The following is a 57671-nucleotide window of genomic DNA, read 5'->3' as shown; positions in this document are numbered from 1 at the left end:
GGTGAGATTGGGCTGGCAAAAGGCATCAAGCTGGGTTACTTCGCCCAGCATCAGCTGGAGTTCCTGCGCGCCGACGAGTCCCCTTTACAGCACCTGTCCCGTATCGCGCCAAAAGTGCTGGAGCAGCAGTTACGTGACTATCTCGGCGGTTTTGGTTTTCAGGGTGATAAAGTCACAGAGATAACAGCGCGTTTCTCCGGTGGAGAAAAGGCGCGCCTGGTGCTGGCGCTGATTGTCTGGCAGCGCCCTAACCTGCTGCTGCTGGATGAGCCAACCAACCATCTGGATCTGGATATGCGCCAGGCACTCACCGAAGCTCTTATCGATTTCGAAGGCGCGTTAGTGGTGGTTTCGCACGATCGTCATCTGTTACGTGCCACCACGGACGATCTCTATCTGGTTCACGATGGCAGCGTAGATGTGTTTCCCGGCGATCTGGAAGACTATCAGCAGTGGCTGAGCGACCTGCAAAAACAGCAGTCTCAGCAGGATGCGGCACCCAGGCAGGATTCCGGCAACAGCGCTCAGGCGCGCAAGGACCAGAAGCGCCGTGAAGCGGAGCTGCGCACGCAGACCCAGCCGCTGCGTAAAGAAATTGAGAAGCTGGAAAAGCAGATGGCAAAATGGCAAAGCCAGCTCGCCGACGCCGAAGCCCTGCTCTCAGACAGCGCCCTCTATGAGCAAAGCCGTAAGGCCGATCTCAGCGCCGCGCTACAAAAACAGGCCGAGAGTAAATCGGCCCTGGAAGAGGTGGAGATGGCCTGGCTGGATGCACAGGAAAAACTGGAAGCCATGCTCACCGCCTGATAAAGGCGGTGATGTTTCTTGCTCTTGCCTTACTCCTCCGCACCGGCTCCAGCGCCGGGTGCGGATCAATAAGGCCGGTCACCTAGCACCGTCGCCCGCTGCATCACTCGCCTCGCCGGATAGTAGTCCGCATTCGCATAGTGCTGTGTCACCCGGTTGTCCCAGATAGCCAGGTCGTTTGGCTGCCAGCGCCAGCGCACCTGAAACTCGGGCCGGGTCACGTGGGCAAACAAAAAGCCCAGTAGCGCGTCGCTCTCTTTCTGACTGATATCCATAATTCGCGTAGTAAACCCCTCGTTGACAAACAGGGCCTTCTTGCCACTCACGGGATGGGTGCGGATCACCGGATGATAAACGGGGGGATTTTTCGCCACAGCCTGCTGCCACTGCCGATGCGCCTCTTCCGTCTTGCGATGCTTATATTCAGGAAACGCCTTGGTAAAGTCATGCTCTGCACGTAACTCAGCCAGTAATGTCTTAAAAGGCGCAGACAGCGCCTCGTAAGCGGCAATGCCGCTGGTCCACAACGTATCGCCCCCAGACTCAGGCAGCACTTTAGACGCAAGTAACGCCACGGCGGGCGGCGTTTGAATAAAGGTCACATCGGTATGCCAGTTGTCATTATCCGGCGGATTATCCTGGTGCGTGTCCAGAACGATGATCTCTTCCACGCCCTCGGCATGAGGGTAAACCGGATGAATATGGAGATCGCCAAAGCGAATCGCCAGTGCGCGATGCTGCTCGGGCGTAATGACCTGTTCGCGCAGGAACAGCACCTGGTGACGCAGCAGCGCATGATAAAGCTGTTCAAACTGCGCGTCGCTGAGGGGACGTGATACATCAAGGTTGCCGACCTGGGCACCGATAAAAGGCCCCAGCGGCTTGATGGCTAACTTTTCGTTCATTTTTGCTCTCCATTCCAGGGCGTTAACCGGCGTTGCAACGCACGCAGACTCAGCTCTAAACCAAACGCAATCACGGCAATGACCGCGATCCCTGCCAGCACCACATCCGTAGCAAGAAACTCGCCCGCCGACTGCACCATAAAACCCAAGCCTCGGGTTGCCGCGATTAACTCGGCAGCCACCAGCGTTGACCATCCCACGCCCAGACCAATCCGTAACCCGGTCAGTATCTCCGGCAGGGCGCCAGGCAAAATGACCCAACGCAGCTGTTGCCAGCGGGTCGCTCCCAACGAGGCCGCCGCACGCAGACGAACCTGCTGAGCATGACGCACGCCCGCCACCGTCGACAGCACCACCGGGGCGAATATAGCCAGATAAATCAACAGGATTTTCGAGGTCTCGCCAATACCAAACCAGATCACCATCAGCGGCAAATACGCCAGCGGCGGTACGGGCCGGTACAGCTCAATCAGCGGATCGATCAACGCACGCACGACCGGGCTGATGCCCATCGCGATCCCCACCGGGATGCCGATCGCCGCCGCCGCGGTTAAGGCAATCAGCATCCGCGTCAGACTGGCCGACAGATGCTGCCACAGCGTGGCGTCCATAAATCCTTGCAGGCCAGCCACCAGCAGTAGCTTACTTACTACCTGCTGCGGCGAAGGTAAAAACAGCGGTGCAATGAGGCCCAGCGCGGTCACGCTCCACCAGACGAACAGCAGCACAAGCAGGCTCAGGGCGCTCAGCGTAAACGAGGTGGAAAAAGGCCAGCGCAGGCGACGGTGGCGCACGGTGGCCGGCTCATCGTTGATCAGCGCACTCATACAAAGGCCTCCCGCTGTTCAAATACCCGACTCAACACATATTCCCGCTGGGCAATAAAATCAGGATCGGATTTAATGCTCCGGCAGGGTTCGCCCTCCACGAAACGCTGACCAAAATTAAGCGTCATTTTTTCCTGCACGCGCCCTGGCCCGGGAGAGAGCAGCACCAGCTCGCTGGCCAGAAAGATGGCTTCTTCAATGTCGTGAGTGATAAGCAGAATCTGCTTACCGCTGTTGCGCCACAGGGTTAATAACAGGGTTTGCATTTGCTCACGCGTAAACGCGTCAAGTGCGCCGAAAGGCTCATCCAACAGCAACAGTTGTGGATTGGCCGCCAGCGCCCGGGCGATCCCGACGCGCTGGCGCTGGCCTCCTGACAGCTGCCAGATAGGGCGTTTTTCCGCACCTTCGAGTCCGACGCTTTTGATGAAACCCCGTGCAATCTCCTCACGCTGCTGGCGCGCCATGCCGGCTATCTGCAAGCCGAAAGCCACGTTATCCAGCACGTTACGCCACGGCAGCAGGCCTTCGTTCTGAAACACCACGCCACGCTCTGCGCCCGGCCCGCGCACAGGCTCCCCGTCCAGGGAAACCGTGCCGGACTCAACCGGTAAAAATCCGGCGATCAGGTTAAGCAGGGTTGTTTTGCCACAGCCTGACGGCCCCAGCACGACCATCAACGCTTTTTTATCAAGCTGTAACGTGATGTCCTGCAACACAGGCTGGCCGCCATAACTCGCGTTCAGGTGAGCGATACGTAACATGGCGCTCTCCTCAGGGTTTAGCCAAGGGGGCAACAAAGCGGCTGGTGACATAACGGCTGTAATCACTGCCAGCCTGCGGCACTTTTCCCTGCGCTTTCAGAAACTGCGCCGTATCCACGATGGCCTTGTTCACCGGCTGATCCAGCTGTTTAACCTGCTGCGCGGCCGTAAGGTAGGTATTGCCTTTTACCAGTTCCGGAACCGCTTGCTCTGGCACGCCGCTTAAACGCGAAAGCTTGCTGAGGTTGTCAGCCTGTTTCAGCCACTTTTCCGGGTCATCCAGATAGGCTTTCTGCGCCTCAAGGGCGCTGCGGGCAAAGGCGGTAACAATATCAGGATGCTGCTGTGCGAAGTCTTTACGCACGACCCAGACATCCAGCGTAGGCGATCCCCAGCGGCCAACCTGAGAAGAGTCTGTCAGGACCTTGCCGTCCTTTTCCAGTGCATTGACAGCCGGTGCCCAAACGTACGCGCCGTCGATATCGCCCCGCTGCCAGGCGGCCACAATAGCGGGCGGCTGCAGGTTCACCAGTTGGACCTGGGAGGGTTTAATTCCCCAGTGCTTCAAGGCAGCAAGCAGGCTGTAGTGCGTGGTGGAGATAAAGGGGACGGCGATGCGTTTGCCAATCAGATCCTGAGGGCTGGCGATGGTTTTCCTGACAACAAGCGCTTCTGAATTCCCCAACTGAGAGGCGAGCAAAAACGCTTCTATCGGGAGTTGCTGCGTCGCCGCAACCGCTAGCGGACTGGACCCAATATTGCCTATCTGCACATCTCCGGATGCCAGGGCGCGCAATACGCCCGCCCCACTGTCGAATTTGCGCCAGGCTACCGTTGCGCCGCTCTCTTTAGCAAAAGTGTTATCTGCCTGCGCCACCTTGGCCGGTTCGGCAGAGGTTTGATACGCCACCGTCACGTCGACCGCGCCGGCCTGAAACGCCAGCAGTGCCAGCACAGTAGCCAAAATGGTTGACTGCCCTTTTAACATGATTTTCCCCATCACTTTTATGATGTGGGCAGTGTTGCTGGCAGGATTAATTTCACAAAGGAATTAAAAGTTATCCCTAATAGAAAGAAATTCTTAGATCATCATCTGCAATAGATTGCCGTTATATGCAAATTAAAATTCAGACAAAAAGCCATAAATTTGTCAGGCGCTCACATGCTGGGTGTGCTATTGATATGCGCTATTATTTGCTCCCGGTGAGGCCTGCGAGTTCGATGTCGATCGACAAAGTTGCCCTGTTAGCTGGCGTGTCTAAAGCCACGGTATCCCGCGTGCTTAACGCTCATCCAGGTGTGAAAGCGGATACGCGCCAGAAAGTGCTGGATGCCATTTCAACCAGCGGCTATCAGCCAAACCTGTTAGCGCGTCAGTTGCGTACCTCACAAAGCCATATGCTGCTGGTGCTGATTTCAGATATCACCAATCCCTTTTGTTCCAGGGTGGTGCAAGGCATTGAAGCGGAAGCCGAAATGCATGGCTACCATATCCTGTTGTGTAATTCCGCCTCGCAGTTTAAACGAGAAGCCGCTTACCTGACGCTGCTCACAGGCAAAGTCGTTGATGGCGTCATTACCATGGACGCGGCGGCCGGGCTGGAAAGCCTTATCGATATCATTGGAGATGCGCCCTGGGTGCAGTGCTCAGAGTTTGATCCCCAGATTGCGGCATCCTCGGTCTCCATCGATCATCTTGAGGCTGCGCGCGATACCGTACATTACCTTGCTGCCAGAGGCCGCCAACGCATTGCACTGGTCAACGGTGACATGCGTTATCTGTATTCCCAGTATCGTGAGCAGGGTTATCGCCAGGCCATTGAGCAAACGGATTTGGGCTGGTCTAAGGTCGTCTATACTGCGGATATTTCCTGTGAAGAAGGCAGTCGGGCTTTACGGGAGATGTTGCACTCACCCGAGCGACCAGACGCGGTCTTTGCCGTGTCCGATGTACTGGCGGTCGGCGTCGTGCATGCGGCGCTGGAAGCAGGCTTGCGCGTGCCCGAGGATTTGGCTGTGGTCGGGTTTGACGGTATTCCCTTTACCGGCAGCCTGAATCCGCCTTTGACCACCATAGAGCAACCGATGAATGAGCTGGGCGCCCGCAGCGTACAGTTGCTGCTGAAAAAAATCCGTCAGCCCCATGCGCCGGTTGTCAGGGAGGTGCTGCCCTGGAAGCGCCTGGAACGCGCCTCCAGTTAACGTCAGCGCCAGATGAGCACTACGCAGGCTGCGGTTAACAGCCCCATACTGAGGTTAAATATCTTCCACGCGCGCGGACTGCGTAAAACACGGCCAATCATCGCGCCAAACCCCATCCAGATGATGCCCGCGACCAGATTGACCATCACCATCCCTACGCTGATTAACAGGACAGAGTGGCGATATCCGGCACCGGCCAGGCTAAAGCTGGCTATCGCCCCCAGGGCCATTAACCAGGCTTTGGGATTGATCAACTGCAACAATCCTCCCTGCCAGAAGGGCATGGGCGCGACCGGCGCCGCATCGGTCTCCAGCTTTTCGTATGCGGCGGTCGCAATTTTCCATGCCAGCCACAGAAGATAGAGGCTCCCGGCAACTTTCAGGATAAGGTGCAGTGAGGGATAGAGCAGGATCAATCCCCCTACGCCAAACGCCACCATCAGTAGCATCAGTTGCATACCAATCATGATGCCGACCATTAACGGAAGGGTACGGAAAAAGCCAAAGTTGGCGCCCGAGGCGGTGAGTAACATATTATTAGGGCCGGGTGTAATCGCCGCGACCCAGAGAAACCCTAACATTGATAAAAAAAGACTGAGTTCCATTAATCCGGGTTCTCCCTCCATTATGTGAAAACTTATCGAAGCTAACAGTGTGATATGGAACAGACAAGCCTTTACAACATGAAATTTTCGGGCCCGGACGGCGCGGCGTTCAGCCCCATGCGCGGCCTGACCAATCCGCATGTGCAAACCATATTGCCGCGCCTGTTCCGCCGTACTCTAGCGTTAACGCCTCACTGGCAGCGGCTGGATTTACCCGATGGTGATTTTGTCGATCTGGCCTGGAGTGAAGATCCACAGTTTGCCGCGCATAAACCACGCGTGGTGCTGTTTCATGGTCTGGAAGGAAGCTTCCACAGTCCCTACATCCATGGCCTGATGCAAGTCTGCAGGCAACGTGGCTGGCTGGCCGTAGTGATGCATTTTCGCGGCTGTAGCGGCGAGCCGAACAGGCTAAACCGGATTTACCACTCCGGCGAGACGGAAGATGCACGCTTTTTCCTGACCTGGCTGAAGGCCCGCTGGGGACAGGTTCCTACTGCAGCTGTGGGGTTTTCGCTGGGCGGGAATATGCTGGGTTGCCTGCTGGGCCAACAGGGCAGTGACGTTGCGCTGGATGCCGGCGTTATCGTTTCGGCACCCTTGATGCTTGAACCCTGTAGCGCCCGACTGGAACGTGGGTTTTCCCAAATTTATCAGCGTTACCTGCTGAGCCAGCTTAAAAAGAATGCCAGGCGCAAGCTGCACGCATGGCCCGACACCTTACCGGTCAATCTCAGTCAGCTGAATGCCCTGCGTCGCCTGCGTGATTTTGACGACGCCATCACGGCCCGGGCGCATGGCTTTGCCGACGCCACGGACTATTATCGCCGAGCCAGCGCCCTGCCGTGGCTGAGATCGGTGACAAAACCGTTGCTGATTATCCATGCAAAAGATGACCCCTTTATGAGCAATGAGGTGATCCCGCAGAATGACCAGTTATCTGCCACTATTACCTATCAGCTGACAACACACGGTGGTCATGTTGGATTTGTGAGTGGTACCCTGCGTCAGCCTGAATTGTGGCTGGAACAGCGCGTGCCGCAGTGGATTTCCCCTTATCTGGATAGCTAACCCTGTGATTATTCCCTGGCAACAGGTTTCTCCCGAAACCCTTGAAAACGTTATTGAAGCCTTTGTTCTGCGCGAAGGTACCGACTACGGCGAACAGGAACTCAGCCTGACCGAAAAAGTCGCCAATGTGCGACGCCAGCTGCAGCAAGGTGAAGTCGTGCTGGTCTGGTCTGAGCTTCACGAATCGGTCAACATCATGCGCAAAAGTGAGTTCCGTGGCTGATGCACAGAACGAAAAATCGTGCTAACAATGCTCATCGCCTGATTTCACAGGGAGTTTCACTATGTCGGCACGTCATCCGATTATCGCGGTAACAGGTTCCAGCGGTGCCGGAACCACTACCACCAGCCTCGCATTCCGTAAAATTTTTCAGCAACTCAATTTGCACGCGGCCGAGCTGGAAGGGGACAGTTTCCACCGATTTACCCGGCCTGAAATGGATATGGCTATCCGTAAGGCGCGCGATCTGGGTCGCCATATCAGCTACTTTGGCCCGGAGGCGAATGATTTCGGTCTGCTGGAGCAGACCTTTGTTGAATACGGTGATCAGGGCAAGGGCCAGTCACGTAAATACCTGCATACCTACGACGAAGCGGTGCCCTGGAATCAGGTACCAGGTACCTTTACCCCGTGGCAGCCGCTGCCACCGGATACGGACGTGCTGTTTTATGAAGGACTGCACGGCGGCGTCGTGACGGCTCAGCACAACGTCGCTGAAAAAGTGGATTTACTGGTCGGCGTCGTCCCCATCGTTAACCTGGAGTGGATTCAGAAGCTGGTACGCGATACCGGTGAACGCGGTCATTCGCGTGAAGCCGTAATGGATTCGGTGGTGCGCTCAATGGAAGATTACATCAATTTCATTACGCCGCAGTTCTCACGCACCCATATTAACTTTCAGCGGGTTCCAACCGTCGACACTTCTAACCCCTTTGCGGCACGCACCATTCCTTCACTGGATGAAAGTTTTGTCGTCATCCACTTTCAGGGGCTGGAAGATATTGATTTTCCCTACCTACTGGCCATGCTGCAGGGATCGTTTATTTCCAATATCAACACGCTGGTTGTACCTGGCGGGAAAATGGGGCTGGCGATGGAATTAATTATGGCACCGCTGGTAAAACGGCTCATGGAAGGCAAACGCATTGAATAAAATCAGAGGCCGCGCTGGCCTCTGAATAATTACAGCTCGATAACTTCGTAACTGTGGGTAATTTCCACCCCTTTGCCTAACATAATGGCAACCGAGCAATACTTCTCAGCTGAAAGGTCGACCGCACGCGCCACGGCTTTATCTGAAAGTGCTTTTCCACTGACGATAAAATGCAGGTTGATGCGGGTAAAGATGCGAGGCGCTTCTTCCCGGCGTTCTGATTCGAGTTTTACTTCGCAATCAGCCACATCGTTGCGACCTTTTTGCAAAATTGATACCACATCAATGGCGCTGCATCCGCCGGCCGCCATCAGCACCATTTCCATAGGGCTGGGCGCTTTATCGCCGGAATTGCCGTCCATTAAGACCTGATGTCCGGACGAAGACTCGCCGAGGAATGTTAACCCTTCAACCCATTTGACTCTTGCCTGCATAATCTGGCCCCCAGAATGCCCTGTTTTTGCGTCAGAGTACGCTTTTGCCTGGTAAACAGCAATCCGGAGAAATCAGCCTTATTGCTGAAGCGAGACAACACAAGACAGTCGGCGAAAGCTGTGCTACAAACAGTGCTGAAAATATTTTTCGTCATCCGAAGACGAAGCCGGGAAGAATGATGCGCTCTGCGCAAATGCAGCCCGAATAATTTCCTGAATGGAAACACGCTTAACGCTTTCATCGCCTGGCAGGGAAACTGAGCCCTGTATTTTGGGCACGATTACAATAGAGGATAATAGCGAATGGTTCTCGGCAAACCGCAAACAGACCCTACACTTGAATGGTTCCTGTCCCATTGCCATATTCACAAGTATCCATCCAAAAGTACGCTGATTCACCAAGGTGAAAAAGCCGAAACGCTTTACTACATCGTGAAAGGTTCCGTCGCGGTACTGATTAAGGATGAAGAAGGCAAAGAGATGATTCTTTCTTATCTGAATCAAGGCGATTTTATTGGTGAGCTTGGCCTGTTTGAAGAAGGTCAGGAGCGCAGCGCCTGGGTACGTGCGAAAACTGCGTGCGAAGTGGCAGAGATTTCCTACAAGAAATTCCGTCAGCTCATTCAGGTTAACCCGGATATTTTGATGCGCCTTTCTTCTCAGATGGCTCGCCGTCTGCAGGTGACGTCAGAAAAAGTGGGGAATCTCGCTTTCCTGGATGTGACCGGACGCATTGCACAAACGTTGCTTAATCTGGCTAAACAGCCAGATGCCATGACGCATCCTGACGGCATGCAAATTAAAATTACTCGTCAGGAAATTGGCCAAATCGTTGGTTGTTCACGTGAAACCGTGGGCCGTATCTTGAAGATGCTGGAAGATCAGAACCTGATCTCCGCACACGGCAAAACCATCGTTGTTTACGGCACACGCTAAGCCTGACTGTTCACGGCGTGATGGCGACATTATGCCGTGAATGTCTTGTGTTGAGCCGATGTGGCGAAGAATAATCTATCACCCCGAAGTTAACTATGCGCTGCGCCAGACGCTGGTGTTGTGCCTTCCCGTAGCGCTCGGCTGGCTGTTCGGCGATCTGCAAAAAGGATTGCTGTTCTCATTGGTTCCCGCCTGCTGCAACATTGCCGGTCTGGACACGCCCCACAAACGCTTCTTTAAACGCCTGATCATCGGCGGCAGCCTGTTTGCCCTTGGCAGTTTACTGATGCAGTGGCTGCTGCTTAAAGACGTGCCGCTGCCGCTCATCCTGTTTGCCCTGCCTTTGCTGCTTGGCGTCACCGGAGAGATCAGTCCGCTGCACGCCCGACTGCTGCCCGGCACGTTAATCGCGGCAATTTTTACCCTCAGCCTGATTGGCCGTATGCCCATTTACGTTCCGCCCCTGCTCTATATCGGTGGAACGCTCTGGTATGGCCTGTTCAACTGGTTTTGGTTCTGGCTGTGGAAAGAGCAGCCGATGCGCGAAAGCCTGAGCCTGATCTACCGTGAGCTGGCAAATTACTGTGACGCCAAGTACAGCTTATTGACGCAGCTGACCGATCCGGAAAAAGCCCTGCCGCCCCTGCTGGCGCGTCAGCAAAAAGCGATCGATCTGATCAACACCTGCTATCAGCAAATGCATATGCTGTCTGCGAGTCGCGATCACAGCCACAAACGCCTGACCCGGGCGTTTCAGGTAGCACTGGATCTGCAGGAGCATATCTCCGTCAGCCTGCATCAGCCGGAAGAGGTCCAGAAACTGGTTGAGCAAAGCCATGCTGAAGCCGTCATCCGCTGGAACGCCAGAACGATTTCAGCCCGGCTGCGCGCGCTGGCCGACGATATTCTGTATCACCAACTCTCTGGTCGTTTCGATATGGACAAGCAGTTAGGTGCGCTGGAGAAAATCGCCCTTCAGCATCCGGACAATCCGGTGGGTAACTTCTGTCTCTATCATTTCAGCCGTATCGCCCGGGTGCTTCGAACCCAAAAGCCGCTTTATCAACGCGACCTGATGGCCGATCGCCAGCGTCGTTTACCGCTGCTGCCCGCGTTACGGAGCTATCTGTCGCTGCGGTCTTCCGCACTGCGAACGGCCGGGCGTTTTTCCGTCATGCTGATGCTGGGCAGCGCCCTGGCCGTGTTCTTTTCGATTCCTAAGCCCTACTGGATTTTGATGACCATCATGTTTGTCAGCCAGAGCAACTACAGCGCAACCCGCGTACGTATTCAGCACCGGGCCCTGGGAACCTTTGCCGGACTGGCTATCGCGGCGGCGTCGCTACGCCTGGATGTGCCTGAACCGCTGGTGCTGAGCATCATGCTGGTGATTACCTTTATCAGCTACCGTTTTACCCGCCAGTTTTACGGCTGGTCAATAGTAGGATTTACGGTTACGGCCGTTTATACGCTGCAACTGCTCTCCCTCAACGGGGCACAGTTTTTACTGCCCCGCCTGCTGGATACGCTGATGGGCTGCCTGATCGCCTTTGGGGGCATGTTATGGCTGTGGCCGCAGTGGCAAAGTGCCCTGCTGCGCCAGAATGCCCATGATGCGCTGGAGGCCTGTCAGGATGCCCTGCGAATGTTGCTGGGCCCAGAGCAGTCACCCGATGCGCTGGCTTACCAGCGGGTTAAGGTCAACCAGGCGCATAACGCCGTATTCAACTCCCTGAATCAGGCCATGCAGGAGCCGGGATTTAATTCACGCTACCTGCAGGATATGCGCTTATGGGTCACGCACTGCCAGTTTATCGTGGAGCACATTAACGCCATGACCATTCTGGCACGTGAACATACCATGCTGCCGCCCACGCTGGCTGAGCACTACCTGCAATGGTGCGAGATCGCCCTGCAACGGTGTCAGCAAAGGCTGGAATATGATGGGGAAAGTTCGCAGACGGATCTGCTACAGGGCGTGGAAGATATAAATGAGGGGCCGGTCACGGTACTGGAGCAGCACGTCAGGCGCATTTTGGAGCATCTGAAAGTCATGCACACGATCTCTTCTCTGGCCTGGAACCAGCGGCCTCATCATGGCCGCTGGCTGTTGCGCAGTCTGCGCCGCAAATAACTCAGGCAGACAGCACTTTCTCTACCGCGCGGGCAAAGCGAGCCATGCCCTCTTCGATATCGGCAGGCTCGATAATCAGCGACGGTGCGAAGCGCATCACATCTGTTCCGGCCACCAGCACCATGACGCCTTCCGCAGCTGACGCATTCAGAATATCGCGCGCCTTGCCCGCATGCTGCGGCTTCAGGGCTGCACCAATCAGCAGGCCTTTACCACGGATATCACTGAACAGGTCGTGACGCGCATCAATAGCCTTGAGCGCCTCAACAAACTGCTGGCGGCGGATTTCTACCCCATTCAGTACAGCTGGCGTATTGATAATATCTAACGCGGTTTCTGCGATCGCGCATGCCAGCGGATTGCCGCCATAAGTCGTGCCATGCACGCCAGGCGCCATGGTTGAGGCTACCTCATTGGTGGTCAGCATGGCGCTTACCGGAAAACCGCCGCCCAGCGCCTTCGCCGAGGTCAGAATATCGGGCGTCACGCCGTAGTGCTCATAGGCAAACAACTTACCGCTGCGCCCCATGCCGCTTTGCACCTCATCCAGTACCAGCAGCGCCTGGTGTTTGTCGCACAGTTCACGTAACCCCTGCATAAACGCTGGTGTTGCAGGCATCACACCGCCTTCACCCTGAATCGGCTCCACCACAATGGCGCAAGTGTGATCGTCAATCACCGCCTTAACCGCGTCCAGATCGTTGAACGGCACATGAACGATATCGGCGGGTTTCGGGCCAAAACCGTCGGAGTACTTGGGCTGACCGCCCACCGTTACGGTGAACAGCGTCCGGCCGTGAAAGGCGTTGTGAAAGGCAATGATTTTGCTTTTGAACGGGCTGTGGCGTTTACAGGCATAGTAGCGAGCCAACTTAAACGCGGCCTCATTGGCTTCTGCTCCCGAATTAGCAAAAAAGACCCGCTCCGCAAACGTGGCGTTGATCAGTTTACTGGCCAGACGCAGCGCAGGTTCATTGGTAAACACATTGCTGGTATGCCATAAGGTTTCGCCCTGTTTCTTCAGGGTCTCAACCAGCGCCGGGTGGCAATGGCCCAGAGCGGTCACGGCAATGCCGCCAGAGAAGTCGATATATTCTTTACCCTGTTGATCCCAGACGCGGCTTCCTTTGCCTTTTACCGGTACAAACTGAGCAGGTGCATAAACAGGCAAAATAACCTGATCGAACGTCTCACGCGTTACTGCCATATTTTCCGCTGTCATTGACAACCTCATTAACTGATTCGTTGAGTCACGATGAAATAATAATCATGAAATATGCATAAAAAATCACTTAAAGGCAAACACAACTTTACTGGTGCAGGAAATTAGCCAACAGCTGGTGTCCCTGTTCACTGAGGATGCTCTCTGGATGAAACTGCACGCCTTCCAGTGCGAGCGTTTTATGGCGAATCCCCATAATCTCATCCGGCTGGCCGTTACGCAGGCTCCATGCGGTCACCTCGAACTCATCAGGTAAGGTTTCCGTTTTGACAATAAGTGAATGGTAGCGCGTAACGGTCAACGGCTGATTCAGACCGCGGAAGACGCCGCAACCATTGTGCTGCACCGCCGAGGTTTTACCATGCATTACCTCGCGAGCGCGGACGATCTGCGCCCCAAAAACCTGGGCTATCGCCTGATGGCCCAGGCAAACGCCCAGTACAGGAAGACGGCCAGCGTAATGGCGGATGGCCTGCAATGAAATACCGCTCTGATCGGGCGTGCAGGGGCCGGGAGAAATCACCAAATGAGTCAGCGGCAGCGTGCGCATCTCATCAAGGGTAATAGCATCATTTCTTACTACCCGAACCTGAGCACCCAGTTGGCAAAAATACTGGTAGAGGTTCCAGGTAAACGAGTCGTAGTTATCAATAAGCAGCAACATGATTGTGATTTCAGGCAGACCGGAGGGATGCGCGGAGCGTTCAGCATCCAGAGTGATGACCAGAGCGCTATCCTATCATGCTGTTCAGGATGAGTGTGATGTGGGGATGCAGGATAACCGGTTTCGTGCAGGGCGACGCACCTGGGGCGCCGCCCTGTGGCGTAAGCGGATCAGGGGGCTTTGGCTTCACTGACGATACGGGCAAAGAGCTTTTCCAGCGGCTGCAACGCGCCGGCGGCACTGGCCTGATTTGCCGCAACCCAGTCTTCGGCGCTCAGGTTGTCCCATTCCAGCACGTAGCCGGCATGCAGCGCCAGCTGTTCAAAGAAAATACGCTGCGCCCTGCCGTTACCTTCGCGGAAGGGATGCAGCATATTGACTTCGCAATAGTACCAGGCAATCCGTTTTACAAACTCAGCCTGAGGCAGACAGGCCAAGGCTTTCTCCTCTTCCAGCGCCGCCATCAGTGCATTTCCCTCTTTTTCGATGTACTCGAAATGACAAAAAGGGGTTTCGTCGCGCCAGATGTCCAGCGTACGCAGTTCGCCGGCCCAGCTATAGACGTCCTGAAACAGGGTACGGTGAATATGGCAGAGGTAGGGCAATCCGATCTTGCACGGGCCCAGTTCAAGCGTGGCAAGGCGCGCGGCACTAAAGCTTAACTCGGCTTTACGCAGCTGCGCGGCATCGTGAATATCAAGACGGTTTTTCAGTACGGTATCGTTTTGCCACAGGTAGGGATCCTGAGTGACGGCAGTGTTAGCAGCCATATTGCCTCCTCAGTGAGGCCAGACGCGCTTCTGCATCTTCACCCTTGATTTCCGGTTCCGTCAGGGTAAAGCCTTCGAGCCGACAGCTTGCCCGATAGCTGGCATTTCGCCGCTGTTGCCAGAGCGCTGCTTTTTGTTTATCTGTGAGTTTGTTTGCCATACCGCCTCCTGCTCAGGTTTGCTCTAAGTATAAGAGCAAATTTTCCCTTTGCCGGAGACGAGATGGCATGGGATCAAATTACGGTAAGACTTTCGCTGACAAAATGACCACAGGTTTGGTTGGCACATTCTGATACGGGCCCACGTCTTTTGTCGGCACCTGAGAAATTTTATCCACCACGTCCTGGCCTTTGACAATCTTACCAAATACGGCGTAACCAAAATCACGTTGACCGTGATCCAGGAAAGCGTTGTCAGCAACGTTCAGGAAGAACTGGCTGGTGGCGCTGTCTTTATCGGCGGTACGGGCCATTGAGATGGTGCCACGCAGGTTGCGCAAGCCGTTGTCTGCTTCGTTTTTAATCGGCGCGTTGGTCTGTTTTTGCTGCATTTCACTGGTAAAGCCACCGCCCTGGATCATAAAGCCAGGAATGACGCGGTGAAAAATCGTGTTGTTATAGAAACCGCTGTTGACGTAATCCACGAAGTTTTTAACTGAAACCGGTGCTTTTTGATTATTCAGTTCGAGTTCGATATTGCCAGCAGAGGTGGTAAGCAGAACATGCGTATCACCTTTAGCCGCTAAAGCTGAGGCGGAAACAGAAGAGAGCGCTAACAGGGCAACTGCCGCTGTCAAAGTACGTTTAAACATGAGTAATTCCTTACTTTGGAGAGCCAGCTCAAAAACGATATTGATTGTAAAGAGCATGTAATACAAGAGCCAGCGTTTTACCTATATTTACGCTAAAGGCACCCACCAGAGCCTGAATAAGGTTGCTTGCGCTTCGTGACTAAAATCACAGTATTGATGAAATGAATGACATCAATTTTCACTCTTAGTTTATTAAGATCACGGTTACGTTTACAATTTCTGACGCTTCAGGCTCTCCCGCTTCCTAACAGGTTCAGAACATGACAAATCGTAATCGTATCGGCCTTACCTGGATTAGCTTTCTCTCGTATGCGCTTACCGGCGCACTGGTGATTGTCACCGGCATGGTAATGGGCGATATCGCGAAAGATTTCCAGATTCCTATCGACAGTATGGGCAACACCTTCACCTTCCTGAACAGTGGCATTCTGGCTGCGGTTTTCCTTAATGCCTGGCTGATGGTGATTGTGCCGCTCAAACGGCAGCTGATATTCGGCTTTGTGCTGATGGTGTTAGCCGTCATCGGCTTAATGACCAGCCGCGATCTGTCGGTATTTTCTCTGTGCATGTTCGTGCTTGGCGTGGTCAGCGGCATTACCATGTCGATTGGCACCTTCCTGATAACCCACATGTACGAAGGCCGTCAGCGCGGTTCACGTCTGCTGTTTACGGATTCGTTCTTCAGTATGGCAGGCACCATTTTCCCCATCCTTGCCGGTATCCTGCTGGCGCGTCATCTGCCGTGGTACTGGGTTTACGTCTGTATTGGCGTGATTTATGTTGGCATTTTTATCATGACGCTGTTTGTTGAATTCCCGGTGCTGCGCAAGCCGGAGAACAGCCCGACCGTTGAGAAAGAGAAATGGGGGGCTGGCGTCCTGTTTCTGGCCATTGCGGCGCTATGCTACATCCTGGGCCAGTTAGGCTTTATTTCCTGGGTGCCAGAGTACGCGACCAAAGTCATGGACATGAATATTGACGACGCCGGTCAGCTGGTGGGCAGTTTCTGGACCGCCTACATGGTCGGTATGTGGGTGTTCAGCTTCCTGCTGCGCTTCTTTGATCTGCAACGTATTTTGATGGTGCTGGCAGGCCTGGCAACGGTGTTGATGTACTGGTTCGTAAGCAGCCATGACGCCAGCATGCTGAGATGGATTATCTTAACGCTGGGCTTTAGCTCAAGCGCGATCTATACCACTATTATCACCCTGGGCTCGCTGCAAACCAAAGTGGCCTCACCCAAGCTGGTTAACTTTATTCTGACCTGCGGCACGGTCGGCACCATGCTGACCTTTGTTGTGACGTCACCGATTGTGAAAAACAGCGGCGTTCACAGCGCGCTGTTAACCGCAAACGGCCTGTACGCGGTGGTGTTTATTATGTGTGTGCTGTTAGGTCTGGTGACCAAACACCGCTCCCACGGTCATAACACCCATTAATCTCTCTGGGCGGCGCCACCGTGCCGCCCTCGCCTTTCAGCGTTTAAACGTCACGTCTTCCCACTGTTCTAAACAGATTGCGCTTTTCGCAGGCTGAGTCTCGGCGATCACCTTTCCGCGACGCAGCGAATAGCGCACCGGTACCTGTCTTCTCACCGCGTCAAAGCCGTTTTCCGCTGGCAGGATAATCAAGCTGGCGTCATGCCCGCGTTGAATGCCGTATTCTGCAAGATTCATCGTTTTGGCACTGTGATGGGTGATGAGATCGAGCCCGGCATTAATTTGTTCATAGCCCATTAGCTGACACACGTGTAGCCCCATATGCAGCACCTGGAGCATATTGGCCGTGCCCAGCGGATACCAGGGATCAAACACATCATCGTGACCAAAGCAGACGTTAATATCCGCCTCCAGAAGCTCTTTAACACGGGTAATGCCGCGCCGTTTAGGGTAACTGTCGAAACGGCCCTGAAGATGAATATTGACCAGCGGATTCGCTACAAAGTTAATGCCGGAGAGCTTCAGGAGTCGAAACAGACGCGATGTGTAGGCACCGTTATAGGAGTGCATCGCCGTAGTGTGGCTTGCGGTCACGCGTGCCCCCATGCCATCGCGGTGGGCCAACGCGGCCACGGTTTCAACAAAGCGCGACTGCTCATCGTCAATTTCGTCGCAGTGCACATCCACAAGCCGGTCATAACGGTTAGCCAGCGCGAACGTTTTATGCAACGACTCGACGCCGTATTCCCGGGTGAATTCAAAATGAGGAATCGCCCCGACGACATCTGCGCCGAGCCGAAGCGCCTCTTCAAGAAGCGCTTCACCATTGGGATAAGACAGGATGCCTTCCTGCGGAAACGCCACGATCTGAATATCAATCCAGGGTGCCATCTCCGCTTTAAGTTCCAACATCGCTTTGAGAGCCGTTAAGGTGGGATCGGATACGTCCACATGGGTACGGACATACTGTATGCCGTTCGCTATTTGCCACTTCAGCGTCTGCATTGCCCGCCGTTTGACGTCCTCATGACTCAGCAACGCTTTGCGCTCTGCCCAGCGCTCAATGCCCTCAAACAAGGTCCCGGACTGGTTCCAGGCTGGCTCTCCCGCGGTTTGCGTGGTATCCAGGTGAATATGAGGTTCAATAAAAGGCGCAAGGGCCAGGCCACCTTCCGCATCCAGCGAGGCGCCGTCCGCAGATATCTGCTGAGGCTGTGCCGTCATTCGGACGATTTTTCCTTCAGCAATTTCTATCTGCCACAGTCCGTCACGTGTGGGCAGACGCAGATTGTTTATCCATCGAAGTGGTGCGGTTGTCATTGCGGGCTCCTGATTCGTTAAGCGCTGCTGATTAAAGCTAACACGATAGCGTTGCCCTGCTCCAGATGACTTTGTAAGTCAGTGACCTCACTTAAGGTAATGGGCTGAATCGTGCAGCGCTCCCTTGAGAGGTATAGCGTACTGCGATTGATGCACATCAATAAGCGCCAGACAGGTGATTCGCTGCTGTCGGATTGTCCTGCACGAAATATTACGCTGGTGGTAAAAACAAAACGGCGAGCCTATGCTCGCCGTTTACATGCCTGACCCGCCGATTAGGGCTGAGCGACAAAACCTACAGCGTCATAAACCTTTTTCAGGGTTTCCTGCGCCTGAGCACGGGCTTTCTGCGCACCGTCACGCATCACCTGCTCCAGCAGCGCTTCATCGTTACGGAAGCGATGATAACGTTCCTGCAGATCAGTCAGCATACCGGACACCGCATCAGCTACTGCGCCTTTCAGATGCCCGTACATTTTGCCTTCAAACTCCTGCTCCAGCGCCGTTACGGGCTTGCCGGTCACGCCTGACAGAATGTCCAGCAGGTTTGATACGCCCGCCTTCTCTTTAATGTCATAGCGAATGACAGGTGGCTCTTCCGAGTCGGTCATCGCGCGCTTGATTTTTTTGACCACGGATTTTGGATCTTCCAGCAGGCCGATAACGTTATTGCGGTTATCGTCCGACTTAGACATCTTTTTCGTCGGTTCCAGCAGGGACATCACGCGTGCGCCAGATTTAGGAATGAACGGCTCGGGCACTTTAAAGATATCGCCATACAACGCGTTAAACCGGCTCGCAATGTCGCGACTCAGTTCAAGGTGCTGTTTCTGGTCTTCACCCACTGGCACCTGCGTCGTCTGATAAAGCAAAATGTCTGCAGCCATCAGCACCGGATAGCTGAACAATCCCGCGTTGATGTTTTCTTCATATCGCGAGGATTTGTCTTTAAACTGCGTCATACGGTTCAGCTCACCAAAATAGGTGTAGCAGTTCAGGATCCAACTGAGCTGCGTGTGCTCGGGCACATGGGACTGAACGAAGATAGTGCTTTTCTCGGGATCGATACCACAGGCCAGATACAGCGCCAGCGTATCTAAGGTGGCTTTACGCAGTGCTGCCGGGTCCTGGCGAACGGTGATCGCGTGCAGGTCGACGATACAGTAAATGCAGTGGAAATCATCCTGCATCTGCACCCACTGACGCAGCGCACCCATATAGTTGCCAATGGTCAGTTCGCCGGACGGCTGTGCGCCGCTGAAAACGATGGGTTTGCTCATGCTTATGTCCTGATAAATTACCGCCCGATAGCGGGCAAAAGTTCGTCAAAAGAGTCAAGGGTGAGATCGGGTTGGCTGGTCGCAATAGGCTCGCCGTAGTTATAGCCAAAGGTCATACCAATATTGGGAACACCAGCCGACTGCGCAGCCAAAATATCGTTGCGCGAATCCCCGACAAACAGCAACTGCGCGGGCAGCAGGCCAAATTTACCCAGCACCAAAAAAATGGCCGCAGGATGCGGTTTTTTCGCTACGACGTCATCACCGCCAATAATCAGCGAAAACGCGTCATCAATCCCCAAAGACTTCAGCAGCGGGGCGACAAACGGCGTAGGCTTATTGGTCACAATCGCCATCGGTATCCCCTGCGCCTGCAGGGTTGCCAGCGTTTCCTTAACCTGAGGAAACAGCGTGCTGCCGGCTTCCACGGTACTGGCATAGTGCTTGTCAAAGAGCACTCGCGCATCACGCTGCTCATCCTGCTGTGGCTCACGCCCCAGCGCCCAGGTCAGCGCGCGGGCCATCATGATATCCGCACCGTTACCAATCCAGGTGGACACGCGCGCCACGCCAGCAGCCGGTAAACGCAGATCCGCAAGCGTCAGATCGATTGCGTCAGCCAGGCCCGGCGCGCTGTCGACCAGCGTACCATCCAGATCGAACGCCAGTGCGCGTATATCAGTGAAATGAGCCATTGGCTTTCTCCAGCTCGTTTCGCATGTCATCGATTACTTTTTTATAGTCCGGATGGCCAAAGATGGCTGAACCGGCCACAAACATATCCGCGCCTGCTGCGGCGATCTGGCCAATATTATCAATCTTCACGCCGCCGTCCACTTCCAGACGAATGCTGTAGCCGCTCTGATCGATGCGCTTACGCGCTTCACGTAGCTTATCCAGGGTGCCGGGAATAAATGACTGCCCGCCGAAGCCAGGGTTCACCGACATCAGCAGAATGATATCCAGCTTATCCATCACGTAATCAAGGTAGCTGAGCGGCGTGGCGGGATTGAAGACCAGGCCGGCTTTGCAACCGTGCTCTTTGATCAACTGCAGCGTACGGTCAACATGCTCGCTGGCTTCCGGGTGGAAAGTAATGTAGGTGGCACCAGCTTTGGCAAACTCGGGAATTAACGCATCCACGGGCTTCACCATTAAATGCACATCGATTGGGGCCGTAATACCGTAATCGCGCAACGCTTTCAGTACCATCGGTCCCATGGTCAGATTGGGAACATAGTGGTTGTCCATAACGTCGAAGTGAACCACGTCGCCTCCGGCCGCCAGTGCTTTCGCAGTGTCTTCACCCAGGCGAGCAAAGTCTGCCGAAAGGATGGAAGGGGCCAGCAAATATTGTTTCATCCGATTCTCCACTGTTGTGCGCCAGCATCGCTGCTGGCGAAATACCCTGGCCGCGGACGAAACAGACTAGCGATAGAGTGCCAGCAGTTCGTCGACCTTGGTGCGGCCGGTTATGCTTCGGCTAATAGAACGCCGGACTTTAACCACATGTAACACGGCATCCTGATACCAGCAACGTGTCAGCTCAGTATCATGATTAGAAATCAGTACCGGAATCTGGCTCTCAGACGCCAGCTTAGCCGCCAGCTGTGCCAGATGCTGCTGTTCATGCAGACTGAAACTATTGGTGTGGTAAGCCGTAAAGTTAGCCGTCGCGGACAGTGGCGCGTACGGCGGGTCACAATATACCACAGAGCCTTTCCGGGCATTGTTCAGGGTAACATCGTATGATTCACAGACAAACGTCGCTTTCTGCGCACGTTCGGCAAACCACAGTAACTCTGCTTCCGGAAAGTATGGTTTGCGGTAGCGACCAAAAGGGACGTTGAACTCGCCGCGTAAATTGTAGCGACACAGGCCGTTGTAACAATGGCGATTAAGATAGAGAAATAGCAGCGCACGCTGATAAGCATCCTGGCTGAGATTGAATTCAGTGCGGAGCTGGTAATAGCAGGCTTCGTTATTCCCTTCAGGCGTAAAGAGTAAACGCGCATCGCGGATAAAATCTGCCGTACGCGTTTTCACGATGTTATAGAGATTGATGAGATCGTTGTTGATATCGGCCAGATGATAGCGATCAAAATCGGTGTTGAGAAACACTGAGCCAGCGCCAACAAAGGGTTCGATCAGGCAATCACCTTGCGGCAGGTAACGGTGGATCTCTTCGACTAAGGGAAACTTTCCCCCCGCCCATTTCAAAAAAGCGCGATTTTTTTTCATGCTGTCGTGGTAATTACATCTTATTGTGAGGCTGTGGTTAAACCGACAGCAGATCTGCGCTTAAAACGGGACCGGCAACGGCCGGTCCCACATCATTTATTGGCTGGCTTCTTTCCTGACCTGACTGACCGGTTTTACCCATGGGTTCTGTGCGCGGACGGCGGCAGGCAAGGTTGCTACAGCGCGTTTTGCGTCCGCGGGCGTTGCATACGCACCACTCACCAGCACGTACCAGGGTTGGCCATTGCGCGTCGTCTTATACACATGGTACGCGCTCAGATTCTGTTTCCTGGCCCATGCATTCAGGCTTTCTGCTTTGGAGGCACCGCTCAGCTGCAGAGTGTAATTGCCGCCAGGCAGCGATTTACTCGCCGCTGCGCCGCTGCCAGCGGCTTTAGCTGGCGCAGTATTCGCGGCAGTGTGCGCTGGCGTGGTGTGGGTTTTATGCTCGCTGGCTGCGGGCTTAGTCGCGGTTTTGACCGGTTGCTCACGCATGTGACGTGGGGCGACCGCGGTCTGACCTGAAGGCGCCCGGCCTGTTGTTGCTGGCGCTGAACCGGCTTTGCCGCTAACCGTGGCGGGCGCCGTAGGCAGTGAGCTGCTGTTTTCTGCTCCCTGCACCGCGCCATCAACCTGCTGCTGTTGATTGGTCAGGGCGCTGTTGAGATCGCCGGGTAACGTTACGCGCTGCTGATTTGCTGGGGTTTCAACGGGCGCTGCCTGCGTCGGCGTTGAAGCAACCGGCGGCATAGAAATATCGCGTGGCGCATTTGTCGCTCCGGCAGAAGAATCCGTACCCGGTGCATTCTGCGCTGTCGAAGAGGACGGCTGAGTCCCTGCGGCATTTTGTCCACCGCTCATGGCGGTAGATCCACTCAGATCAATATTTTTTTCGCTGCCCGTTCCCGCGGCTCCGCTGGCAGGCGCGTTCTTATTATCGCTGGCCGAAGAGGACTTACTGTCGTCAGAACCGTTGAGCGCAGAACCGATTCCCAGCACTAACAGCAGTAACACCAGAATCCCGACGCCCATCATGACATGCTGGCGCGATACCGGTGCTTTCGTCGCAGAAGACGATTTACGTGGGCGCGAGGGACGACGGTCGCTGGCGTCAGGTTTTAACTCATCATCCGGTTTGAACTCATCCATTTTGCCTCCTCCGTAAAGCGGCATCCCGCACTGCGCACCTGCGCGCCGCGTCACCACTTACCTGCTTAATATCAAGATTTCTGGCAATCATTAATTGCAGCCATCACCATATCATGAGCCACGCCACCGCGCACTTCAGCGCGACCAATGGACAGCGGCAGTATCAGACGCAATTCACCGGCCAGCACTTTTTTGTCACGCATCATATGCGGCAAATAGTCCTCTGCCTGCATCTCTACTGGCCCGTTCACCGGTAAACCGGCCCGCTGCAGTAAAGCAATGATGCGATCGGTGTCCTGTGCGCTGAACTGGCCCAGACGTTGCGCCGTGCGCGCCGCCATGACCATCCCGGCAGCAATCGCCTCACCATGTAACCAGTTGCCGTAGCCCATATGGGCCTCAATGGCATGACCAAAAGTATGACCCAGATTCAGTAATGCGCGCTGACCGTGCTCGTGCTCATCTGCGGCAACGACCTCCGCCTTCAACTCGCAGCAGCGGCGAATACACCAGGCCAGTGCAGATTCATCCAGTGCCAGAAGCCCATCAAGATTCTGCTCAAGCCACTGAAAGAATTCACCGTCCAGGATAATGCCATACTTGATGACTTCAGCCAGACCGGAAGCCAGTTCACGTGGCGGCAGTGAACGAAGACACACCGTATCGATCACCACCGAGGCGGGCTGATAAAACGCGCCGATCATGTTTTTGCCAAGAGGATGGTTAACGGCCGTTTTGCCGCCAACCGATGAGTCAACCTGCGACAGCAGCGTTGTCGGTACTTGAATAAAGCGCACGCCGCGCTGATAGCTTGCCGCAGCAAACCCCGTAAGATCGCCAATGACACCACCGCCAAGCGCCACCAGCGTAGTATCACGGCCGTGGGGTTTTTGCAGTAGTGCGGTAAAGACCTGATCCATCACGGTCAGCGTTTTATACTGCTCACCGTCGGGCAAAATCACCTGATCCGTTTTCACCCCCGCCGCCTTCAGCAGAGCCGATACCTTATCCAGGTAGAGCGGTGCCAGCGTCTGGTTGGTCACCAGCATGGCATTGTCACCCGCTTTTAACGGCCAAAAAGAAGCCGGATCGTTAAACAGTCCGGCGGCGATAGTGATGGGGTAACTACGTTCCCCCAGTGAAACGGTGATCTTCTCCATGATGCTCGATACCTGTCAAAGAGCCTTCAAACGTTGGATCAACTTTTTTCCAACATGTGGATAATCTGATTCGCCACCACTTTTGCACTTTGATCGTCAGTGCGGATAGTGACGTCGGCGATCTCTTCATAAAGCGGGTTACGTTCACCTGCCAGCGCTTCAAGCACTTCACGCGGCGGTGATTCTACCTGCAGTAAGGGGCGTTTTTTATCACGCTGTGTACGTGCCAGTTGTTTCTCAATAGTGGTTTCAAGATACACCACGACGCCGCGAGCGGAGAGACGATTACGTGTTTCCCGGGATTTTACGGAGCCACCGCCGGTCGCCAGGACGATGCCCTGCTTCTCGGTCAGTTCATTGATGATTTTTTCTTCACGATCGCGGAAGCCAGCTTCGCCTTCAACGTCAAAAACCCAGCCCACATCCGCTCCGGTGCGTCGCTCAATTTCCTGATCGGAATCGAAGAACTCCATATTGAGTTGCTGAGCCAACTGACGGCCAATAGTGCTTTTGCCGGCACCCATCGGCCCAACCAGAAAGATATTGCGTTTCTCTGCCATTTTGTCGGTATTACTAAGAATTCGTTAATGATACCCCGCTTTCAGCATTTTGCTGGCGGGACAGGAACTGAGACCTCATGAGCGTTAGCAAGAGTCAGACGAAAAATTATCTCAACACTCAAGGCTGTTTGGCAACCGATTATATTGCTTACAGCACATCCATTTCTGAATTGGCCCGTCGTTCGCGAAACTGTAATGCGTCAGTACAGCGTTGTGACATCACGGCGAGCAGAGGAATTCTTTCATCTGCTTGCCTGGTTTTTCCAACAAAGACGCTTACAACGTGTTAAAAATCGCTAAACCTTGTAAGCTAATTCCAGCCCTGCGTCAACGCAGTTGGACTTTATGGGCACATTTTCCGTTTTATCGTGCCGAAAGCGCTGCTTCCCTGACCAATCGCGGCGTCATGAAAATGACCAGCTCACGTTTTCTCTGCTCTTCTGCATGCTGACGAAACAGGCTGCCCACAACAGGAAGATTACCGAGCAGCGGAACCTGGCGCTGCCCGCGAGTGCGCTGCTGATGAAAAATTCCCCCCAGCGCCAGCGTTTGCCCGTCACTGACTGTGACCTGAGTTTCAATTTCCTGCTTATCAATGGACAAAACCTGTGAATCGCCGGTCTGAACCGCCCGACCCGGCACGTTCTGACTGATGCGTATTTTGAGCTGAATGCGGCCATTGCCTAAAACGGCAGGCGTGACCTCCATGCCCAGCACTGCCTCTTTGAACTCAATGCTGGTCGCTCCACTGTTGCCGGCAGAGACTTCATAAGGGATTTCAGTGCCTTGCTTAATGGATGCCGTTTGTTGGTGAGAGGTAAACAAGCGCGGGCTGGCGATAATTTCCACCTGATTTTCCTGCTCCAGAGCGCTGAGTTCTAAATCCAGAAGTTTGCCGCCAATCCGCGACAGCGTGACGCCCACAGACACGTCGTGGGAATTCAGCCCCAATGGAATATCAAGTAAAGGATGACGTAATGCACGATTTATGACATCGCCTTCGTTATACAGCCGCCAGTTGACGCCCAGTTCATGCAAGTGCTCTTCGCTGATGGTGACGATATGCGCCGCCAGTTCCACCTGCTCCAGCGGGACATCCAGCGCACGTATCCAGCGCGCAGTCTCCTCAAGCGCCAACGGGCTGTCGCGCAGCAGTAGGCTGTTGGTCCGGCTGTCAACCGTTGCACTGCCGCGCGCGGTCATCAGCGATGGCCGTTCACTCTGCAGGCTGCGATGGACGTCGCTGGCACTGGCATAGTGCAGGGAGATCCTGCGTTGTTGGAGCGGCTGTTGCTGTAACGCTTCGGCCTGTTGAGCCTTTTCGGCCTCATGCCGTTGCTGCTGCCAGCTCTCAGGATAAACCAGCAGAACGTTCTCCTCTTCCAGTAAGGTCAGGCGAGCCATACGGCCGACCAGCGACAACGCCTGTTGCCAGGGTACATTCTCCAGCCGCAATGACAGTCTTCCCTCAACCTCAGGCGAAATCATCAGGTTAATGTGCTGATAATCAGCCAGCGCCTGCAAAACGCGTTCAACAGGTGCATCGTCAAATGCCAGGCTTAAGCCGTCATCGTGGCTGGCGTGAGCGGGCATCAGGCAGAGCACCAGCCACGTCAGAATCGCTGTCCTTATCATGCAGGCTTCCTTTGAGACGAAAGGTGAAACGTTGAGATGAACAACTGCCCGGTACTGACAGCTCAAGGGTACGCGACGTGAACTGCACGGTTTGCCACGGCCCCATCGGGAAAGGGCGATCGCTGAGAACCTTCACGCCGTGACCCTGCGGCGTCACCAGCCAGCCCTGAAACCTCGGCGCACGACCCACAATGCCCTGTAAGCGCCATTCGCTGAGCGGCTCAACGTCTGCCAGACAAGCCGTACCGGGAAGAGGACGAAAAGGATCGCGCGCATGAACGGCACCGCAGCAGAGCAATACCAGGATGACGCTAACGGGCTTCATCGGATTGCAGCCAGAGTTGCGCGACCAGATGCGCCGGATGTGCGGTGAGTTGAAAACGCCCCGGAAATGCCGTCGCTGATTGCGACAACGCTGAAAACAGCGGTTGAAACTGCACCCATTGCAGGTGGAACGTCAGCACCCTCGGCTCTTCATCAGTAAGCCACTGCATTAACTGCGTCCCCCGCTCCGCGATGATGGCCTCCAGCGTGCGTGGCGCTGCAGGTTGTCTTGCCGTTTCCAGCACCAACTGAGCCTGTAATGTCGCAATGTCAGGATGCTGAGCCAGCTGAAACTGCCGCTGTTGGACCCGCTGCTGCTGCTGCGCCAACTGAAGCCGGGCTTCGTGCGTTACCCGCCGTTGCGGCTGCAACAGCATCCACCAGGCAATAAAGAACAGCCCAAAGGCTGCCGCCAGCAGGCTGAGATAGCGAAGCGGCCAGGTTAACTGTAACCAGTGCTGCATAGCGTTACTCACTTACCTCCTGCTTGAGTGTAATGCGCAGCATGAAGTGGTAATCCCCTTCTGGCTGGCGCTGCACATTGCCCTGCCGAATCTGTGCAAAAAAAGCCACGCTCGTTAAGCGCTGACGAAAATGGCGGATAGCCTGCATCTGCAGTGCTCTGCCCTCCAGCAGCAACTGCGCATCGTGCTTTTCCAGCCGCGTTAACCACAGCCCATCGGGCAGCATGACCGGCAGGTCCTGCCAAAGCTGCTGCCAGACGCTGAATTGCCTGGACTGCTGACGAAACCAGATGCGCTGTTGCTGCAACCCGCCCAGCTGTTGCAGCAGATGTTTTTGCTGCTCTGCTCGCGCAACAAGGCGCTCAAGAACAGGACTGAGTTGAGCATGCTGCCGCCGGACATGAATGAGAGCCTGATGTTCCTGCCAGTACAACAGGAGCACCGCCAGCGTTAAAAGCAGTAATGTCAGGCCCAGCGCGATAATGCTCTGGCGCCGTTGACGCTGCCAGCGCCACGCCCGCCAGGGTAAAAGATTAACCGCCACCATCAGCGATCCTCCTTTCGCAGCGCCAGCCCGGTTGCCAGCGTGAACGCACCGGGATTGTCAGGTAAAGGCGGCTGATAGCGAAGTGGCTGGAAGGGTGAAAAAGGACGCGTACCCTCAGGAGACGAGAGGTTGTCGGCATCGCAATAAAACAGGTGGCTTGCCTGCGGAAAGGCCTGCTCACGCAGAGCCGATAACCCGTCAGCTTCAGCCAAAGATGCTGCACTGATGCCGTCACTCCACAGGTAACGTGCATCCTGTCGTAAAACCACTACACTTCCCGCTGCTAATTGCGCCTGCTCAGTCACCATTTTTAGCGCATGCGTAGCCAGTTCAAACACGCGGGGCTTGAGTCCTGCCTGCGTCAGCGGGGCCAGCCACTGTTGCACCACATCAAGCCGGGCTGCCGTAATACACAGCTGGTTATGGGTGGGTTCGAGGCGGTAATCCAGCGCCAGTTCGCGCACGTCAACGGGAAAAAGGCGTTGGGCCGCCGCCTGGATGAAACGGCTTAATGCGGGTTCTTTTAACGGCAGTTCGGGAAGGGAAAGCGGCTGCTGCAATACCAGCTGGGCAGGCAGGCCCACACGCAGTGAGTAGCGTAGAGGCAAGCGCTTGCGCCAGCGGGTTAACACGGTCAGCAATTCAGGGGAAGATTGCAGCACGCCGTTTCTTAACGTATCTTGCGCCAGCCGCTGCTGCCACCAGTGGCATAACTGCCAGCCCTGGCGGCGACGCAGGATGGCAATGGCGCAGCACTGCCTGTTCTGGATATCCAGCCCAATTTGCCAGGTGTGCAAAGTCATGCGCGCGATCTCCTTATCGTCCAGAAAAATGGACATATCAAAGCGTCTGGCTTGCCTTTATACTACTGCGCGGTTGCTTATAAACTGCCCAAACGACAACAGATGGGAAATCTCAGGTGAAGTTCGTAAAGTATTTATTGATCCTTGCAGTGTGTTGCATCTTGCTGGGAGCTGGCTCGATTTATGGTTTGTACAAATACATTGAGCCACAGCTGCCCGACGTTAACACGCTGAAAGATGTGCGTTTGCAAACCCCTATGCAGGTTTACAGCGCTGAGGGCGATCTTATCGCTCAGTACGGTGAAATGCGCCGTATACCGCTTAGCCTGCAGCAGGTTCCGCCTGAAATGGTGAAAGCGTTCATTGCCACGGAAGACAGCCGCTTCTATGAGCATCACGGTGTGGATCCCATCGGGATTTTTCGTGCTGCCAGCGTTGCGCTGGTATCAGGTCATGCCTCTCAGGGGGCCAGTACGATTACCCAGCAGCTGGCGCGTAACTTTTTCCTGAGTCCGGAACGCTCCCTGATGCGTAAGATAAAGGAAGCCTTCCTGGCGATTCGCATCGAGCAGTTGCTGAATAAAGACGAAATTCTTGAGCTGTATCTGAATAAAATCTATCTCGGCTATCGGGCTTACGGCGTGGGCGCAGCCTCACAGGTTTATTTTGGTAAGCCTGTCAATGAGCTGTCATTAAGTGAAATGGCGACCATCGCAGGCCTGCCTAAAGCGCCTTCGACGTTTAACCCGCTTTATTCGCACAGCCGTGCGGTAGCACGCCGCAACGTCGTCCTGGCCCGCATGCTGGATCAGCACTACATCACCCAGCAACAGTACGATGAAGCACGTAATACGCCTTTAGTGTCCACTTATCATGGGCCTAAAATCGTCTTCGCTGCGCCTTATCTGAGTGAGATGGTGCGTCAGGAGATGGTAAAACGTTATGGCAACAACGCCTATACCGATGGCTACAAGGTTTACACCACCGTCACACGTCGTCTGCAGCAGTCAGCGCAGGAGGCCGTTCGGAATAACGTGATGGCCTACGATATGCGCCACGGCTACCGCGGCCCTACCAGCGTGCTGTGGAAAGTTGGCGAGCCCGCGTGGGGACAGGCGCAAATTGTTAAGGCGTTAAAAGACCTGCCGTTATACGGTCCGCTTCACCCGGCTGTGGTCACACATGTCCAGAGCGATGAAGCCACCGTTATGATGAAAGATGGCAGCAACGTCTCGCTGACCATGGCAGGCGTGCGCTGGGCGCGTGCCTTTAAGTCGGACACGGCGCAGGGGCCAACCCCTAAGAGCATTACTCAGGTTCTGCAGCCGGGCCAGCAGGTTTGGGTGCGCCAGGTCGGTGAGACATGGTGGCTGGGCCAGGTGCCGGATGTTAACTCGGCGCTGGTTTCGCTGGATCCTGCCAACGGTGCCGTGCGTGCGCTGGTGGGCGGTTTTGACTTTAACCAAAGCATGTTTAACCGCGCCACCCAGGCCCTGCGCCAGGTCGGTTCGAATATCAAACCGTTCCTCTACACGGCCGCGATGGATCGGGGATTAACTCTGGCATCCATTCTTAATGACGTTCCTATTTCCCGTTGGGATGCGGGTGCCGGAGCTGACTGGCGTCCGAAGAACTCCCCGCCGACCTACGATGGTCCGATTCGTCTGCGTCAGGGCCTTGGCCAGTCGAAAAACGTGGTGATGGTGCGTGCGATGCGTGCGATGGGCGTGGACTATGCTGCAGAGTACCTACAGCGCTTTGGCTTCCCGGCTCAGAATATCGTGCATACCGAATCGCTGGCCCTTGGCGCAGCCTCGTTTACGCCTCTGCAGGTCGTGCGCGGCTACTCGGTTATGGCGAATGGCGGTTTCCTGATTGATCCTTACTTCATCAGCAAGATTGAAAATGAGCAGGGACAAACCGTTTTCGAAGAAAAACCGAGAATTGCCTGTCCACAGTGCAATCTGCCCGTGATTTACGGTGAAACCAAAAAAGCGTTGGCGCTGAACGCCGAAAGCGTTGAGAACGTTGCGCCTTCCGTTCAGCAGCAAAACCAGACGGTGCCGCAGCCTGAGCTGGAGCAGGTACCTGCACAGCCACAGTCAGGTGGCGAACAGCTGTATGCGCCACATGTGATTAATACACCGCTGTCATTCCTGATTAAGAGCGCGCTGAACAGTAACATTTTTGGCGAACCGGGCTGGATGGGAACAGGCTGGCGTGCCGGCCGCGACCTGAAACGTAATGACATTGGTGGTAAAACGGGGACAACCAACAGTTCCAAAGATGCCTGGTTCTCGGGGTACGGGCCTGGCGTGGTGACCTCGGTGTGGATTGGTTTTGACGATGCGCGCCGCGATCTGGGCCGCAGTACGCTTTCCGGCGCCATTCCCGATCAGATCTCGGGTTACGAGGGCGGCGCGAAGAGTGCACAGCCTGCCTGGGATGACTTCATGAAGGTTGCCCTGGAGGGCGTTCCTGTGCAGCCGCTGACGCCACCAGAGGGGATTGTGACGGTTACTATCGATCGCAGCACCGGCAAACTGGCCAACGGCGGGGGCAATACGCGCCAGGAATACTTTATCAATGGTACTCAGCCAACCGAGTATTCGGTACATGATGCAGGGACAACCATCATGGATAATGGCGAGAGCCACGAACTGTTTTAATCTTCAGGGGCGGCGCAAGTCGCCCCTGCTCACCGAAAGCCGCTTTTACGGCCCATCAATAACTGATACGTCCCTGCTTCACCAGCCACTCACGCACCATAAACAATGCGCTGACGTTGCGTGCCTCGCGAAAATCAGGCTCCTGCAGCAAAGCCAGCAGATTGCTCAACGGCCAGTGATGGACGACCAGCGGTTCAGGCTCATCGCCTTCCAGCTTCTCCTGATAAAGCCCTTCCGCCACCACAATATTCATCTTGCTGGAAAAGTAGGACGGCGCCAGGGTCAGTTTGCCCAGGGTGGTCAGTTGACCCGCACCAAATCCCGCTTCTTCTTTAAGTTCCCGATCGGCAGCCTGATTTACGGTTTCACCCGGATCAATTAAGCCTTTTGGAAAGCCTAGTTCGTAGCTCTCCAGGCCCACCGCGTACTCTTCAATCAGCACCAGGTGATCGTCAATAATCGGCACGATCATCACCGCTTCACGTTCTGAGGGCTTCATGCGCTCGTAGATACGCCGTGCGCCATTACTAAAGGCCAGATCTACCGCTTCAACAGTAAACAATCGTGACTTCGCCACGGTTTCTACATTGAGGATGTCCGGTTTTTTTAACGACTTTCTCATATCAGCCTCAAACTTGCTGCGCCAGCACTCAGGAACGAATTAGCATACCTAACCCTCCGCCATTGTGCGACTCTCAAGGCGCACGCGAAGCGTATGTTGTTTTTCTACGATAACACTGGTTTCTCAGGTACAAAAAATTTGTGTTAGTCAATATCTCACGCCAAAATTCAGACAATGCCGATACAATAACCTGTGCACTGTGGTTACTATTCTGGCAATGTGTGATGTAATAACGCCTAATTAAATGATTTACATTACTATTTCGTTTATTGTTAAACTTGTCAGCGTTGTTTAACCTCCCATAAGTCGTCTTAACTATCCGGCGCATCTGGGGATAATAAGTTTAAAGTGAAGGCAGTATTTTGGCTGAATTGAGCAAAGCATGAGCACAATAATTATTATATTGGCCGTAGTGCTAACCTGTTCAATTCTGGCAGGTATTGGATTTTGGTACGCTATGCGGCGCAGGCCGCCGTTGGCGAAACCGCTGCCATTTATTAGTCCGCCCTGCCGTAAACTCTCTGAGCGGGAGCGCAAGGCGGTTGAACAATACCTTGCCGCACTGGAAAAACAGCCCCGTATCCTCAGCCCGGGTGAAACCCGTCGTCGTCATGAAAAACTGGTGCTCACGGCACAAAGCAACAACGTTTACCCTGTTACGCGGGCGATAACCCGTTATGGCCTTTCCACGGACGATCCGCATAAGTGGCGCTACTACCTCGATGAAGTCGAAGTGCATTTGCCGCCGCTGTGGGAACAGTATATTACGGACGAAAACTACGTTGAGTTAATCCGCACCCAGTCGATCCCCTTGATCATCTCTTTGAACGGGCATTCTCTGGTGGATTACGCTATCGATCAGCAGTCGCTACCCAATCTGATACGTCCGTCCTCCACCAACGCCTCGATCCGTAAAGCCGAAAGTGAAAACGTCGAGCTGGTACGAGTACGCAAAGAAACGCTGGAAGAATACCGACTGTCTCGTCCCGATGGCACGCGCGAAGCCGTAATTATCTCATTTGCCCTGCTGCTGTTTTTTATTGGTTTGCTGCTGCCCGCGAGCCTGATGATCTGGCTGTCCGTCCTTGCTGGCATGATGATTGTCGCCAGCCTGTGGCTGATGTATCGCGTACCGGGTGAAAATGGCCTGCGCGAAATTCACTGCCTGCGCGGGGCCCCCAAGCGCTGGGGCCTGTTTGGGGAGTCAAATCAGGAGCAGAGCAACATTACGCTGGGGATCATCGATCTGGCTTATCCTGCACACTGGCAGCCTTACGTCGCGCACGATCTTGGTCAGGTAACGGATGTCGATATTTATCTGAATCGTCAGGTAGTACGCCAGGGGCGCTTCCTTTCCCTTCAGGACGAGGTAAGGAATTTTCCGCTACAGCGCTGGCGGAAAAATGTTGTTCTTGCCGTTGGCTCGCTGATTGTTCTGGCCTTGTTGATCACCTGGATCCCCCTCAGTATGCCCATTAAACTCAGTCTGGCATGGGCTAAAGGGACGGAGAGCCTGGATGTGAATAGCGTAAACCAACTGAGTCGTGAAGATCTTAAAGTAGGCGACAGCCTTAAGGTCACCGGAACCGGTATGTGTGCGGTACCGGACAACTACCAAAGCAACCGCACCTATACTTATATGCCGTTCGATTGCTCGCAAATTTACTGGAATAACGCCACACCGCTGCCGCTGCCCCACTCAGATATTATTGAGAAAGCCTCGGCGTTGCTGGACACCACCACCAGGCAGCTCCATCCTGAAACGAACACCGATCCCAAACTGAACCCACAGTTAGCGTCGGCGATTCAGAAATCAGGCATGATTCTGCTGGATGACTTTTCGGACCTCGTGTTAAAAACGCAGGCGCTTTGCAATCAGGCACAGGACTGTATGCGACTCAAAAATGCGCTGGTCAATCTGGGGAATGCCAAAGACTGGGACACCTTAGTCAGCCGTGCCGATTCTGGCCAGCTAAACGGGATGAATGTCCTGTTGCGTCCGGTCAGTGCGGAGGCGCTGGAAAACCTGGTGCACACGGCAACCTCTACCTTCTTCTTCCGCGAAACGCGCCGCGCCGCAGAAAACCTGAACAGCCCACCGCCAGGCGGGTTTGTTATCGCCAGTGATGAAGGGCATCAGCTCGTCAATCAGCCTCAGCCTGCCGTTCCTCTGTTTGATCTGGATGCGGGTTCGCAGTGGCAAGAGCTGCAGCGTCTGTCCTCCTTGTTGCTGCACACACCGTTTAGCGCTACAGGCATCATTACCGGCATTTATACCGATGCCAACGGCACGCGTCATATCGCCCTGCACAATGAGCCTGACGCCATGGCAAAATGGCGCTATCTGGGCGCTGCACTGTTGCTTATCGTGTTGCTGACCTGCGCCATTACCAACGGTCTGCTGGCACTGCGGCGCATCCATCTTAACCGCCAGCGAATGCTTGCTATCCAGCAGTATTACGATAAGTGCTTTAATCCCTCGCTTAACACTATACAGGGCGTGCGCTCCATATTCTGAGCCACCTGCAACTGTGCTACCCTGTTGCGCTGACAAGCAACGGGTGAATTGCCATGATGTTCAACGGGTCCGACATTGACACCGTGCTGCTCGATATGGACGGCACGCTGCTTGATTTGGCGTTTGACCGCTTTTTCTGGCTGGAGCATGTCCCCGACATCCTGAGCACCCAACGCGGCATCCCTGCTGCTCAGGCCCGGCTGATTATTGAAGAAAAATATCAGGCCGTAGCGCATACGCTAAACTGGTATTGTCTGGATTACTGGTCACAGGCGTTGCAGTTGGACATTCATGCCATGACCTGGGAACAACGTCACCGGGTCAGTATCCGCGCGGATACGCTGCCTTTTCTACAGGCACTGCGTCGCGCGGGTAAGCGCACCATCCTGCTGACCAATGCGCATCCCTGGAATCTGGATGTGAAACTCAAACAGACAGCTTTAGCACCACACCTTGATTTATTGCTTTCCACCCATACCTTTGGCTATCCGAAAGAAGATCAGCGTTTGTGGCAGGCGGTTGAGCAGCACACTGGCTTTGATGCATCGCGGACATCGTTCATCGATGACAGCGAAATCATCCTCGATGCCGCCAAATCATGGGGAATCGGCTGGTGCCTGGGCGTCAGTAATCCTGACTCTGGCCGTCCTGAACAACACTTTCAGCGTCACTGTGCGATCAGCGACTACCGCACACTGATTCCGTTCTGGGAGCAGCAATGAAAGAGAAACCCGACGAAGGCGTTCGTCTTGATAAATGGCTTTGGGCGGCACGGTTCTACAAAACCCGCTCGATTGCGCGCGAAATGATTGAAGGTGGCAAGGTTCATTACAATGGTCAGCGGAGTAAACCCAGTAAACTGGTCGAACGGGATGCTGAGTTAACCCTGCGTCAGGGCAATGAGGAGCGAACGGTCGTCATTGCCGAAATCAGCGAGCAGCGGCGCCCCGCCAGTGAAGCACAGCTGCTTTACCGCGAAACCGAAGCCAGTATTGAAAAACGTGAAAAAGTGGCTCTGGCACGCAAGATGAATGCGCTGACCATGCCCCATCCCGATCGCCGGCCCGATAAGAAAGAACGCCGCGATTTGATGAAGTTTAAGTTATCGGGCGATGAGTAAACCGGCTACTGAGCCGGTTATCGTCCGCCAAAAGAGAGAAAAACTATGTCTGTACAAGATCAACTGCGCCGCTATTTGTTTGAAAATGCTGCCGTCCGCGGCGAACTGGTTAATGTTTCAAACACCTGGCACGCTATCCTTAAAAATCACGACTACCCGCCAGCCGTACAAACGCTGCTGGGGGAGTTACTGGTGGCAACCAGCTTGCTGACCGCCACGCTTAAATTTGACGGTGAAATTACCGTGCAGCTTCAAGGCGATGGCCCCCTGACCTTAGCCGTGATCAATGGTAATAATCAGCAGGAGTTACGTGGCATAGCCCGCATGAAAGGTGACATTCCTGACGACAGCACGCTCAAAAGCATGGTGGGTAACGGCTATCTGGTTATCACCATCACGCCTGAAAAGGGCGAGCGTTATCAGGGCGTGGTAGGACTGGAAGGTGACACGCTGAGCGACTGTCTGGAAGACTACTTTATGCGCTCCGAGCAATTGCCGACCCGACTGTTTATCCGCACCAGCGACGCAGGCGCAGCCGGGATTCTGCTGCAGGTCCTACCGGCTCAGGACACGAGTAAAGATGACTTTGAGCATCTGGCGACGCTGACAGAAACCATTAAAACCGAAGAGCTGATTGATTTGCCTGCAACCGATGTCCTGTGGCGGCTTTATCACCAGGAAGAGGTGACCGTTTACGATCCGCAGCCGGTTGTTTATAAATGCACATGTTCACGCGAACGCTGTAGCGAGGTGCTGAAAACCCTGCCGCAGGAAGAAGTTGACGAGATCATTGCAGAAGATGGCAAAATCGATATGAACTGCGACTATTGTGGATCGCATTACGTATTCGATGCGGTAGACATTGCCGGGATCCGCAGCAACTCCGTTGAGAACAGCAATCGACTTCACTGATCGGACCAGGGCGGTTATGCCGCCCTGCCTGCCTCACTGCTATGCCATTAATTTACTTAGCAAATTATCTTTTTTTACTTTCATAACATCTTAAAAACGTTCGAAACATATCCTTAACGCGCCCTAAGTCTCATTTTTAACGAACAAGCCTTTCTCGCCTGGCACAGTAGCGTAAACTGCGCGCGATCGCGTCTCCGCCTCTCACTCTGTGGCATTTTAAGGACGCGATCACAAACTCTCTTTGCCCTACAGAACAGACACCGATTTAAGGAGCAGTAAAATGCGCGTTAACGGCCTGACCTCGAAAGCCCTTGCCGATCTGGGCATCACCGATACCACTGAGGTGGTTCATAACCCTGATTACGCTACGCTATTTCAGGAAGAGATGCGTCCGGAGCTCGAAGGTTTTGAGCGTGGCACCCTGACGCAGAGCGGCGCAATCGCCGTTGATACCGGGATTTTTACCGGGCGCTCGCCCAAGGATAAGTACATTGTGCGTGATGACACCACGCGCGATACGCTGTGGTGGAACGATCAAGGAACCGGAAAGAACGATAATCAGCCCCTGTCCCAGGAAACCTGGCAGGCGCTGAAAAAATGCGTGACCCGGCAGCTCTCAGGGAAGCGTCTGTTCGTTATTGATGCCTTCTGCGGGGCTAACCCGGATTCACGCCTGAGCGTGCGTTTTGTTACCGAGGTTGCCTGGCAGGCGCATTTCGTCAAAAACATGTTCATTCAACCGAGCGCGGCTGAGCTGGATAACTTCACGCCCGATTTTGTAGTGATGAATGGGGCTAAATGCACCAACCCTGACTGGCAGGCACAAGGGCTGCATTCCGAGAACTTTGTTGCCTTTAACCTGACCGAACGTATGCAGCTGATTGGCGGCACATGGTACGGCGGAGAAATGAAGAAGGGGCTGTTCGCGGTGATGAACTATCTGCTGCCGCTGAAGGGCATTGCCTCTATGCACTGCTCCGCCAACGTGGGTAAAGCAGGCGATGTCGCGGTATTCTTTGGACTGTCCGGCACGGGTAAAACCACGCTTTCTACCGATCCGGACCGCCAGTTAATCGGTGACGACGAACACGGCTGGGACGATGACGGCGTGTTCAACTTTGAAGGCGGCTGTTACGCGAAAACGATTAACCTTTCTGAACAGGCTGAGCCGGAAATCTATCGCGCCATTCGTCGTAACGCCTTACTGGAAAACGTCGTGGTACGTGAAGACGGCAGCATCGATTTTGCTGACGGCAGCAAAACCGAAAACACCCGTGTGTCCTATCCGATTAACCATATCGACAATATTGTTCAGCCGGTTTCCAAAGCAGGCCATGCGAAGAAAGTCATTTTCCTGACCGCCGACGCCTTTGGCGTGCTGCCGCCCGTCTCCAGACTGACGCCAGAGCAGACTCAGTATCATTTCCTGTCGGGCTTTACAGCGAAGCTGGCAGGCACGGAGCGCGGAGTAACGGCGCCAACGCCAACCTTCTCAGCCTGTTTTGGCGCAGCCTTCCTGACGCTGCATCCCACACAGTATGCAGAAGTGTTGGTGAAACGCATGGAAGCGGCGGGCGCGCAGGCTTATCTGGTTAATACGGGCTGGAACGGCAGTGGCAAGCGTATCTCACTGAAAAATACCCGTGCCATCATCAACGCCATTCTGGCCGGTGAACTGGACGATGCGCCAACGGAAACGCTGCCGGTATTTAACCTGCAGGTGCCAAAAACGTTGGGCGATCTGGATGCCGAAACGCTCGACCCACGTCGTACCTGGGAAAGCGAAGAGAAGTGGCACGCGGCGGCAGATGATTTAGCCCAGCGCTTTATCACTAACTTTGAAAAATATACCGATAATGCGGCCGGTGCCGCGTTGGTAAAAGCAGGTCCTCAGCGTTAATCACAGCGGCGCGGCTTAACAGGCCGCGCCGCTGCTGTTTAACTCAGTGCAAGGTTGCTGTTGTTGGCGCCCGACTCCGGGCTTTCCGCTAAGGGTAACCAGGCACGGATACGTAATCCGCCGCGTTCACTGTCACCGATCTCTAGCGAACCCTGATGCGCATCAATAATGCGCTGGACGATCGCCAGCCCAAGGCCCGTGCCGCTGGTGCTGCGTGCGCTGTCACCGCGCACAAATGGCTGAAAGAGATGCGCCAGCTGATCCGGCTTAATGCCGGGACCGTCATCTTCAACCTGGAACCAGGCCCTATGCAGCTCGCGTCCGCTGCTGACTTTGATCCAGCCGTTGCCGTAACGCGCCGCGTTCACCACCAGGTTAGCCAGGGCGCGCTTAATCGAAAGGGGATTAATCTCCAGCATGAGCTCTTCTGCCATGACGGCGTTTTCAATTTCACGTTCATAACCGCTTTCTGCGGCCACTACTTCGCCCAGCACGCTGTTAAGATCGGCCAGCTCAGTCTGCATCTCCTGCCCGGTGCGCAGGTAATCGATGAACTGCTCGATGATGGCATTGCACTCTTCGATGTCTTTGTTAATCGACTCTGCCAGGTAGCCATCCTGTTCATTCATCATTTCCGTCGCGAGCCGGATGCGCGTCAAAGGGGTGCGTAAATCGTGGCTGACGCCCGCCATCAACAAAGTGCGGTCATCGGCAAGCTGCTTAACGCCCGCCGCCATTTGGTTAAACGCGCGCGTCACCGAACGCACCTCTGACGCACCGTATTCACGTAATGGTGGGGGAATAATGCCCTTGCCCACCTGTAATGCGGCATGTTCTAAATCGACTAACGGGCGGTTCTGGATGCGGATAAAAAGCCATGCGCCGCCTATCGCCAGCAACATTATCGCCAGGGTATAGCGGAACAGCGGCGAGAAATCACCCTGATGAATTTCCGTTAACGGCACCCGTACCCAAATGTCGGGCGATAGCCAGGTTTTGAGCCAGACAACAGGGGAGTTTTTGTTGACCTCGACGCGAACGTCTGTCGGGCCGCCAAGCTGCTGGCCCATCTGATCGCTAAGGAATTTGTAGTGCTGCGCCCAGCGCAGTCCGCTCTCCTCTGCCGCCGCATTGGTATAAAGCGAAATACCCAGTTCACGATAAATTTCGCGACGAAAAGCGGGCGGCACTTCCAGCTGCGTACCATCTTCCAGTTGTAAACGGTCGGTCATCAGCATACGCACTTCGTAGGCGAGGACTTTATTAAACTGTTGCAGGCTGGGAAGAATGGCAAAGTTCAGCACCACCAGGTAGGTCGTTACCAGGCTGACGAACAGCAAGGTAACGATCAACAACAGGGTGCGTGCAAATGAACTTCGTGGCGAGAAGCGCAGCCGCCTCATGCTTTACTGCCGTCCGGAACAAATACATAGCCCAGGCCCCAAACGGTCTGGATGTAGCGTGGATGGGCCGGATCTTCTTCCACCATGCGTCGCAGGCGGGAAATCTGTACGTCGATAGAACGTTCCATGGCGCTGTACTCCCGACCACGGGCCAGATTCATCAGCTTATCGCGCGACAGCGGCTCACGTGGATGGCTTACCAGCGCCTTGAGAACGGCAAATTCACCGCTGGTCAACGGCATAGGTTCGTCTTCACGGAACATCTCACGCGTGCCCAGGTTAAGCTTGAACTTGCCAAAAGCGATGACCGCTTCTTCCTGAGACGGCGCACCGGGCAGTTCATTGGCCTGACGGCGCAATACCGCACGAATACGCGCCAGCAGCTCACGTGGGTTGAACGGCTTTGGAATATAGTCGTCAGCACCGATTTCCAGCCCAACGATGCGATCCACTTCTTCGCCCTTGGCGGTCACCATAATGATAGGCATCGGGTTGCTCTGACTGCGCAGGCGGCGGCAAATGGAAAGACCATCTTCGCCAGGCAGCATCAGATCAAGCACCATTAAATGGAAGGATTCGCGGGTTAACAGACGGTCCATCTGCTCGGCGTTGGCGACACTGCGCACCTGAAAGCCCTGCTCGGTAAGATAGCGCTCTAATAGTGCACGTAAACGCATATCGTCATCGACGACCAGAATCTTGTAGTTTTCTTGCATTTTTAACTCCCAAAGGCGCTATTGCCTGAGCCGATATTGTTAAAAAAAGATGCGGCACAGTGACAGTGTTTAATGGTTTATATTCTAGTCAAAATTGTTACAAAGCATATTAAACAGCAGCTTATATTTAAATTTTGGTCTGACGGCCGGGCAAGCTGCGTAATGACCACGGCGTTGAACAGAATACGGCAAATCTGAAATATTGGGTAAAATTCCGCTATTCACTGGTTTAGACGCGGCACACCGTGGCACAGCACTTGCAAATTCAAGCGCTTGCCGGAAAATTTGACTTAAATTACGTTCGTATCTGACGACGAATCCCGGATAGTCCGGTTTTTTAGACTGATAACAGCATAATATTCGGAAAAAAAACAGGTTAATACGCGACCTCTCTCGGATTAGTTTGAGAAGCCTCCCGAACAAGGCCATCTGCAGGTAAAGAGAGATAAATCAAACAGTAAAGCCCGCTTTGCGGCCCAATGGATTTCACCCACACTATAGCGACACCAACTTGCCGCTTTACGGGGAAACCATAATGAAAAAAACGATTTTACTGCTGAGCGCACTGGCTTTGGCCAGCGTCGGTCAGACTTATGCCGCTACCGCAACCGGTGAAGCCGCGGGCGCACAGGCAACGACCACCGCTCAGGGTAACTCCAATGCGATTGGTATTGGCGCAGTCGCCGCTCTGCTGGGCGTTGGACTGGCAACGGCTGGCGGCGGCGGCGGTGACGGCACCAACAGCAGCACCTCGACGACCACCTCGACCAAAGCCGGTAAGTAATTCCTGCCGCCACGGAACCGCACCGGTCTGGATATGACAGCCCCCTCCTCTGTCATTGCCGTATAAGGGTTTTTTAACAGGTAAAAAACCCTTTTCCCACCTCTTTTTCGCCACGCACGATTTGCTTTACACTGATCCTCTTTCGATTTGACCGGCTTGTACCATGAGAACCCGACTGATTACCCGAGAAGGTTTCAACACCTTAAAAGCTGAACTCGATCACCTGTGGCGTGAAGAGCGACCTGAAGTCACCAAAAAAGTGACCTGGGCCGCCAGCCTCGGCGACCGCAGCGAAAATGCGGATTATCAATACAATAAGAAACGCCTGCGTGAAATTGACCGCCGCGTGCGCTATTTGAGCAAGAGCATTGAGCAACTGCGCATTGTGGATTATTCACCCCAGCAGGATGGCAAAGTGTTTTTTGGCGCCTGGGTTGAAGTCGAAAACGATGACGGCGATGTGAAGCGCTTCCGTATCGTGGGTTACGATGAGATTTTTGGCCGCAAGGATTACATTTCAATTGACTCGCCCATGGCGCGGGCGCTGTTAAAAAAGGCCGTCGGCGACGCGGCGGTAGTAGAAACGCCAGCGGGCCCGGCATGCTGGTATGTCAATGAAATTAGCTATGTTGAAAGCTGATTCAGAATATCGCTGAAAGCAGGCCGCTTCTCTGGCAATTTCAGCCATCAATCCGTATAACTATCGGCTATTTCTCAACCCAGAAAGCATAATAGTCCGATGATGAATGTTCTTAGCCAGCTAATTGCAAGTGAGCTACAGGCGCGCCCTGAGCAAGTAGATGCGGCCGTCCGCCTGTTGGATGAAGGGAATACCGTGCCGTTTATCGCACGTTATCGTAAAGAGGTGACGGGCGGCCTGGATGATACACAACTCCGCCAGCTCGAAACCCGCCTCAGCTACCTGCGTGAATTATCCGAGCGTCGGCAGGCCATCCTGAAATCTATAGAGGAACAGGGAAAACTCACCGACGATCTGGCGAATGCCATCAATACCACCCTCAGCAAAACCGAACTTGAAGACCTCTACCTGCCCTATAAGCCTAAGCGCCGTACGCGTGGCCAAATCGCGATTGAAGCCGGGCTGGAACCCCTGGCCGATACCTTATGGCAGGATCCTTCACAGGACCCTGAGCAGTTGGCAACAGGCTATGTGAATGTGGATAACGGTGTCGCTGACGTTCGTGCGGCGCTGGATGGCGCGCGTTATATCCTGATGGAGCGCTTTGCTGAAGATGCCGCCCTGCTGGCTAAAGTCCGCCACTATTTGTGGAAAAATGCCCATCTGGTCTCAAACGTGGTGGAAGGCAAAGAGGAAGAAGGCGCGAAATTCCGCGACTACTTCGATCACCATGAGCCGCTGCACAGCGTCCCTTCGCATCGCGCGCTGGCCATGCTGCGCGGTCGTAATGAAGGTATTTTACAGCTGTCGCTGAATGCCGATCCGCAGTTTGATGAGCCACCGCGCGAAAGCCACGGTGAAACCCTGATTGCGGAACACCTGAATCTGCGACTGAATAACGCACCGGCTGACAGCTGGCGCAAGGCCGTGGTCAGTTGGACCTGGCGCATCAAAGTCATGCTGCATCTGGAAACCGAGCTGATGGGTACCGTTCGCGAGCGTGCGGAAGACGAGGCCATTAACGTCTTTGCCCGTAACCTGCACGACCTGTTAATGGCGGCACCTGCGGGCATGAGGGCCACGATGGGCCTGGATCCCGGCCTGCGTACCGGTGTGAAAGTTGCCGTGGTTGACGCGACCGGCAAGCTGGTCGCCACCGATACAGTTTATCCGCATACCGGGCAAACGGCCAAGGCGGCGGCGGCGGTCGCGGCGCTGTGCGTTAAACATCAGGTGGAACTGGTCGCCATCGGTAATGGCACCGCCTCACGTGAAACCGAGCGCTTCTTTCTGGATCTGCAAAAACAGTTTCCCCAGGTCACCGCCCAGAAAGTGATCGTCAGCGAAGCGGGCGCCTCAGTCTACTCCGCGTCTGAATTAGCTGCGCTGGAATTTCCGGATCTGGATGTCTCACTGCGTGGCGCAGTGTCGATCGCCCGTCGCCTGCAGGATCCGCTGGCCGAACTGGTGAAAATCGATCCGAAATCGATCGGTGTCGGCCAGTATCAGCATGACGTCAGCCAGAGCCAGCTAGCAAAAAAACTGGATGCGGTGGTGGAAGACTGTGTGAACGCTGTCGGTGTCGATCTCAACACGGCTTCGGTACCGCTGCTGACGCGCGTGGCCGGGTTAACCCGCATGATGGCACAAAATATTGTTGGCTGGCGCGATGAAAACGGCCGTTTCCAGAACCGTCAGCAGCTTCTCAAGGTCAGCCGTCTTGGGCCTAAAGCGTTTGAGCAGTGCGCTGGCTTCCTGCGCATCAACCACGGCGATAATCCACTGGATGCCTCGACGGTGCACCCGGAAGCTTATCCGGTGGTGGAACGCATTCTGGCCGCGACCGAGCAGGCGCTGAGTGAGCTGATGGGCAATCCCACCAGCCTGCGTAACCTGAAAGCGTTGGACTTCACAGACGACCGCTTTGGTTTACCGACTGTGACCGACATCATGAAAGAGCTGGAAAAGCCGGGCCGCGATCCCCGTCCTGAGTTTAAAACGGCACAGTTTGCCGAAGGCGTGGAAACCCTGAATGACCTGATGCCAGGCATGGTGCTTGAAGGCGCCGTGACCAACGTCACCAACTTTGGTGCGTTCATTGATATTGGCGTGCATCAGGATGGCCTGGTTCATATTTCTTCGCTGTCGGACAAGTTTGTGGAAGATCCTCACCAGGTCGTAAAAGCGGGTGACATCGTTAAAGTTAAAGTGATGGAAGTGGATCTGCAACGTAAACGCATTGCCTTAACCATGCGCCTTGACGAGCAGCCGGGAGAAGGCAACGCGCGTGGCGCGAAGAGCGGTGCGCCACGCGAAGAAAAACGTCCGGCCGCGAACAAAGGCCGCGCACGTCCTGCCAGCCAGCCCGCAGGCAACAGCGCCATGGGCGACGCGCTAGCGGCGGCATTCGGTAAAAAACGCTAGTTACGCACCACGCAGTCACCTCTTATACCCGTCATGGAGAAGGAGGTGACTGTCATCCTTCTCTCGCTGGTCGCTCGTTTTATCTGAACAGAAAAAACGTTCCAGGCTGCCCCTGTTTACCTTCTGACGTGGGCGCGGTTGCCGACGTGGGGCTTCACGCCTGCTGCTTTGCACTGGCTTTTCAGGCCGACCTGGCACGTTTGAGTTGAAAATCCCCGCCCTGACGCTACGCTAAAAAGACGCCCGTCATAATAACGACACCTGCTGTGGCACCCTTTGATAATGGAAAAGATCACTGCTTTAATCGATAAGATTTATGCCGATGCCTTTCCTCAGGCTATGCGCGAACGCCTGCTCGCCACGATCGTTGAAGCCCGTGACACCACTAAGCTGCCGAGAAAGGCCCACTGGGATGAGCAGGACGTGGTGCTGATTACGTATGCCGATCAGTTCCGCGAGCCGGGCAAACCCACACTCAACACCTTTTCACGTTTCTACCAGCAGCATTTGCACGCCACGTTTCCGCTGGTGCACCTCCTGCCGTTTTATCCCTATTCGTCTGACGACGGCTTTTCGGTCATTAACTACCATCAGGTCGATCCGCTGTGTGGCGACTGGCAGGACATTGCCTTACTGCATCAGGAAACGCGCCTGATGTTCGACTTTGTCTGTAACCATATGTCAGCGCATAGTGCGTGGTTTAAACATTATCTTGCTCAGGATGAAGGCTGGGATGATTTTTTTATCAGCCTGCCGCCCACCACCGACCTCAGCGCGGTCACGCGGCCAAGAACGTCACCGTTGCTCACCCCCTTTACGCTGGAAAACGGTGAAATCCGCTTTGTCTGGACCACGTTCAGTGCCGATCAGATTGACCTTAACTTTGCCCGTCCCAGGGTGCTGGTGCGCATGGTAGAGGTACTACTCGACTATCTGAAACGTGGCGCGGACTATGTGCGACTGGATGCGGTGGGATACATGTGGAAAACGCCAGGCACGAACTGTATTCACCTCGAAAAAACGCATCTGCTGGTCAAACTGTTTCGCGCCATTGCCGACGTGGTCGCACCCGGCACCGTCATCATCACCGAAACGAATGTGCCGCACAAAGACAACATCAGCTACTTTGGGAACGGGCAAGACGAAGCCCAGATGGTGTATCAGTTTTCCTTGCCGCCGCTGGTGCTGCATGCCATTCACACCGGATCGGCTCGCGCTCTGCGTCAATGGGCCAGCACCCTGCAGGTGGGCAATAGCAATACAACCTTTTTTAACTTCCTGGCCTCGCACGATGGTATAGGTCTTAATCCGGCACGCGGGATTTTATCGGAGGTGGAGATCACGGCGCTGGTGCGCGATCTGGCACTGGAGGGGGCGCTGATCTCCTATAAAAACAATCCTGACGGCAGCACCAGCCCATACGAAATCAACGTGACCTATTTCGACGCGCTTAACCGTGAAGGCGATGACGACGAAACGCGCCTCAAACGCTTTATGCTGGCGCATGCTATTTTACTGGCCTTTCCGGGTGTTCCAGCCGTCTATATTCAAAGCATCCTGGGATCGCGTAATGACTATGACGGCGTACGTGAGGCAGGCCATAACCGGGCCATTAACCGGCAAAAATATTCGCTCTCCGCTATCGAAGACGCACTGGTGAACAGCGAAGGCTTACGCCATCAGGTTTATACCCGGCTGAGCAAACTGATTCAGCAGCGTCGACGCCAGACGGCCTTTCATCCCGACAACCCGTTGACGTTGTTTCAGAGCGATAATGCCCTGCTCATCATGAAGCGTTATTCGCATAACGGCGGTGATGAATTACTGTGTGTGTTTAATCTCAGTGGCAGGCAGATTGAAGCCCCGTTACCGGAGGCGCATCTTTTTCAGGATGTGGTAAGCGGTGAGAAAATTGATGGCACCCAGCCAGTAACGCTGGATGCCTGGCAATTCATGTGGCTACGATAATTACTTGTACACTTCCGCTGTCGCACTGAACTTACCGTGTTCACGACCCGCGATCACCAGGAAGTATTTGCCACCCTTCTCATCAGCGGCCTCTGACAGCTTCTTCTTAGCATCCATCGGCGACGTGGTTTCGGCCGTGGTATTTACGGTGCCGATTTTGGTCAGATGCATCTTCTGCACTTCTTCTTTGGTGACTTCTTTCGCCGCCAGAGCAGAGAATGACACTGCGCCCATCATCATTGATGCAACAACCCATTTCATAACCTTCATTTGTCTACCCTCATTCATGATCCATTGTTGAGATGTAAGCAGCCGCAAATCGCTTAAGGCTATATCGAACGGCATAGTCATCTCCCTGACTAATCGCATAGAAGTGCAGCGGCCTTGCTCACTCATGAAGTATTGCCGCTGCGCAGAAATTTGCCAGTGAGGGCCAAGGTTATCTGTCTAATTTGCTGATAAATGAAACAATGTGCTGGCAGAACGCATCCGGGTGCGAAATAAAGGGGGCATGTGCCGCTTTGTCCGTTACGACAGACGGCGACGTGGGCAGCAGCGGATCGAGTTGCTGCACAATCCGGCGCGGCACCAGACCATCCAGCGCGCCATACATCCGCAAAAAGGGCAGCGTAATGGCCGTAAGCCTGTCACGCAAGTCATCGTCGCTCAGAATCGTCAGGCCGCCATTGAGCACGGCCACGTCTGGCATCGGCTGCGACAATACCACCTCCTTGAGCTTACGTGCATCCGCCCGAGCGGTTTCCGTTCCCATGGTCTGCAGCGCCAGAAAACGCTCGACGGTGCGCTGAAAATCGTGACTGAGCTGCTGCTGGAAGTTATGCAGGGTTAAGGGGGCAATACCCGGCCAGTCATCGCGGGCCGTAAAACAGGGCGAAGAAGCCACCGTAATCAGGGCGCGTAACCGCTCTGGCTCGCTCAACGCCAGCTGTGTGGCGACCAGCCCGCCAAGCGACCACCCCAGCACAATAGCGCGAGGCGGCAGAAAGGGCACCAGTGTCTGCGCCATCTGTTCCAGCGACAGGGCAGCAAACCCGCGGCTGCGACCATAGCCAGGCAGATCCACCAGGTGCAGGCGAAACTGTGCGCTGAGTCGCGGCACAATGTTTTGCCACACTTCCGCATTCAGTCCCCAGCCGTGCAGCAGCACAAGATCGTCATCTCCTTCGCCACAGGTATGCCAGTAAAGTGAGCTCATCCGTTACTATTCCATGATTGATAAGGAGGTCACTATGCTACCAATGCCCGCCCTGTGTTGGCTATGTCAGTTACCCTTGCGGATTGCCCTGCATGGACTCTGCAGCATTTGCCTGCGCCAGCTACCACGGCTGCCATCACTGTGTCCGTGCTGCGGCCTGCCTGCCGTATCCGATGCTCTGCCCTGCGGTCGTTGCCTGCTTAGACCGCCGCCCTGGCAGGCGCTAATCTGCGTCAGCCACTATCAGCCCCCGCTCAGCACATGGGTGAATCAATTAAAATTTTCGGGTATTACCGCACTCAGGGTGATGCTGGCCCGGCTGCTTTTGCTAAGCTGGCTCAATGCGTATCGCAGAGGACAGACCGTTCGTCCCGACTTACTGATGTGTGTTCCGCTGCATGCCCGACGCTGCTGGCGGCGCGGTTACAACCAGACGGCCCTGTTGGCAACGCCGCTGGCACGCTGGCTGGAGTGTGAATTCAGCCTGGCGTTATCCCGTCAGCGCGCCGGCGCCGTTCAGCATCAGTTGAGTGCCCGTCAGCGGCGCCGCAATCTACGCGGTGCGTTTTGCCTTGAAACGGATGTTAACGGACGCCATATCGCCTTAATCGATGATGTGGTGACGACCGGCAGCACGGTCAGAGAAATCAGCCGCCTGTTACAGGGGCGAGGCGCAGCCAGCGTGCAAGTGTGGTGCCTGTGCCGTACCTTGTAGAGCCTGAATGATGGGCGTATTATAACCAACTAAATTAGTCAACTATTGAGCAACTGACATGATCCGAATTACTGATTCTGCCCAAGAGCATTTTTCAAAACTGCTATCCAAACAAGAAGATGGCACCCAGATTCGCGTATTCGTGATTAACCCGGGTACGCCAACTGCCGAATGCGGTGTGTCCTACTGCCCACCGGATGCGGTAGAAGCGACAGATACTGAACTGAAATTTGAAAAGCTGTCAGCCTATGTGGATGAGCTGAGCGCGCCCTATCTGGAAGACGCTGAAATCGACTTCGTAACGGATAACCTGGGTTCGCAGCTGACGCTCAAGGCGCCTAATGCCAAAATGCGTAAAGTTTCCGATGATGCGCCGATGGTTGAGCGTGTTGAGTACCTGTTACAGGCTCAGATTAACCCGCAGCTGGCAGGCCACGGCGGTCGCGTTTCGCTGATGGAAATCACCGACGACGGTTTTGCTATTCTGCAATTCGGCGGCGGCTGTAACGGCTGTTCGATGATCGACGTCACCCTTAAAGACGGCATTGAGAAAGAACTGCTGGCGGCGTTCCCGCAGCTGAAAGGCGTGCGCGATATCACCGAACATCAGCGTGGCGAGCACTCTTTCTACTGATGTTTCCGCGCGACAGCCCGGCTGTCGCGCGCATCCGTTATCCTGCCTTGCGTCGTTTAGTCACGGTTTCCAGCAGTTTATTCACGTTATCGTCGGCAAAAATGCGTTCCAGCGGCTGCGCGAGCTTGCGCCGCCAGTTGGGATATTGATCGACCGTACCCGGCACATTCACCGGCGTCGTCATCCCCAGCCAGTCTTCCGGCTGTAGCCCCAGCAGCGCACTGTTCGTGTCCGCCAGAAAACGGTGAACGGACTGATTCAGTTCGGCCGTCATCGCCAGAGCATCCGCCCGCTTTGCGCTGCGCGACGGTACGGCTCCCGCTTTATGCAGAGCATCCAGTAAGGCCTGTTTTTGCTTCATCCGCTGCTGCTGCAGGTTCTGTACCGTTTGCCCGTCTGGATAAAGCCCGATTTTCTCGCCAAGCTCTAAATCACCTGCACTCCAGAAGCCGGTCAACGTGGGAAGATCGTGCGTACTGGCGCTGGCAATGGACTGGCGTGGATAGGCCTGGGGGGCACGGTAATTCCCCTGTTTTTCCTGCTCAAACCACAAAACTTTCCAGGAAAACACGCCGCTGTCGCGCAGCAGGCTGACGATCTCTTTAGGTACCGTACCGAGATCCTCACCAATCACCATACAGCGCAAACGCTGGCTTTCCAGCGCCAGAATGCCAAGCAGATCGTGCACAGGGTAAGCGACGTAGGCGCCTTTATCCGCCGTTTCACCTGCCGGAACCCACCAGAGGCGCAGCAGAGCCATGACGTGGTCAATACGCAGCGCCCCGCAGTCACGCATATTGGCGCGCAGGATATCAATAAATGGTTGATAGCCCCTGGCCTGCAATACGTGAGGATCCATTGGCGGCAGCCCCCAGTTTTGCCCCAACGGCCCCAGCCTGTCAGGCGGCGCGCCAATTGATGCCTTAAGGCGGTACAGCTCCGGATCGTGCCAGGTTTCGGCACTGCCTTCGGCCACACCGACCGCTAAATCACGATACAGCCCCACGCTCATGCCCAGCGCCTGGCTCCGTGCCCAACACTGAGAGAACTGCTGCTGTGCCAGCCACTGTAACCACTGCCAGAAGGCAATCTCATCCGCGTGCTGCGCGCACCAATCCTGAACGTCAGAAGACTGACTGTTACGCCAGCGCTCAGGCCAGGCCGGCCAGCCCGCGTGCGTGACACCTTTCCCCTGCATTTCAGCCTGCAGACCCTCATAGGCCGCCTGATAGCGCAGGCTGTCGCCCCCCTGCTGGATGAAATCCGCAAACTGCTGCTTCTGTGCGTCTTGCGCATCACGCGACTGGAACCGGGCCCAGCCGTGACGTAATGCCGTAATTTTCAGTGCCATAACCGCGTCATAATCCACCCATTCGCTTTCACGGGCTTGCTTTAACGCCTTTTGAGTTTTGGCACTTTTCCACCACTTCTGACCCGCGCTGCTTTGTTGGAAATCGGCAACCTGTGCCACATCGATGTAAATAATATTCAGCCAGCGGCGCGATGAAGGGCTGTAGGGGCTGGCAAAAGCGGGGCTGGACGGATAGAGCGCATGCAACGGGTTCAGGCCAACAAAGTCGCCGCCGCGTGCGGCAAGCTGCTCCAGCAACATTTCCAGATCGCCAAAATCACCGATGCCCCAGTTTTTCTCTGAACGCACGGTATAAAGCTGCACCAGCGCCCCCCAGCGTTTCTCTCCGGCGCGCAAGGCCGGTGGCAGATAACAACGGCGCGGTGTCACGATCACGCGCGTCTGCCACTCACGCTTGCCCTTGCTCAAGGTCAGCTGGTGATAACCCTGCCCCAGAGGCGAAGGCAGTTTAAAGGGCGCACCGCCTTCGAGGGTTCCGCTAAGGGTTTTGCCTTTCTCTGTCTGCAACTGCCAGCGGAAGCTGCCGTCCATCTGAGGCGTCAGCTCGCGTTTACGATTACCGCTAAAAACCACAACGGGTGGCAGCGGAGATTTACCGGCTTTCTGTGGGTTTTCCATTATGCCCAGTAAGGCGCGTTTGGTATCATCGCTGATGGCTTCAGGTTCACCGTTCGCATCGAAATACGTGAGCGCTATTCCCGCCGCCTGGGCGGCTTTATCAAGTGAAGTGGATTTCATCGCAATTCCTTAGCGTTGCGCCTGCCAGATGCGCTGTTGATAGTCCCGAATCGACCGATCCGAACTAAAAATACCGGTTCGCGCCGTGTTGAGAATGGCGGCGCGCGTCCAGGCTTCCCGATCGCGCCACAAGGCCTCAACCCGTTTCTGCGCATCGATATAGGCCTGATAATCCGCCAGCACCAGCCAGGGATCGCCATTTTTTGTCAGGCTATCCAACATTAGGTTGAATGCATGCTTATCGCCATGACTGAACGTTCCTTTTTTCAGTGATCTCAACAGTTCATCCAGTTCCTTGTTGTGCTTACGGACTTTTTGCGGTTTGTAGCCTCCGGCCTTGAGGGCTTTAACGTCATCCACGGTATTGCCAAAAATAAAGATATTTTCTGCCCCTACCTGCTCCGCAATTTCCACGTTGGCGCCATCCAGCGTGCCGATAGTCAGCGCGCCATTCAGTGCCAGTTTCATGTTGCCGGTGCCGGAAGCTTCATAGCCTGCGGTGGAAATCTGCTCTGACAGATCGGCGGCGGGAATCAGGTATTCGGCGGCCGTGATGCGGTAATCCGGAATAAAGACCACCTTCAGCTTGTCGCCGACAAGCGGATCGTTGTTCACCACCTCTGCCACCTTGTTAATGGCATAGATAATGTTCTTTGCCAGGTAGTAGCCTGGTGCCGCCTTTGCCCCAAACAGAAACACTCTGGGAATGATACTGGCGTCATTGGGGTTGTCGCGGACGTTTTTATAGCAGTGCAGAATATGGAGCAGACCCAGATGCTGACGTTTATATTCATGTAGCCGCTTGATCTGCACGTCAAAAATCGCATTTGGGTTAACCACAATGCCGGTGTGCTGAGCAATATAGGTGGCTAACCGCGCTTTGTTGTGTTGCTTAACCGCGCGAAAGCGCTCACGGAAAACGGGATCGTCGGCGTAAGGCTCAAGGCCCTGCAGCGCGGTCAGGTTGTTGACCCATTCACGCTTCAGGGTGTCATCAATCAGGCCAGCCAGCGCAGGATTGCACTGCTTTATCCAGCGGCGCGGCGTAATGCCGTTGGTGATGTTATGAAACTTCTGCGGCCAGAGCTGATGGTACTCGGGGAAAAGATCCGTCACGACCAGCCCGGAATGCAGTTCAGCCACGCCATTCACCGCAAAGCCACTGACAACGCAAAGATTGGCCATTCTGACCTGCCCCTCGGCGACCACAGCCAGTTTGTTCCAAAGCGCTTTGTCATCAGGCCAGCGCTGTTTGACCTGCTGTTTGAGGCGACGGTTGATCTCTTTGATGATCATCATGTGGCGCGGCAGCAGGCTGCGCATCAGCTTCTCATCCCAGCGCTCAAGGGCTTCGGGCATTAAGGTGTGATTGGTATAGGCAAACACACGACTCGTGATATGCCAGGCCTCGTCCCAACTTAGCTGGTGCTCATCCAGCAGCAGACGCAGCATCTCCGGAATGGCGATAGTGGGATGCGTATCGTTAAGCTGAATGACCTCAAAATCAGGCAGCGCATGAATGCTTCTCCCCGCCTGATGATGGCGACGCAGAATATCGGCCACCGCACAGGCACACTGAAAATACTGCTGCATTAAACGCAGGCGTTTGCCCTGTGGATGGTTATCATTGGGATAGAGCACTTTGGTCAGGCTGGCGGCATCAATCCCCTGCTTCTCAGCCTGTAAAAACTGACCGTCGTTGAACAGGGTCAGGTCAAAGGGATGCTCACTTGTCGCTTTCCACAGCCGCAACGGCAGGGTGACGCCATTGCGATAACCCGTTACCGGTAAATCCCAGGCTTCTCCACGAAGATAAATGGCGGGCTCCCACACTTTACGCCCGTCATCCTGCTTAATGACTTTTCCGCCCATCGCGACGCGGACATCCAGCGCGGCGTTATGCCGAAACCAGGGGTACGTCTCGCGCGCCCAGTCGTCGGGTTCCTCGACCTGTTTCCCCTCTGCAAAACGCTGGCGAAACAAACCGTACTGGTAGTTAAGCCCGTGCCCGGTAGCGGGCTGCCCAACCGTCGCCATTGAGTCCATGTAACAGGCAGCCAGCCTGCCCAGGCCACCGTTCCCCAATGCCGGATCAACTTCTTCTTCCAGTAATTCGCTTAACTCAACCTGGTATTCCGCCAGCAGGGATTTGACCTCGTCGTACCACCCCAGATTCATCAGGTTATTTCCTGTAAGGCGCCCCAGCAGAAACTCCATTGAGAGATAGTTAACGTGACGCTGGGGTTGCGCGCCCCGGACCGCCGGTTGGGCGTTGAGCAATTCGTTGACCGTGGCACTCAGTGCCTGCCACCACTGGTGCGGCGTCATTTGTTTTGCGGACGAGAAACCAAGATGCTGCCAGTGGCGGGTTAACGCAGCCTGAAAACGGGATTTGTTGAATTTCTGCTGTGGCATATCACTCCCTTTTGTATCCATATGGTTAAAGCAAAAATGGAATGCGCATAGGCCAGCCATATTGCTGGCGGCCATGTTAATTAAATACGCGAGTGGAGAAAAAAGCGACAGGCAGGTTTGAAAAACGCCAGTGATCTGACTGGCGTACAGGTCTCAGCAGAGTTCGAGGTGAACCTCATGCTGTTCAATAACTTTCATGATGCTGTTAGGCGGCATCTTATCGGTGTAGAGATAGTCGAGCTGGCTCATATTGCCCAGATTGACCATCGCGTTACGGCCAAATTTCGAGTGGTCTACCACCAACATGACACAGCGGGAGTTTTCGATGATGGCGCGTTTGGTACGGACTTCGTGGTAGTCAAACTCCAGCAGCGATCCGTCCATATCGATGCCGCTGATCCCGAGGATGCCGTAATCAAGACGAAACTGTGAAATAAAGTCCAGCGTCGCTTCCCCCATGACTGCGCCGTCACGCGTACGCACTTCTCCACCGGCGATAATGACCCTGAAGTCTGGCTTGCCCATCAACAGCATTGCCACGTTCAGGTTGTTGGTCACCACGCGTAAATCGCTATGGTTTAACAACGCATGTGCCACGGCTTCTGGTGTGGTACCGATATCGATAAACAGCGTCGCCCCGTCCGGTATCTGGCTGGCCACCCGCTGTGCGATACGCGCTTTTTCAGCTGACCACATCATCTTGCGATCCTGCCAGGCGGTATTCTCTGAACTGGAAGGCAAGGCCGCGCCGCCGTGGTGGCGCTGAATTTTATTTTGATCGGCAAGGTCGTTTAAATCACGACGAATCGTTTGTGGGCTGACCTCAAAATGATCGACCAGCTCCTCAGTACTGACATATCCCTGACGCCGAACCAGATCAATAATGGCGTCATGACGTTGCGTCTGCTTCACATTCCTCTCCTGTTTCGGGCTTATTCTTATTCGTTGTGACTACCGTTTACGCTTGCGTGTGTCGACAAACGCCATTGCCAGTCCGACAAGCAGGCCACCAACGTGTGCTGCGTTAGCGATAGCCAGACCAAATGCACCAAACCAGCCCACCACCAGCCAGACAAGTGCAAAGCCGATTAACCCACGCTCCAGATAAACACCGCTGTCGGGATCGCGTTCACCGCGCAGCCAGCAGTATCCCATCAGCGCATAGACCACACCGGACAGGCCGCCAAACCAGATACCGCTAAATTTCGACTGAAGCCAGCCGCTGAGCAGTGCGGAAATGATAAAAATAACAAAAAGCTTACCGCTACCCAGCCGTTTTTCTACGGCTCCACCGAGATACCACCACCACATCAGATTAAACAGGATGTGCAATAGTGAAAAGTGAAGTAGCACATGGCTGAACCAGCGCCAGATCTCAAAATGTTGATCGGCATCTGGCCACGCCAGCCAGTACATTACGGTACGATCGCCCAGTACCTGCATCAGCACAAATACCGCAATACAGGCAAACATAACCACCATGGTCAATGGCCCGGCACGCTCACGGATGTTTGCCCAGATGTTGCTTCGCTCATAGCGCAACCCGCTGTCGGTTTTACCACTGTGCCAGCTTGCCGCCTGGTAGCGCGGATGGTTGGGATCGCGCACAAACTGCTGAAGTTCGTTTTCGACCATCGAAAGCTGGCTTTCATCATCCAGCATAATGACGTAATGACTTTCACGTTCAATACGCAATTTCACGCCGCGCGTTGCCATATAGTCAACAAAAGCCTGCGCCATGCGCGGCTGGTTAAATTGGGTAATGCGCATTACTCACTCTCCGTGTTACGCCTGGCCAGTCACTCAGCGCCACTGGTCACCTGTTGAGGGAAGGCGGCGCGCCAGGCATCAAACCCGCCATCAATACTGTAAGCAGTGGTAAATCCCTGGGCGTGCAGATAATCCGCTGCACTTTTACTGCTGTTGCCGTGATAGCACATTACCAGCACCGGCAGGCTTGTATCGGTTGAACTGATAAAATCATTAAGGTTGTTATTCGATAAATGCAAGGCGCCGTTGGCATGACCAAGAGCAAAACTTTGCGCATCGCGGATATCCACCATTACTGCGCCTTGTGCCAGCCGCTGTTGAGCCTGATGAACATCAATACATTGGTAAGTTTCCATGGTGTCTCTCGTAACATCATCAAAATGACGTTTAGTGTAACCTGATAATCCTCGCCAATAACCTGACAATCACTACGGCTATTCACCTTTGCGCCCAGATAATGTTATCCATATCACGCAAAATTGTTTTTAGGTGGTTAAATACTGGCATCAATGTTGGTTTGCGATTATGATTATGCTCGAAAACGAACATAATTGAACTATTCCGAACATCGGAGGAGACAACGTGGAAACCAAAGACCTGATCGTTATCGGCGGCGGCATCAACGGTGCTGGCATCGCAGCAGACGCTGCAGGACGCGGACTGTCGGTGTTAATGCTAGAGGCGCGGGACCTGGCTTGCGCGACCTCTTCCGCCAGCTCAAAGCTGATTCACGGTGGCCTGCGCTACCTTGAACATTATGAATTCCGTCTGGTGAGCGAAGCGCTGGCCGAGCGCGAAGTGCTGTTAAAGATGGCACCCCATATCGCGTTCCCAATGCGCTTTCGCTTACCACACCGCCCGCATCTGCGCCCGGCGTGGATGATCCGTACTGGCCTGTTTATGTACGATCACCTGGGCAAGCGCACGAGCCTGCCGGGCAGTAAAAGCCTGAGCTTTGGTGCAGAGTCTGCACTTAAGCCTGAAATTAAGCGCGGTTTTGAGTATTCCGACTGCTGGGTGGACGATGCCCGAATGGTGGTACTCAATGCGCAGGAAGTGGTTAAACATGGTGGTGAGGTGCGTACCCGCACTCGCGTGACTCGCGCATGGCGTGAGAACGGCCTGTGGATGGTAGAAGCTGAGGATATCGACAGCGGCAAAACCTTCACCTGGCAGGCCAAAGGCCTGGTCAACGCCGCCGGTCCATGGGTTAAGCAGTTCTTCGACGATGGCCTGGAGCTGAAATCGCCTTACGGTATTCGCCTGATCAAAGGCAGCCATATTGTGGTGCCGCGCGTTCACAATGAGAAGCAGGCTTATATCCTGCAAAACGAAGATAACCGTATTGTGTTTGTCATTCCGTGGATGGATGAGTTTTCTATCATTGGCACCACCGACGTGGAATACAAAGGCGATCCGAAAAGCGTCGCTATTGATGATAATGAAATCGACTACATCCTGAAGGTGTACAACGGCCATTTCAAAAAGCAGCTGACGCCTGACGACATTGTGTGGACCTATTCCGGCGTGCGTCCGCTTTGTGATGACGAGTCCGATTCGCCGCAGGCAATCACTCGCGATTACACCCTGGATGTCCGCGATGACAACGGTCAGACGCCGCTGCTGTCCGTTTTCGGCGGTAAATTAACGACTTACCGTAAACTGGCCGAGCATGCGCTGGAGAAGTTGTCGAAGTATTATCCTGATGCGGGCGCAGCATGGACTAAAAACTGCGTGCTGCCCGGCGGTAATATTTCCGGCAGCAGCGACGATTACGCTGCCAGCCTGCGCCGTCGTTACCCGTTCATTACTGAAAACATGGCACGTCACTACGCCCGCACTTACGGTAGCAGCACCGAAGTGCTGCTTAAAGATGCGACATCGCTGGAAGACCTGGGTGAAAACTTCGGTCATGAGTTTTATGAGGCGGAGTTACGTTACCTTGTGCAGCATGAGTGGGTGCGTGAAGTGGATGACGCTATCTGGCGCCGTACCAAGCAAGGTATGTGGCTGAACGAAGCCCAGCAGGCACGCATTGCCGAATGGCTGGCGGCTAAGGCGAAGCCTACGCTGTCGCTGGCATCGTAGTCGCGCGTCAGTGCAGAAAGCGCGGTGCAACAGGTTGCGGCCTGTTGTGCCGCTTTTTTTTGCCTGCGCGGCAACGTGTTGAGGTTCATTGCATGAACGTGGCTTTTGGTTGGTTGCCTGAGCGGCGTCCAGTTATGTAACTCTGAGAAGGTTTCGATTGCCAGCCTGAGCGGCATCCAGTTATGTAACTCTAAGAAGGTTTCGCTCGCCAGGCGGCGGGCAGTTTCAGTCCGCCCCGTGCGGGCGACCGACAAGGGGCCGCCAGTCGCCGCGGCCCCTTGACCCCGGGCTCCCGTCATGCCCACCCGCCGCTGCGCGGTGCCTTCGCTGCTTCAGGATTTCTGCCGGACCGCCAGGACGCGCCGTCCCTGGCGCGGCCTGACTTTCGCCGACGTCCTGTCGGCTCATCCGGAAATCCTGCATCCGCTCAGCGGGACGGGAAGGCCGGCCCAACTCCCCCGCTTTGATAACTGTGTGAAAACCAACGCCTGTATCGCTTCAGATGTCAGAAAACATCGCTTCAGATGCCAGAAAAGCATCACAGCTTATTGCTGTTCATTTTTTCATTTTCGTCAGGCCTTCCTGTCTTCAGTTCTGATTGCGCATGTTAATAACAGGCAAAGCAGGCCTTTGGGAAAATACACGCCCTCACAGGCGAGGGTTTGCTCGAGGCATCCGCCGCGCTGAGGAGAGAACGAAGGCCAGGACGTCGCGGCACGGAAGCCGCGACGAGGACGGCTGCGCCAGGGATGGCGCATCCGGACGGTCCGTCAGGCCGCAGTGAGTGACGAAGGTACAGCGGCGGCTGCCGGACGCCGG

The 57671-nt window shown here is 54.7% G+C and carries 55 protein-coding genes (1 of these 55 running past the window's edge); 21 read left to right on the top strand and 34 right to left on the bottom strand.

Annotation, left to right across the window (positions count from 1 at the left end; genetic code table 11):
* Nucleotides 1–807, top strand: the final stretch of a protein-coding gene (locus DFO57_RS20205) for an ABC transporter ATP-binding protein (protein ID WP_014604867.1). It extends 1098 nt beyond the left edge of the window; 807 of the gene's 1905 nt are visible here — the last part of the coding sequence; its start codon lies off the left edge, out of view; it ends in the stop codon at nt 805–807.
* A gap of 65 nt (nt 808–872) precedes the next feature.
* Here DFO57_RS20205 and tauD read toward each other — a convergent pair whose 3' ends face one another.
* Genes tauD through tauA form a run of 4 tightly spaced genes read right to left on the bottom strand, consistent with a single transcriptional unit; the run spans nt 873 to nt 4303 of the window.
* Nucleotides 873–1712 carry a taurine dioxygenase gene (gene tauD / locus DFO57_RS20200; RefSeq protein WP_013027483.1) on the bottom strand — a complete coding sequence of 280 codons (840 nt, stop codon included), beginning with the start codon at nt 1710–1712 and terminating at the stop codon, nt 873–875.
* Nucleotides 1709–2539, bottom strand: a complete 831-nt coding sequence (gene tauC, locus DFO57_RS20195) for a taurine ABC transporter permease TauC (protein ID WP_110015639.1) — start codon at nt 2537–2539, stop codon at nt 1709–1711. The genes tauD and tauC overlap by 4 nt, the downstream gene beginning before the upstream one ends.
* Complete coding sequence (gene tauB, locus DFO57_RS20190; RefSeq protein ID WP_014604865.1) at nt 2536–3303, bottom strand: taurine ABC transporter ATP-binding subunit; 768 nt, start codon at nt 3301–3303, stop codon at nt 2536–2538. Before tauB ends, tauC begins: the two co-directional genes overlap by 4 nt.
* A 10-nt stretch (nt 3304–3313) precedes the next feature.
* The gene (gene tauA / locus DFO57_RS20185) at nt 3314–4303 is read right to left on the bottom strand and encodes a taurine ABC transporter substrate-binding protein (protein ID WP_014594767.1); all 990 of its coding nucleotides are present in this window, start codon (nt 4301–4303) and stop codon (nt 3314–3316) included.
* A 221-nt stretch (nt 4304–4524) separates the two neighbouring features.
* Here tauA and DFO57_RS20180 point away from each other — a divergent pair, with 221 nt between their 5' ends.
* On the top strand, nt 4525–5505 hold the full coding sequence (locus DFO57_RS20180) for a LacI family DNA-binding transcriptional regulator (RefSeq protein WP_014604864.1): 981 nt from the start codon (nt 4525–4527) through the stop codon (nt 5503–5505).
* A gap of 2 nt (nt 5506–5507) precedes the next feature.
* Here DFO57_RS20180 and DFO57_RS20175 read toward each other — a convergent pair whose 3' ends face one another.
* The gene (locus DFO57_RS20175; RefSeq protein ID WP_110015638.1) at nt 5508–6110 is read right to left on the bottom strand and encodes a LysE family translocator; all 603 of its coding nucleotides are present in this window, start codon (nt 6108–6110) and stop codon (nt 5508–5510) included.
* Between the two features lie 54 nt (nt 6111–6164).
* On the opposite strand from DFO57_RS20175, the gene DFO57_RS20170 reads away from it, so the two are divergent.
* From DFO57_RS20170 to DFO57_RS20160, 3 genes are all read left to right on the top strand, one after another.
* Entirely contained in the window at nt 6165–7181 is a 1017-nt protein-coding gene (locus tag DFO57_RS20170) for a hydrolase (protein WP_015699392.1), read from the top strand.
* 4 nt (nt 7182–7185) lie between these two features.
* Nucleotides 7186–7404, top strand: a complete 219-nt coding sequence (locus DFO57_RS20165) for a YheU family protein (RefSeq protein ID WP_013027490.1) — start codon at nt 7186–7188, stop codon at nt 7402–7404.
* Nucleotides 7405–7465: 61 nt separating this feature from the next.
* Entirely contained in the window at nt 7466–8335 is an 870-nt protein-coding gene (locus tag DFO57_RS20160) for a phosphoribulokinase (RefSeq protein WP_013027491.1), read from the top strand.
* Between the two features lie 29 nt (nt 8336–8364).
* On the opposite strand, the gene DFO57_RS20155 is transcribed toward DFO57_RS20160, so the two are convergent.
* Complete coding sequence (locus DFO57_RS20155; protein ID WP_013027492.1) at nt 8365–8769, bottom strand: OsmC family protein; 405 nt, start codon at nt 8767–8769, stop codon at nt 8365–8367.
* A gap of 303 nt (nt 8770–9072) precedes the next feature.
* Between DFO57_RS20155 and crp the strand changes: the two genes are divergently transcribed.
* Together crp and DFO57_RS20145 are read left to right on the top strand one after the other, a co-directional pair.
* Nucleotides 9073–9705, top strand: a complete 633-nt coding sequence (gene crp, locus DFO57_RS20150; protein WP_000242758.1) for a cAMP-activated global transcriptional regulator CRP — start codon at nt 9073–9075, stop codon at nt 9703–9705.
* Between the two features lie 58 nt (nt 9706–9763).
* Nucleotides 9764–11839 carry a YccS/YhfK family putative transporter gene (locus tag DFO57_RS20145; protein WP_014604862.1) on the top strand — a complete coding sequence of 692 codons (2076 nt, stop codon included), beginning with the start codon at nt 9764–9766 and terminating at the stop codon, nt 11837–11839.
* A gap of 1 nt (nt 11840) precedes the next feature.
* Here DFO57_RS20145 and DFO57_RS20140 read toward each other — a convergent pair whose 3' ends face one another.
* The 5 genes from DFO57_RS20140 to ppiA all read right to left on the bottom strand — a co-directional run bounded on the left by DFO57_RS20140 (nt 11841) and on the right by ppiA (nt 15306).
* Nucleotides 11841–13061 (bottom strand): aspartate aminotransferase family protein, encoded by a 1221-nt coding sequence (locus tag DFO57_RS20140; protein WP_013027494.1) that lies wholly within the window; start codon nt 13059–13061, stop codon nt 11841–11843.
* Nucleotides 13062–13149: 88 nt separating this feature from the next.
* Entirely contained in the window at nt 13150–13725 is a 576-nt protein-coding gene (locus DFO57_RS20135; RefSeq protein WP_014594773.1) for an aminodeoxychorismate synthase component II, read from the bottom strand.
* Nucleotides 13726–13895: 170 nt separating this feature from the next.
* Nucleotides 13896–14495 carry a putative adenosine monophosphate-protein transferase Fic gene (locus DFO57_RS20130; protein ID WP_014604861.1) on the bottom strand — a complete coding sequence of 200 codons (600 nt, stop codon included), beginning with the start codon at nt 14493–14495 and terminating at the stop codon, nt 13896–13898.
* The gene (locus tag DFO57_RS20125) at nt 14485–14655 is read right to left on the bottom strand and encodes a YhfG family protein (protein ID WP_013027497.1); all 171 of its coding nucleotides are present in this window, start codon (nt 14653–14655) and stop codon (nt 14485–14487) included. Before DFO57_RS20125 ends, DFO57_RS20130 begins: the two co-directional genes overlap by 11 nt.
* 78 nt (nt 14656–14733) lie before the next feature.
* Nucleotides 14734–15306 (bottom strand): peptidylprolyl isomerase A, encoded by a 573-nt coding sequence (ppiA, locus tag DFO57_RS20120; RefSeq protein WP_014604860.1) that lies wholly within the window; start codon nt 15304–15306, stop codon nt 14734–14736.
* 260 nt (nt 15307–15566) lie between these two features.
* Between ppiA and tsgA the strand changes: the two genes are divergently transcribed.
* Nucleotides 15567–16745 carry an MFS transporter TsgA gene (gene tsgA / locus DFO57_RS20115; RefSeq protein WP_110015637.1) on the top strand — a complete coding sequence of 393 codons (1179 nt, stop codon included), beginning with the start codon at nt 15567–15569 and terminating at the stop codon, nt 16743–16745.
* Between the two features lie 36 nt (nt 16746–16781).
* Here tsgA and DFO57_RS20110 read toward each other — a convergent pair whose 3' ends face one another.
* The 13 genes from DFO57_RS20110 to pilM all read right to left on the bottom strand — a co-directional run bounded on the left by DFO57_RS20110 (nt 16782) and on the right by pilM (nt 28228).
* On the bottom strand, nt 16782–18065 hold the full coding sequence (locus DFO57_RS20110; protein WP_015699390.1) for a cytosine deaminase: 1284 nt from the start codon (nt 18063–18065) through the stop codon (nt 16782–16784).
* A gap of 275 nt (nt 18066–18340) precedes the next feature.
* The gene (trpS, locus tag DFO57_RS20105; RefSeq protein WP_013027501.1) at nt 18341–19345 is read right to left on the bottom strand and encodes a tryptophan--tRNA ligase; all 1005 of its coding nucleotides are present in this window, start codon (nt 19343–19345) and stop codon (nt 18341–18343) included.
* A gap of 17 nt (nt 19346–19362) precedes the next feature.
* Entirely contained in the window at nt 19363–20040 is a 678-nt protein-coding gene (locus DFO57_RS20100) for a phosphoglycolate phosphatase (RefSeq protein WP_019106456.1), read from the bottom strand.
* Nucleotides 20024–20707 (bottom strand): ribulose-phosphate 3-epimerase, encoded by a 684-nt coding sequence (gene rpe / locus DFO57_RS20095; RefSeq protein ID WP_014594778.1) that lies wholly within the window; start codon nt 20705–20707, stop codon nt 20024–20026. The genes DFO57_RS20100 and rpe overlap by 17 nt, the downstream gene beginning before the upstream one ends.
* Before the next feature lie 66 nt (nt 20708–20773).
* Nucleotides 20774–21586, bottom strand: coding sequence for an adenine-specific DNA-methyltransferase (gene dam, locus DFO57_RS20090; protein WP_013027504.1), 813 nt, complete (start codon nt 21584–21586; stop codon nt 20774–20776).
* A 96-nt stretch (nt 21587–21682) separates the two neighbouring features.
* The gene (locus tag DFO57_RS20085; RefSeq protein WP_072139097.1) at nt 21683–22735 is read right to left on the bottom strand and encodes an SPOR domain-containing protein; all 1053 of its coding nucleotides are present in this window, start codon (nt 22733–22735) and stop codon (nt 21683–21685) included.
* 71 nt (nt 22736–22806) lie between these two features.
* The gene (gene aroB / locus DFO57_RS20080; RefSeq protein ID WP_014594780.1) at nt 22807–23895 is read right to left on the bottom strand and encodes a 3-dehydroquinate synthase; all 1089 of its coding nucleotides are present in this window, start codon (nt 23893–23895) and stop codon (nt 22807–22809) included.
* Between the two features lie 38 nt (nt 23896–23933).
* A complete protein-coding gene (gene aroK / locus DFO57_RS20075; RefSeq protein WP_013027507.1) occupies nt 23934–24455 on the bottom strand; it encodes a shikimate kinase AroK in 522 nt (173 codons plus the stop codon).
* A gap of 363 nt (nt 24456–24818) precedes the next feature.
* The gene (hofQ, locus tag DFO57_RS20065; protein WP_071822015.1) at nt 24819–26090 is read right to left on the bottom strand and encodes a DNA uptake porin HofQ; all 1272 of its coding nucleotides are present in this window, start codon (nt 26088–26090) and stop codon (nt 24819–24821) included.
* Nucleotides 26023–26415 (bottom strand): HofP DNA utilization family protein, encoded by a 393-nt coding sequence (locus tag DFO57_RS20060; protein ID WP_028715874.1) that lies wholly within the window; start codon nt 26413–26415, stop codon nt 26023–26025. Before DFO57_RS20060 ends, hofQ begins: the two co-directional genes overlap by 68 nt.
* Nucleotides 26402–26890 carry a hypothetical protein gene (locus tag DFO57_RS20055; protein ID WP_028715875.1) on the bottom strand — a complete coding sequence of 163 codons (489 nt, stop codon included), beginning with the start codon at nt 26888–26890 and terminating at the stop codon, nt 26402–26404. The genes DFO57_RS20060 and DFO57_RS20055 overlap by 14 nt, the downstream gene beginning before the upstream one ends.
* Nucleotides 26883–27425 carry a PilN domain-containing protein gene (locus tag DFO57_RS20050; protein ID WP_110015636.1) on the bottom strand — a complete coding sequence of 181 codons (543 nt, stop codon included), beginning with the start codon at nt 27423–27425 and terminating at the stop codon, nt 26883–26885. Before DFO57_RS20050 ends, DFO57_RS20055 begins: the two co-directional genes overlap by 8 nt.
* Nucleotides 27425–28228 (bottom strand): type IV pilus biogenesis protein PilM, encoded by an 804-nt coding sequence (gene pilM, locus DFO57_RS20045; protein WP_146206692.1) that lies wholly within the window; start codon nt 28226–28228, stop codon nt 27425–27427. Before pilM ends, DFO57_RS20050 begins: the two co-directional genes overlap by 1 nt.
* A 116-nt stretch (nt 28229–28344) precedes the next feature.
* Between pilM and mrcA the strand changes: the two genes are divergently transcribed.
* On the top strand, nt 28345–30897 hold the full coding sequence (mrcA, locus tag DFO57_RS20040; RefSeq protein WP_110015634.1) for a peptidoglycan glycosyltransferase/peptidoglycan DD-transpeptidase MrcA: 2553 nt from the start codon (nt 28345–28347) through the stop codon (nt 30895–30897).
* A gap of 55 nt (nt 30898–30952) precedes the next feature.
* Here mrcA and nudE read toward each other — a convergent pair whose 3' ends face one another.
* Entirely contained in the window at nt 30953–31519 is a 567-nt protein-coding gene (gene nudE, locus DFO57_RS20035) for an ADP compounds hydrolase NudE (protein ID WP_013027514.1), read from the bottom strand.
* Nucleotides 31520–31901: 382 nt separating this feature from the next.
* Between nudE and DFO57_RS20030 the strand changes: the two genes are divergently transcribed.
* The 5 genes from DFO57_RS20030 (at nt 31902) to pckA (ending at nt 37969) form a co-directional block, all read left to right on the top strand.
* On the top strand, nt 31902–34037 hold the full coding sequence (locus DFO57_RS20030; RefSeq protein WP_013027515.1) for an intracellular growth attenuator family protein: 2136 nt from the start codon (nt 31902–31904) through the stop codon (nt 34035–34037).
* Nucleotides 34038–34093: 56 nt separating this feature from the next.
* Nucleotides 34094–34759: a GMP/IMP nucleotidase gene (yrfG, locus tag DFO57_RS20025; protein ID WP_369974476.1), complete on the top strand. Its 666-nt coding sequence runs from the start codon at nt 34094–34096 to the stop codon at nt 34757–34759.
* Nucleotides 34756–35157 (top strand): ribosome-associated heat shock protein Hsp15, encoded by a 402-nt coding sequence (gene hslR / locus DFO57_RS20020; RefSeq protein WP_013027517.1) that lies wholly within the window; start codon nt 34756–34758, stop codon nt 35155–35157. Before yrfG ends, hslR begins: the two co-directional genes overlap by 4 nt.
* A gap of 45 nt (nt 35158–35202) precedes the next feature.
* Complete coding sequence (gene hslO, locus DFO57_RS20015; RefSeq protein ID WP_013027518.1) at nt 35203–36069, top strand: Hsp33 family molecular chaperone HslO; 867 nt, start codon at nt 35203–35205, stop codon at nt 36067–36069.
* 280 nt (nt 36070–36349) lie between these two features.
* Nucleotides 36350–37969, top strand: coding sequence for a phosphoenolpyruvate carboxykinase (ATP) (gene pckA, locus DFO57_RS20010; protein ID WP_019106462.1), 1620 nt, complete (start codon nt 36350–36352; stop codon nt 37967–37969).
* Nucleotides 37970–38007: 38 nt separating this feature from the next.
* Here the strand turns inward: pckA and envZ are convergent, their stop codons facing one another.
* Entirely contained in the window at nt 38008–39372 is a 1365-nt protein-coding gene (gene envZ, locus DFO57_RS20005) for a two-component system sensor histidine kinase EnvZ (protein WP_013027520.1), read from the bottom strand.
* A complete protein-coding gene (gene ompR / locus DFO57_RS20000; RefSeq protein ID WP_001157751.1) occupies nt 39369–40088 on the bottom strand; it encodes a two-component system response regulator OmpR in 720 nt (239 codons plus the stop codon). Before ompR ends, envZ begins: the two co-directional genes overlap by 4 nt.
* Nucleotides 40089–40623: 535 nt before the next feature.
* On the opposite strand from ompR, the gene yjbE reads away from it, so the two are divergent.
* The 4 genes from yjbE (at nt 40624) to DFO57_RS19980 (ending at nt 45904) form a co-directional block, all read left to right on the top strand.
* Nucleotides 40624–40872 carry an exopolysaccharide production protein YjbE gene (gene yjbE / locus DFO57_RS19995; protein WP_014604850.1) on the top strand — a complete coding sequence of 83 codons (249 nt, stop codon included), beginning with the start codon at nt 40624–40626 and terminating at the stop codon, nt 40870–40872.
* A gap of 163 nt (nt 40873–41035) precedes the next feature.
* Nucleotides 41036–41512 carry a transcription elongation factor GreB gene (gene greB, locus DFO57_RS19990; protein WP_014594787.1) on the top strand — a complete coding sequence of 159 codons (477 nt, stop codon included), beginning with the start codon at nt 41036–41038 and terminating at the stop codon, nt 41510–41512.
* A gap of 99 nt (nt 41513–41611) precedes the next feature.
* Nucleotides 41612–43936, top strand: a complete 2325-nt coding sequence (locus tag DFO57_RS19985) for a Tex family protein (protein ID WP_110015632.1) — start codon at nt 41612–41614, stop codon at nt 43934–43936.
* 282 nt (nt 43937–44218) lie between these two features.
* Nucleotides 44219–45904 (top strand): alpha-amylase family glycosyl hydrolase, encoded by a 1686-nt coding sequence (locus DFO57_RS19980; protein ID WP_110015631.1) that lies wholly within the window; start codon nt 44219–44221, stop codon nt 45902–45904.
* On the opposite strand, the gene DFO57_RS19975 is transcribed toward DFO57_RS19980, so the two are convergent.
* Nucleotides 45905–46174: a YdgH/BhsA/McbA-like domain containing protein gene (locus DFO57_RS19975; protein WP_026021071.1), complete on the bottom strand. Its 270-nt coding sequence runs from the start codon at nt 46172–46174 to the stop codon at nt 45905–45907.
* A gap of 169 nt (nt 46175–46343) precedes the next feature.
* Nucleotides 46344–47120 carry a pimeloyl-ACP methyl ester esterase BioH gene (bioH, locus tag DFO57_RS19970; protein ID WP_110015630.1) on the bottom strand — a complete coding sequence of 259 codons (777 nt, stop codon included), beginning with the start codon at nt 47118–47120 and terminating at the stop codon, nt 46344–46346.
* Between the two features lie 34 nt (nt 47121–47154).
* On the opposite strand from bioH, the gene gntX reads away from it, so the two are divergent.
* Together gntX and nfuA are read left to right on the top strand one after the other, a co-directional pair.
* Nucleotides 47155–47835: a DNA utilization protein GntX gene (gntX, locus tag DFO57_RS19965; protein ID WP_105080837.1), complete on the top strand. Its 681-nt coding sequence runs from the start codon at nt 47155–47157 to the stop codon at nt 47833–47835.
* 58 nt (nt 47836–47893) lie between these two features.
* Nucleotides 47894–48469 (top strand): Fe-S biogenesis protein NfuA, encoded by a 576-nt coding sequence (gene nfuA / locus DFO57_RS19960; protein WP_013027528.1) that lies wholly within the window; start codon nt 47894–47896, stop codon nt 48467–48469.
* Nucleotides 48470–48506: 37 nt separating this feature from the next.
* On the opposite strand, the gene malQ is transcribed toward nfuA, so the two are convergent.
* The 5 genes from malQ to glpE form a co-directional block, all read right to left on the bottom strand.
* A complete protein-coding gene (malQ, locus tag DFO57_RS19955; RefSeq protein WP_110015629.1) occupies nt 48507–50579 on the bottom strand; it encodes a 4-alpha-glucanotransferase in 2073 nt (690 codons plus the stop codon).
* 9 nt (nt 50580–50588) lie between these two features.
* Nucleotides 50589–52994 carry a maltodextrin phosphorylase gene (gene malP / locus DFO57_RS19950; protein WP_110015628.1) on the bottom strand — a complete coding sequence of 802 codons (2406 nt, stop codon included), beginning with the start codon at nt 52992–52994 and terminating at the stop codon, nt 50589–50591.
* A 153-nt stretch (nt 52995–53147) separates the two neighbouring features.
* Nucleotides 53148–53906: a DeoR/GlpR family transcriptional regulator gene (locus tag DFO57_RS19945; protein ID WP_013027531.1), complete on the bottom strand. Its 759-nt coding sequence runs from the start codon at nt 53904–53906 to the stop codon at nt 53148–53150.
* A gap of 39 nt (nt 53907–53945) precedes the next feature.
* On the bottom strand, nt 53946–54764 hold the full coding sequence (gene glpG, locus DFO57_RS19940) for a rhomboid family intramembrane serine protease GlpG (protein ID WP_013027532.1): 819 nt from the start codon (nt 54762–54764) through the stop codon (nt 53946–53948).
* A 29-nt stretch (nt 54765–54793) separates the two neighbouring features.
* Nucleotides 54794–55120 (bottom strand): thiosulfate sulfurtransferase GlpE, encoded by a 327-nt coding sequence (gene glpE / locus DFO57_RS19935; RefSeq protein ID WP_014604842.1) that lies wholly within the window; start codon nt 55118–55120, stop codon nt 54794–54796.
* 226 nt (nt 55121–55346) lie between these two features.
* Here glpE and glpD point away from each other — a divergent pair, with 226 nt between their 5' ends.
* Complete coding sequence (glpD, locus tag DFO57_RS19925; RefSeq protein ID WP_014604841.1) at nt 55347–56852, top strand: glycerol-3-phosphate dehydrogenase; 1506 nt, start codon at nt 55347–55349, stop codon at nt 56850–56852.
* Nucleotides 56853–57671 lie beyond the last annotated feature (819 nt).

Origin of the sequence: Pantoea sp. AG702, assembly GCF_003182295.1 — a bacterium.
GTDB classification, from domain to species: domain Bacteria; phylum Pseudomonadota; class Gammaproteobacteria; order Enterobacterales; family Enterobacteriaceae; genus Pantoea; species Pantoea ananatis.
The sequence above is the reverse complement of the archived record's forward strand: the minus strand, read 5'-3'. Positions and strand labels throughout refer to the sequence as shown.

Coding starts and splice junctions, on each gene's coding strand:
- tauD (WP_013027483.1), bottom strand. CDS start 1,712: ATGAACGAAAAGTTAGCCATCAAGCCGCTGGGGCCTTTTATCGGTGCC.
- tauC (WP_110015639.1), bottom strand. CDS start 2,539: ATGAGTGCGCTGATCAACGATGAGCCGGCCACCGTGCGCCACCGTCGC.
- tauB (WP_014604865.1), bottom strand. CDS start 3,303: ATGTTACGTATCGCTCACCTGAACGCGAGTTATGGCGGCCAGCCTGTG.
- tauA (WP_014594767.1), bottom strand. CDS start 4,303: ATGGGGAAAATCATGTTAAAAGGGCAGTCAACCATTTTGGCTACTGTG.
- DFO57_RS20180 (WP_014604864.1), top strand. CDS start 4,525: ATGTCGATCGACAAAGTTGCCCTGTTAGCTGGCGTGTCTAAAGCCACG.
- DFO57_RS20175 (WP_110015638.1), bottom strand. CDS start 6,110: ATGGAACTCAGTCTTTTTTTATCAATGTTAGGGTTTCTCTGGGTCGCG.
- DFO57_RS20170 (WP_015699392.1), top strand. CDS start 6,165: ATGGAACAGACAAGCCTTTACAACATGAAATTTTCGGGCCCGGACGGC.
- DFO57_RS20160 (WP_013027491.1), top strand. CDS start 7,466: ATGTCGGCACGTCATCCGATTATCGCGGTAACAGGTTCCAGCGGTGCC.
- DFO57_RS20155 (WP_013027492.1), bottom strand. CDS start 8,769: ATGCAGGCAAGAGTCAAATGGGTTGAAGGGTTAACATTCCTCGGCGAG.
- crp (WP_000242758.1), top strand. CDS start 9,073: ATGGTTCTCGGCAAACCGCAAACAGACCCTACACTTGAATGGTTCCTG.
- DFO57_RS20145 (WP_014604862.1), top strand. CDS start 9,764: ATGTGGCGAAGAATAATCTATCACCCCGAAGTTAACTATGCGCTGCGC.
- DFO57_RS20140 (WP_013027494.1), bottom strand. CDS start 13,061: ATGACAGCGGAAAATATGGCAGTAACGCGTGAGACGTTCGATCAGGTT.
- DFO57_RS20135 (WP_014594773.1), bottom strand. CDS start 13,725: ATGTTGCTGCTTATTGATAACTACGACTCGTTTACCTGGAACCTCTAC.
- DFO57_RS20130 (WP_014604861.1), bottom strand. CDS start 14,495: ATGGCTGCTAACACTGCCGTCACTCAGGATCCCTACCTGTGGCAAAAC.
- DFO57_RS20125 (WP_013027497.1), bottom strand. CDS start 14,655: ATGGCAAACAAACTCACAGATAAACAAAAAGCAGCGCTCTGGCAACAG.
- ppiA (WP_014604860.1), bottom strand. CDS start 15,306: ATGTTTAAACGTACTTTGACAGCGGCAGTTGCCCTGTTAGCGCTCTCT.
- tsgA (WP_110015637.1), top strand. CDS start 15,567: ATGACAAATCGTAATCGTATCGGCCTTACCTGGATTAGCTTTCTCTCG.
- DFO57_RS20110 (WP_015699390.1), bottom strand. CDS start 18,065: ATGACAACCGCACCACTTCGATGGATAAACAATCTGCGTCTGCCCACA.
- trpS (WP_013027501.1), bottom strand. CDS start 19,345: ATGAGCAAACCCATCGTTTTCAGCGGCGCACAGCCGTCCGGCGAACTG.
- DFO57_RS20100 (WP_019106456.1), bottom strand. CDS start 20,040: ATGGCTCATTTCACTGATATACGCGCACTGGCGTTCGATCTGGATGGT.
- rpe (WP_014594778.1), bottom strand. CDS start 20,707: ATGAAACAATATTTGCTGGCCCCTTCCATCCTTTCGGCAGACTTTGCT.
- dam (WP_013027504.1), bottom strand. CDS start 21,586: ATGAAAAAAAATCGCGCTTTTTTGAAATGGGCGGGGGGAAAGTTTCCC.
- DFO57_RS20085 (WP_072139097.1), bottom strand. CDS start 22,735: ATGGATGAGTTCAAACCGGATGATGAGTTAAAACCTGACGCCAGCGAC.
- aroB (WP_014594780.1), bottom strand. CDS start 23,895: ATGGAGAAGATCACCGTTTCACTGGGGGAACGTAGTTACCCCATCACT.
- aroK (WP_013027507.1), bottom strand. CDS start 24,455: ATGGCAGAGAAACGCAATATCTTTCTGGTTGGGCCGATGGGTGCCGGC.
- hofQ (WP_071822015.1), bottom strand. CDS start 26,090: ATGATAAGGACAGCGATTCTGACGTGGCTGGTGCTCTGCCTGATGCCC.
- DFO57_RS20060 (WP_028715874.1), bottom strand. CDS start 26,415: ATGAAGCCCGTTAGCGTCATCCTGGTATTGCTCTGCTGCGGTGCCGTT.
- DFO57_RS20050 (WP_110015636.1), bottom strand. CDS start 27,425: ATGGTGGCGGTTAATCTTTTACCCTGGCGGGCGTGGCGCTGGCAGCGT.
- pilM (WP_146206692.1), bottom strand. CDS start 28,228: ATGACTTTGCACACCTGGCAAATTGGGCTGGATATCCAGAACAGGCAG.
- nudE (WP_013027514.1), bottom strand. CDS start 31,519: ATGAGAAAGTCGTTAAAAAAACCGGACATCCTCAATGTAGAAACCGTG.
- DFO57_RS20030 (WP_013027515.1), top strand. CDS start 31,902: ATGAGCACAATAATTATTATATTGGCCGTAGTGCTAACCTGTTCAATT.
- yrfG (WP_369974476.1), top strand. CDS start 34,094: ATGTTCAACGGGTCCGACATTGACACCGTGCTGCTCGATATGGACGGC.
- hslR (WP_013027517.1), top strand. CDS start 34,756: ATGAAAGAGAAACCCGACGAAGGCGTTCGTCTTGATAAATGGCTTTGG.
- hslO (WP_013027518.1), top strand. CDS start 35,203: ATGTCTGTACAAGATCAACTGCGCCGCTATTTGTTTGAAAATGCTGCC.
- pckA (WP_019106462.1), top strand. CDS start 36,350: ATGCGCGTTAACGGCCTGACCTCGAAAGCCCTTGCCGATCTGGGCATC.
- envZ (WP_013027520.1), bottom strand. CDS start 39,372: ATGAGGCGGCTGCGCTTCTCGCCACGAAGTTCATTTGCACGCACCCTG.
- ompR (WP_001157751.1), bottom strand. CDS start 40,088: ATGCAAGAAAACTACAAGATTCTGGTCGTCGATGACGATATGCGTTTA.
- yjbE (WP_014604850.1), top strand. CDS start 40,624: ATGAAAAAAACGATTTTACTGCTGAGCGCACTGGCTTTGGCCAGCGTC.
- greB (WP_014594787.1), top strand. CDS start 41,036: ATGAGAACCCGACTGATTACCCGAGAAGGTTTCAACACCTTAAAAGCT.
- DFO57_RS19985 (WP_110015632.1), top strand. CDS start 41,612: ATGATGAATGTTCTTAGCCAGCTAATTGCAAGTGAGCTACAGGCGCGC.
- DFO57_RS19980 (WP_110015631.1), top strand. CDS start 44,219: ATGGAAAAGATCACTGCTTTAATCGATAAGATTTATGCCGATGCCTTT.
- DFO57_RS19975 (WP_026021071.1), bottom strand. CDS start 46,174: ATGAAGGTTATGAAATGGGTTGTTGCATCAATGATGATGGGCGCAGTG.
- bioH (WP_110015630.1), bottom strand. CDS start 47,120: ATGAGCTCACTTTACTGGCATACCTGTGGCGAAGGAGATGACGATCTT.
- gntX (WP_105080837.1), top strand. CDS start 47,155: ATGCTACCAATGCCCGCCCTGTGTTGGCTATGTCAGTTACCCTTGCGG.
- nfuA (WP_013027528.1), top strand. CDS start 47,894: ATGATCCGAATTACTGATTCTGCCCAAGAGCATTTTTCAAAACTGCTA.
- malQ (WP_110015629.1), bottom strand. CDS start 50,579: ATGAAATCCACTTCACTTGATAAAGCCGCCCAGGCGGCGGGAATAGCG.
- malP (WP_110015628.1), bottom strand. CDS start 52,994: ATGCCACAGCAGAAATTCAACAAATCCCGTTTTCAGGCTGCGTTAACC.
- glpG (WP_013027532.1), bottom strand. CDS start 54,764: ATGCGCATTACCCAATTTAACCAGCCGCGCATGGCGCAGGCTTTTGTT.
- glpE (WP_014604842.1), bottom strand. CDS start 55,120: ATGGAAACTTACCAATGTATTGATGTTCATCAGGCTCAACAGCGGCTG.